Raw genomic sequence first — 57,163 nt, 5'->3', positions numbered from 1 at the left:
TTTTCGGGGTTTTATTTTATCTAAAATACAAATTAATATCCTGATAACCAAGTATTTGAGTTACTTCTGAATATCCCTAGTTAATGCTCCAATTTTCGAAATACATTTTTTTATCAATTCTCAGATCAATCCCCAGGCTATAATCATCACGCAATGAATTCACTCTGTCATAGTCGGGGATAGCCCTACCATTTACCTGCCAGGAGCTCACGAGATTCGATGACTCATCAAAAGGTGTAAGAGGAAGACCGGATTGATACCGAACTGAAATTCCTACCTCCCAATTTTTCCCAAATCGTTTCCCCCCTGCCATATTTACAATATGCCTGGCATCCCAACTACTGGGGCTCAGTTTTCCATATTTATTTTCAAACTTGCTCCATCCCAATGTATAGGACAAAATACCGTAAAACCCTTCGTAAAGCTTTTGCTGTAAAAATAGCTCAATCCCATATGTTTTACCCGTGGCATTTGAAATAGAAGGTTTGTTACCTACCACCCCGTAATTACCACCTAAATTAGCCAGAGCTATACTATCATCCAATAAAAAAGGGTAATTATCGTATTTTTTATAATACCCTTCTAGAGATATTTTGGTTGAATTTTTGGATCGCCATTCCAATCCAGCCACCCAATGGGTATTCGTCATATATTCAGTTCGGTCTCTATTCACTAAAGATCCATTAATTCTATATCCTAATACTGTGTAAGGGGGTAGTTGATAATAAATTCCTGTATTAGCATTAACTCTTATATTCTGCGATACCTTAAAAGACAATGATGCTCGTGGCGAAAACTGTTGAAAAGGATTTTCCATGAGATCAGAATAATTACTTCCACTTAATCGCATTCCTGCGGACAAATCCAACCTGTCCCCAAAATAGGAATTACTTATCTGTCCAAAAAAATCGTATGTCAAAAAAGAAATTTCAGATTCATAATCTACGACTTCTTCCCCCTGAGACGGAGTAAATATTTTAGCATAGCTATTTGTATTGTACTTTACCCACTCTGTTGAAATTCCATACCGAAGTTTATAGTCATTAATCGTCCTTAAGTCCTCCAAACGAAGCTTATTTTCTATTTCCTGGCTGCGGTAATCCAATATGAGGTTATCTTCCGAAGTATCATCATTTTGATAATATCTATAGGCACGATTATTCAGCATATTCCTGCTTAGTACAACTTGGCGATATCCCTGGTTGTGGTAGTTTTTATACACCAGCCCATTTGTATAATTCCATTGAGGGGCTACAGGAAGATTCTCAAGGAGGAATAGACTGGATTCATCATCACCCGCACTGGTATTCAATTCAAATTGATCAATCGCCCCTAAACCGATAAAAATCAATTCATTATTTTTATTTATTTGCGTCCTGGTTTTTATCTGAAAATCATTATAGGTAGGTAAGAAAGGTAAACCAATAATCTTAAACAAAAAAGATAGATACGATCTTCTGGCAGATAATAAAAAAGTGGTTTTTTCACCAAGCGGCCCCTCCAATGTCATACCTGCATCAGTACCGCTTATAGTGGCGCTAAAACCCAATCGGTCATTCCTTCCATTTCTTTGTTTGAGATCAAAAACAGAACTTAAAGAATTTCCCAGGTGAGCAGGAAATGCACCACTGTAAAAATCGACTTCACGAATGAAATTAACATTTATCAATCCATTGGAACCGCCACCTGCTCCCTGTGTAGCAAAGTGATTAATATTAGGAATTTCCACTCCATCCAGAAAAAATTGATTTTCACCAGGAGAACCTCCGCGGATTATAAGGTCATTGCGAAATCCTACTGTCGTCGTTACTCCAGGCAATGTTTGAACAACCTTCGAAATGTCTCTATTGGCTCCTGGATTCCTCCTAATCTCAGAGACCCCTATGCTGCGCAAACTCAATGGACTTTCTATTGGTTTTTGAAACGGGTCGGATTGAACAACCAGTTTGGACAATGCAACTCCAGATGGCTCCAACAAAAAATTCAAATTTGTCGGACGGGCAGAAGAAACTTCAATTTCACTTTTTACATCATCCTTATATCCAAGGTAAGATACTCTTACTGTATAAATGCCAGGTGATATTTCTAATAAAAAACTACCCGTGGAATCAGTACTTACCCCTTTCCCGGTTTCTGGAATAATAACATTCGCATATGGTATAGCATCATTATTGGTAGCATCTAAAACCTTACCTTTCATTATTGCCGTTTGGGCTTTCGCCGAAAAATCTGGCAAAAACATAAATATCAATGAACCAAATAAAAAAATCAATTGGGTTAACTTCAGTTCAAAACCTATGGTAATGACATTTAGAATTTTTGAAATAGTAATTCTATTCATGGAAATGGGGGCGTTATTTTATATGATAGTTTAGAATAGTTTCTTTCAATAAGAGCATCTTTCTTGCAGACAACTATTACCTGATCTATCATTGTAATGCTTAATCAGAAGAAGATGTTTTTAAAATCATTAGAATTTCTAGAATTATTTTAATTTAAATCCGTTATACTTTATACGCATGTATCAAAATTTATCCTATGTCGTTGCTGAATATAATATTATGTATCTTTTTGCCACCTGTTGCCGTATTCATGAAACACGGAGCGGGAAAAGCCCTAATAATTAATATTATTTTATGTTTGTTAGGATGGATCCCGGGTATGATCCACGCATTTTTCGTTACCAGTGAGTAAGTAGGTGATTTCCAGAATTCCTAAACAGAAAACCATAACAAAGGCTACTTTAATAACGATTTAAAGTTCTTTTCAAATTTTTCAACCTTTGGTTTTGTAACTTGCTGGATATAAGGATTCCCAGGATGGGCAGGATAATAATCCTGATGATAATCTTCCGCCGGATAAAAGATCTCAAATTCCTTTATTTCTGTAGCAATGGGTCTTTCAAATTTATTAGAACCTTCCAGGGTTTTAATATAATTTTCAATTTCCTCTTTTTCTTGATTTGAACGATAAAAGGCAATAGATCGGTACTGGGTACCGACATCAGGGCCCTGTCTATTCACTTGTGTAGGATCATGGGCACCCAAAAAAAACACCTCTAGCAATGTTTCAAACCCTACAATTGAAGGATCGTAATAAATCTGTATGGCCTCAGCATGTCCTGTCGTCCCCGTACCTATACTTTCATAAGTAGGATTATCCGTATCCCCTCCGGCATATCCTGAAACAACCCTGTCAACCCCCCGCACACGTTCGAATACTGCTTCTGTACACCAAAAGCACCCCCCTGCAAAAGTGGCAATAGATTCTCCCTGTTTTTGCATTAACTGTTGTTCAGTAGATTTAGTCGAAACAGAACTTTGTTCTCCTTTATCCTGACAATTTACTGCCAGGGCAAAAAGAGAAAACAATGCATATAAAGTTATGATTTTCATCTTTTTAATATTTTTTGAGATCAAATGAATGTGCCAGTGTCAAATTTAATTATTTTTAAATAAGGCTTTTAATTAAGAATATGTTATTGTATCCCTCCCTACATTCCTCTCCTGTATTTCCCTCCAACTTCAAATAAAGTGTCTGTAATCTGCCCCAGGGAGCAATACGGTACAATCTCCATTAGTGTTTCAAAGACATTTCCATTTTCCAGAACACTATTTTGCAACCTGGATAATGATTCAGGACATCTATCTATATTACGGGCCTTGAATGCATCCAGATTTTCAATCTGCCCATTTTTCTCATGATCAGTACTTCTTGAAATTCTTGCCGTATGCCCTTTGACTTCAATTGTATCTGCTAAAAAGGTATTCACTCCTATAATTGGGTAACTACCATCGTGCTTCTTTTGTTCGTAATTCATGCTTTCATCCTGTATCTTTCCCCTTTGGTACATTGTCTCCATAGCTCCAATTACACCGCCCCTTTCTGACAGCCTGGTGAATTCAGATAAAACAGATTCTTCGACGAGATTTGTCAATTCTTCAACAATAAAAGCCCCCTGGATTGGATTCTCATTATAATTAAAGCCCAGTTCTTTATTTATAATCATTTGAATAGCCATTGCTCTTCGGACACTTTCTTCCGTTGGAGTAGTTATTGCTTCGTCATAGGCATTAGTATGCAGGGAATTACAATTATCATATATTGCATACAAGGCTTGTAACGTAGTTCTAATATCATTAAAAGCCATTTCCTGTGCATGCAGAGACCGACCTGAAGTCTGAATGTGGTATTTCAATTTTTGCGATCGCTCGTTTCCGCCATATTTATACTTTATAGCCTTTGCCCAAATCCTTCTGGCAACCCTTCCAATCACACTATATTCGGCATCGAGCCCATTACTAAAGAAAAAGCTAAAATTTGGGGCAAATTCATCAATTTTCAACCCTCTGCTAAGATAGTATTCTACGTAGGTAAATCCGTTGGCCAAGGTGAAAGCCAATTGCGTAATCGGGTTGGCACCGGCTTCCGCAATATGATAACCGGAAATAGAAACACTGTAAAAATTGCGAATCCTTTCCCGGGAAAAAAACAGCTGCATATCCCCCATTACCTTGAGTGAAAAATCGGTAGAGAAAATACAGGTATTCTGCGCCTGATCTTCTTTCAAAATATCAGCCTGTACCGTACCCCGAACTTTTGCTAAGGTATCCATTTTAATATTCTCATATACTTCGGGTGGTATCATTTCTCTCCCATTGGTTCCCAGCAAAAGTAATCCCAGGCCATTATGCGTATCGGGCAACTCCCCTGTATATTCAGGTTTCTTCAAGTTCTTTTGTTCAAATTTTTCTTTGATTAAACTTTTTACTTTTTGCTTGTCCCCTTTTTCAATTATATATTTTTCACATTGCTGGTCAATAGCAGCATGCATAAAAAATGCTGTAATAGCCGGTGCCGGGCCATTTATTGTCATACTGACAGAGGTCATGGGATCCGATAGATCAAAACCACTAAATAGCTTTTTCATATCATCAACGGAGCAAATGCTAACTCCCGCATTCCCAATCTTTCCAAATATATCAGGTCTACGATCCGGATCCCGGCCATATAAAGTAACAGAATCAAACGCAGTACTCAATCGTTTAGCCTTTTGCCCGGAAGAAACATAATGAAATCGCCTATTGGTTCGTTCAGGTCCTCCTTCTCCCGCAAACATTCGGGTAGCATCCTCCGTCGTCCTTCTGAAAGGATATATACCGGCCGTATAAGGGAATTTACCTGGAAAGTTTTCCTGGGACTGCCAATAAAGCAAATCTCCCCAATCACGGTAATTTGGCACTGCGACCTTAGGAATCCGGGTACCGGAAAGGGTTGTATTGAAAGTATTTACTTTGATTTCCCGATTTCGTACATTATATACAAATTCGTCTTCTGAATATTTATCTTTATCCTCTGGCCAGGACATAATTTTCACAAGACTTTCAGGATCTAACTGAGCTTTTATTTGATCAATCTTTCCATCCAATGCTTTCAAAACATCTTTATCCCCGACGATATCTCTTGTTTTTTCCAATGCCTGCCAATTACTTACTAAATTGGACTCGAGCTTGGCATCTCTATTGTAACTTTCAATCTTTTCCGAAATTTCACGTAAATATTGTTTTCGGGAAGACGGAATAATGGTCATACTTTTTCCAGAAGGCAAATTTTCCAAAGGTCTTTTTAGAAAATTATATTGTGCATCAACATTGATCCTTTTAATAAGTTCTGCAAACAATCTATTGACTCCCTCGTCATTAAATTGTGAAGCCCGGGTGGGGAAAACCGGCAATTCAGATTCCGGAGTATCCCAATCCAGGTGATTTCTTCTGTATTGTTTTCTTATATCACGCAATGCATCATCCGCGCCAGGTTTGTCCGATTTATTCAATGCTATACAATTAGCAAAATCAAGCATTTCAATTTTTTCCAATTGGGACGGGGCTCCGAATTCAGGAGTCATTACATACAGACTAACATTAGAAAAATCAACAATAATTGAATCATTTTGTCCAATCCCGGATGTCTCGAGGATAATCAAATCAAAAGAACCCTTTTTCATAAGGTGGACAACTCCTTCCAATTTTTGCGAAACAGCAAAATGGCTTTGCCGGGTGGCCATGGACCTCATATAGACATTCGGATGATTAATTGAATTCATCCTGATCCGATCACCTAACAATGCTCCCCCAGACTTCCTTCGCGAAGGATCCATTGAAATAATTCCTAATCTCACATCTTCATATATTTGAAGAAATCGACGCACCAATTCATCAACTAAAGAACTCTTTCCTGCACCACCAGTGCCTGTAACACCTAACACCGGTGTCTTTTTATCATTTTTATTTTGTCCCTCCAATGATTGCAGAAAAGACTGTATTTCAGCATGGTCCTCCTCAATCCCCGTAATGACTTTTCCCAATACCTGGTAATCCCTTAAGGAAGCCTCCAAATCATCAGTAAATACCAGCTGATCTCTTGGCATACACCGTTTAATCAGGTCATCTATCATTCCCTGGATACCCATTTCTCTTCCATCCTCAGGAGAATATATTTTCGCTATCCCATATTCGTGTAATTCTTGGATTTCTGCCGGTAAGATAACACCTCCTCCGCCACCAAAAATTTTAATATTTCCAGCCCTTTTTTCACAAAGAAGGTCTAACATATATTTAAAATACTCCATATGTCCACCCTGATAAGATGTAACGGCAATGGCATGGACATCCTCCTGAATGGCACAACTGACAATTTCTTCTACAGAGCGATCGTGCCCCAGGTGAATTACCTCTACTCCTGTAGATTGCATTACCCTACGCATAATATTAATAGCCGCATCATGCCCATCAAATAATGAAGCTGCTGTAACTATCCGGATCGGGTATTCTGCTTTACTCATATAATATTTCCTTACTTCAAGTATTTCAAGAAAATTTTTCTACTCCTAAATTATATACAACTTCATTAAAAAAGTTATAATATTTCAATACTGATTCTTCAAAAAATTTATATAATTTCAATACTATAAACATCTTATTGCTAATTTGACAATCAATCAAAATATTTATTAAATTAATAAGAATAATATTAGGATATCGTTAGACATTTACTTAGTTTTGCTAATACAAATGATTGCATCCGCATTTTATAATTCGGATGTTATTAATTTGGCCATGTTGATCTTAAGTGAGTATAATTTCAAGGGGGCCTTAAGAATTTTTCTTAAGGCTCTTTTTTATTGTCTTGCTTACTTTGTCGCGAGAGGTAATCAATAATTCTATATTTCTCCTGGTCGTACTCATTAAGAAACAGGTCTTTATTCTTGCTCAAGTCCTTATCCAAAAGCAAACCGAAAGGCTTCATCAATTCGATATGGTCAAATAAAATTCTAATTATTGCTATCACAGGCAAGGCTATTACCAAACCGGCAAGGCCCCAAATAAGTCCTCCGGCTACCATAGCAACAATCGATGCAAAAGGATTTAATTTCATTGTTCCTCCTACTACTTTCGGAGTAATTATATTTCCTTCTAATTGCTGAATAATTTGATATACTATAACTACCCCTATCGGTTTCCAAAGGGATTCCTCTGTAGCAAATGCATAAAAGAAAGGCAAGGTTCCTCCCAATGTAGTACCAATATATGGGAAAATAGTTAATACAGCTGCTATAGCCCCCCACAGTATGGGATATCCAATCCCCAACAACCACAGGCCCAAACTATTAAGTATGGCCAAAATTACCATTACTAATAATCTTCCAAGAAAATATTGTTGACTAACCTTTGTAATACTGTTCAGGAGGTCAAAAATTTCCTTGCGATTGCGTTTGGGGAATTGACTTATTATAAAATTTTTAAAAGCTTCCTTATATAGTAGTATAAAAAACATGTACACTATACAAATCAAACTTTGCAATAAAAATGCAGATGAAGAGGATATACCCCTCGAAAGAAAGGAGGATGGTAAGTCAACAATCAAAGCAATTTGGGAATCAATCCAGTCCCTTACAACTTCAGTACTCAAGTTGAATTTATCCGCAACAAAAAAATTGATTTTATTGATACCATTGGTCAATTGGGATTTGATCTCGGACAATTCCGAAAAAACCTGATAAATCTGCATTGAAAAAAAATACATGACCAGGCCCATAGATCCTAAGATCAATAAGAAACATAATATGATAGAGAGCCAATCAACTCGAACCAACTTCTTGAAAAAATGATATAAAGGCAACACGAGAAGAGACAAAAAAATTGAAAAAATAACGGGAATCAAAAACGTCTTACCGTATACTATAATCAAACCAAGGATTACCACTGAAACCAGGATACTACTCAACTTAGTCCAATTAATAGTCGTTTTTACCATGCATTCTCAATTTGTAAATAAATTAAAGAAAATATTTCCAATTATTTTTAAACCTATCTTTTCTTTCATCCAAAAATAGTACCATGATTTTTATAGCAGTAGTAAGATTCAATCTATTGTACGTAAAATTTTATTGATAACCAGAAAACCAACCAAAATATTACTGCAAAGACAAAATGAAAAAGTAAAAATCAAACAAGTGTATTTATAACAAATAATTTAAGATATTTGGTAATTTCGACACTATTAAGCATAGAAAACCAATTTGTATTATGGTATCAAATCCCCACACGAAAATTATCATTGTATTCCTTATCCTGATATCTATTTTTTTTACTTTTCTCAGTTGCGAAAATTCTGACGATACTTCAACAGCAAAACACCCGTATGAATTGTTGCCTGATGAAGAAAAACACCATTCCCAAAATGCAATTTCAGGACTTACAGTAGCAGATGACCTAAACATACAATTATTTGCATCGGAACCAATGTTGGTAAATCCTACCAATATAGACATTGATCACCGCGGAAGAATTTGGGTCTGCGAAGCCTATAATTACAGAAACTGGAGAACGGGAAAAGAACCCAGGAAAGAAGGAGACCGGATTTTAATTTTAGAAGACAATGACCGGGATGGAAAAGCTGATACGGAAAAAGTTTTCTACCAGGATCCCGAAATTAATGCCCCACTGGGGATTTGGGTAATGGACAATAGGGTAATCATATCTCAAAGTCCATATGTCTGGTTACTAACGGATGAAGATGGAGACGATAAAGCAGACAAAAAAGAAATAATTTTCCAGGGTATTAGCGGGGAGCAACACGATCACGGAATACACGCCTTTGTTTTTGGTCCGGATGGAAAATTGTATTTTAACTTTGGCAATGAAGGAAAACAATTACTCGACGCATCAGGGAACCCTGTAAAAAACAAATACGGAAATGTTATCGATTTTGAAAAATACAGACAGGGAATGATTTTCCGCTGTGACCCTGATTTCCAAAATCTTGAAGTCATGGCCCATAACTTTCGCAACCCTTATGAATTAGCAGTGGACAGTTATGGAAGTATGTGGCAATCGGATAATGATGATGACGGAAATCGCGGTACTCGTATTAATTATGTAATGGATTATGGAAATTACGGTTTCAGGGACGAGATCACCGGTGCCAATTGGCGTGTACCCAGAACTAATATGTCCGATTCCATTCCCTTCCGTCACTGGCATCTCAATGACCCCGGGGTAGTACCCAACCTCCTCCAGACATGGGCCGGGTCCCCAACGGGAATTATCCTTTACGAGGGCGATCAATTGCCCGAACGTTTTCGCAACCAGATGATCCACTGCGACGCCGGTCCCAATGTAGTCCGGTCTTATCAGGTAGAGACCAACGGCGCCGGCTTTGCGGCATCTGTCAATAACATAATAAAAGGTACCAGCGACCAGTGGTTTCGCCCATCGGATGTATGTGCGGCACCTGATGGTTCTTTGTTCATTTCGGATTGGTATGACCCCGGGGTAGGCGGACACCAGGTAGGTGATTTACAAAGAGGTAGGATTTATCGAATTAGTGCTATTGGAAATCAGAAGTATACCATTCCCGAATATGATTATTCCACTATCGAAGGAGCATTAGAAGCCCTGAAAAACCCTAACCTATCAGTAAGATACAGGGCCTGGAATAGTCTGAAAAGGGCTGGTCCTGAAGCCATTTCATCGTTACAAAGTGTTTTTGAAAATGCAAATACCAACCCCAGGTACCGGGCAAGATCTTTTTGGATCCTTTGTCAAACTGAAAATGTAGCTGAAGAAATTATTCCAAAGGCGCTTTTGGACCCCAATCCCAATATTCGCATAGCCGGATTGCGGGCCGTTCGACAATTTCAACCTGAAAAAATAGCAAGTACTGTTCAACAACTTTCGGAGGATTCCAACATTCAGGTGCTTCGCGAATGCCTCGTTGCCCTTCACGAAATCAGTGCCGATAAATCAAAAGATCTATGGGTTAGCCTGGCATCAAAATACAACGGTGAAGACCGATGGTACCTGGAAGCCCTTGGCATTGCCGCTAAAAATAAATGGGATATCATTTTCCCGCACTGGGTTCAACAAAACAATATTTCCAATAATTCACCATCCGAAGCCGAGAGGGATATCATTTGGCGGGCCCGTGCAGAAGCAGCATTGCCTTTTCTGACCAACCTACTTACGGAATCCTCCGTTGCGCTTGACGAAAGGCTCCGCTATTTCCGTGCATTGGATTTTCACCCGAACTCTCAAGCGAAATTAACTGAATTAGAAAAGTTGGCAATAAAAAACCAATCAAATAAAGAATTTATTTCAATCCTGCTACATCATATAGATCCTTCGATTGCAAAAAATTCTCATTCCATTCAAAAAGTAATCAATGACCAGCTGAGTCGAACAGAAGGAAGTCAGGAATTTATAGATATCGTATCTCGCTTTGACTTAAAGAATAATAACTCCCAACTTATGGAAATGGCTTTAAACGCCAACTCACCGGAATTAAAGAAAAATGCAACCGAAGTATTATTGAGGCAAGGTGGACTTACTTTACTAGCACAAAAAATTTCGCCTGATAATGAGAACCAAACGCTATCACTCATCCAAAGTACTTCTGAAATAGAAAATAAAAACCTTTCGGAATTGTATATACAAACCGCATTTGATGATCGATTCCCGGAAGAAGTACGCAAATCAGCTTTAAAAGCACTGGGAGGGTCTTCATCAGGGCAGGAAACAGCATTGGAATTATTGGAAAACGGTGAAGTAGAAGGAAACCTCAAACTGGCAACAGTCCAGGGACTGAGTCAATCAAAGAATAAAGCGGTTCTACTAAAAGCCGCGAAATACCTGGACTCGGATGAATTAGCTTCTTCCAGCCATCCCCCAATGGAAGAACTCCTTCAGATGGAGGGAGATTCTGAAGCAGGGAGATTTGTTTTTGATCAATATTGCGGGCTATGCCACGAGGACGGATCTACAGGTAATGATTTTGGACCAAAACTCTCTGATATAGGAAATAAATTGTCCAGAGAAGGGCAATATACGGCCATTTTCTATCCTAGCGCGGGCATAAGTTTTGGATATGAAGGAGCAGAAATTCAACTAAAAGATGGCTCAACGCTAAACGGGATTATCGTAAGTGAAACGGAAGACGAACTCATCGTTAAATTCCCCGGAGGCAATCAACAAACGTATAAAATGACCGATGTCTCTGAAATTAAAACCATGGATCTGTCTATGATGCCCGCAGGATTACAAAACACCATGGAGACCGGGGATTTAGTGAATTTAGTCGAGTACCTGATGAGCTTGAAAGGGGAATAAGGCTAAATAGAAATGTTTATAAATTACTTGAAAGTAAATAAGAGTGAATTGGTCCATCATAAAAAATGAAGAACAATACAACACGGCTTTGGAGAGATTGGATGAAATATTCCATTCCACTGACGATCCCGACCTCAGTGATGAATTTGACCTTTTATCTCTTCTGATTAACAAATATGAAGAAGAAAAATATCCAATCGAAGAAGCAGATCCCATACAGGTAATCAAAATGAAATTGTAATACATGGGCGACTTAAACAAAAAGACTTGATCGCCTATTTTGGATCCAAGGCTACCGCTAGTAAAATATTATCCTATAAAGCTCCACTAACACTATAGCATGTATCGTTATTAAGTAAAAAACTCAACCTCCCGGTAGAACTTTTATCTAAACCATATAAAGTGTCGGAATGGGGCTTTATGAAAAAATATCAGAAAGGAGTAAAGCGGGAACTTACCGATTAGACACTTCATTAACTTAGACCTCAAGGTGAAATACTATAGCATAGTAAAAACCCTTGAAAAAAATCATTAATTTTTCTATAAATCCTTATCCTCCCTCAAAAAGATGTAGGATTGATCGGGATTAATCCGAATATCTTTACCGGTTAGACCCAATACCCTTTTTAATTGGTTTTCCGGAAGAATCCTGGATATTTTTCCGTTGAGCCTTTGAATGGTAACGGGTAATCTAAAATTGTCATCCGTAAACTCCCAGCGATATAATAATTCATATCGAAAATTCTCTTCATTAAAATAATATTTCCAGTTGAGATGCGGGCTGACATTTTTATAGAGATAATGGTCAAAAAACCATTTGTAATCGTCCCCGGTTTTTTCATTTACCACGGCAATAAAATCTTCTGTGGAAACAATGGAATATTTGTGTCTTGAGTAAAAGCTTTTGAGGATATCAAAAAACACAGTGTCACTATTTATTGCATTGCGCAGCGTGTGCAGGATCAATGCCCCTTTGTTATAGGGATCGTTATCGGTTTTGTCCCAATAATTGACGTGATGCGGCCCGACTACCGGTTTTTCATCATTTATTCTCCAGGTTTTTCTTTCGATATACTCCAGGTAGGCCTCATATCCTTTTGTATGCTCTACATATAACGCTTCACTATAGGTAGCAAAGCCTTCGTGCAGCCATATTTCAGCAAAATCACTTACCGAAACCGCATTCCCCCACCACTCGTGGGCCGCCTCGTGAACAATTATATGGTCAAAACCCAGGAATTTTCGGTTCTTATACCGGTCTCCATATGCTATTGCTGTCTGGTGCTCCATACCCCTGTATGGGCTTTCCACCAGTTTAAAGCCTTCCCTCCACCAGGGATATTCCCCGAAGGTTTCTTCAAAAAACCGGATAACATCTACCGTTTGCCGGAAATGCTCTTTTGCCTTTTCCAGGTTCCTTGGCAAAACGTAGAAATCAAGGTCATATATGGTATCCTCTGCCTCATACGGAATGGTAAAATATTCGTAATTCCCTAGATATAAAGTCACATTATAGGAATTGATGGGATATTGGGTCTTCCACGTAAAAGTAGTTGTATTGTTACCATTCGTTTGATTCACTAATTTCCCGTTACTTACACAAAATAATCCTTCGGGAATAGTCACTTCCAACCTCACCGAATCCGGCTCATCTGACAAATGGTCTTTTACCGGCCACCAGATACTGGGACCGGAACCTTCGCAGGCAACGCCCACCCAGGGATTATGGTCTTTATCTTCTTCCCATACCATTCCGCCGTACCAGGGCGGCCGGGGCGCTTCTACCGGATGGCCGGAATACCGTACTTCCAGTACCACATCTTGTCCTTTGCGAATGGTATTGTCAAACTCAATAAAAACGGCGTTGTGTTTCCTATGGTGTCGAAGCGAATCAGCCCCATAATAAATCCCGTCAATCGCAAGGTTTTCATACAGGTCAATCTGGATGGTATCCAGATCATCAACAGCGGTAAAGTGTATAGCCACTTCCCCATCGAGAAATTGATTTTCGATATCCACTTCCAGGTCCAGATCGTAATAATATACATCGAATGAACTTCTATACCTCGAAAGCGTACCAATAAGGGAGTCAGCCTCAGTAAATTCAGGATACGCTTCTTCCCTATCAAAATGGTGGGTAGCAAGGTGTTTTTTGGTAGAACAGGAAGTAAGCAATAAAAACACCCCGATTAATAAGAAGAATCTGTTTGTCATTTTTGTTTTGTTAAAATATTGCAGCATATCTCTCTTCTATCCTATTCAAATTCTTCCACAAAAAGGATTTTTCCTTCATTAATATCTGAAAGGTAAAAGAATTTGATAGGGATCACAGGATTCCCAAACATATCAATAAATCCCCAATGTCCGTTGATACCGACCCGTGCTATTCCTTCCTTGAAAGAGAATGCATAATCAAATACCGGATCTATTTTAAGTTGGCCTCTTTTATTCAAATATCCAAACTTTTTATTCTGTCTAAACCTTACTCTAAAGGTAGAAACATAGTTTTTCCCATTCCATCCACCATCATGTTTGAATGAAGCCAGGATTTTATTCTTTTTGTTAATAAAATGGTGTAGTCCGTCCTTTTTCACTCGTGCTCTTCCGTCAATAAAAGGCAAAGCCTCTTCATATTCAAAAGGAATAATAATTTCTGTCCCGAGCACATAACCGAATTTATCCCCTTTTTTTACCGGCACAGGGTCTCCGTCACAAACCACGTAATTAATTTTATCGTATTTTATGGGTACTACAATTTCCCCATCACAATTGATGAGGCCATATTTATCATTCTTACCCGCTACCCAGGTCGGGGCAAAATATTCACCATATAAATGATCGTACTCAGGTGGAGTAACTTTATAACCATCCTTATGGATCAGTCCGAGCTTTCCATTTCGACCTTCATATGCAGCGACAGAATGAAAAATTCCCATTTCAGTCAATCGAATGGAATCATGAAAAACAACTCGTCCTTCCGTGTCAATAAAGTTGATGGAATCATTTTTCTTGACCATTATAAAATTAGATTGGGGGCTGATATGTTTCATTAGATCATATGTATATCCGGTGATTAATTTACCCGACATATCGATCAATGCTGATTTCTTGTTTTCGTCTTCAGCCATACCAAATTTTCCATTCCAGTAAGCCTTGTGGAATTGGGGAAAAAGCTTTCGGTTATTCTCCTCATCGATATACCCGTATGTACTATTTAATACGACGTTGGCAATTCCATTCCGAAAGTTCAGTATTTTGGTGTATTCCTGCGGTTCTATAATCACTTTTCCTCTCTTATTCATAAAACCTGAGCGAAGACGTAAATCAGTAGTGTCCTCATTTTCCGGGTAATCAGTCAGATAACCCATATATTCTAAATAATACATAAAGTCATCCCGAGAGGTTTGAGCATTTACACTGGCTAAAATACCCATTCCTATAAATACCAAAATTATATGTTTATAAGGCATACGAATTTTTAACTTGTATAGGGCTAATCACTAAAGTAATAATTAAACCACAGATCTCCGGCGAGGGTGTTTAAAAAATCACATTGTTAAAAATTTTCGCCGTGCCCGGTCCCGTTTTTAAACGGGGTCACCCGGCACAAAACAATTTGTGTCTTATAGTGCTCTTTTGGTGAAAGGGTAAACCTTCGTGGCAAAAAAAAATGCCGTACATGGGTTGTATCACCAAAGGGATCCCTCAATTCTATTAAGTTGAGGCTGTAAATCGAACTAACGCCGTCAAATCAAGCGGATGCCCCACGTCAAATCTTTCTAAAAGCCGGTCCTAACATTTTTATTCGAAAACAGGGCCGACTTTCACACCGGCCCTAATTGTTTACACTTCTTCCCCATCCTCCCTTTTCTTCTTCACCTTCTCCCAGTATTCTGGTTTCACGTATTCATTGGGTACGCAGGACCAAGAATCGAGTCTGGATTTGGGGATTAGACCGGGAATTTTACCAAATTCATAATCAGCATACCAATTTCTAAATAATTGAAAAAAATCAATTACCTCTTCGGTTTTAATTTCCAAAGGAGGATATCCCGAAACATATTCACAATTCAAAATTGTTTTATCTCCAAAAACCTGTAAGCTTGAATCATTTCTGCCAAGATCTTTTGTCGGTTGAGTTAATTTTTTTTGTTCCTTCAAATTAATAAGCAATTCATCAAACTCTTTTAAATTCCTGCAAATATCACTGTAATATTGAAAGACTTTACATATATCTTCCGGTTCAAACCAAAAACTAAGTATTCTCCAACCTCGATCGTATATTGTGACTCTGAATGAAATATTTTCAATTAATTTACTCATGCATAGATTTTTACTGAGGAAAAGCACTAATAATTCTTCCATCTAAAGCCTTGTACATTAAAATATCAATGCCATTAGAAGTACCCATCCAGTGGTTATTATCTCCCGGCAACTTAACAGCATTATTATAAGCCTCCTTTATTGCATCCACTACATCATATTCATCCCACTCATCGGGGAAAAAATCTTTGTTCGGTGTCAATTTTACGCCGTTTTTATAAATCTCCGCTTTATAGCACCCATTACTCGTTGGCACACGACTATGTATTTTATATGTATCCGAATCCGCAATAAGAGCCGAAATATGATGGACACCACCACTACCCGATCCCCTGAATATATGCTGGACCGTTGACGATGTAATATACGAAACGTTAGCATGATTAACGACGCTACTTACGCTTTTGGTTCCCCGTTGAAGCGCTTTTCGTACATCATCCAAAATACTTGTGTTGGTACGTATTGGTTTATCACAATTCTTGAGTAACCTCCAAGCAGATTCCAAATCGTCATAACTATTTATGGCTCTCCACGCTGCCTTGAATTGGCTTCGTTTTTTCCAGATTTGAGGGATCGGTAAGCCCAAAGGGATTGCTGAGCCCGAAACCGGTCAAATCAAATCGTCAGTAGTATAGTAACAATTTTATAGGTCCTTCCTACCCCGGAGACAACTCCTTCTCCCCTTATCAAAAAGCAGAAATATAAATTAACATATACTTTGTTTATGACTTTATTATATTCTGCACACTATATAGCGGGAAAGGGAAGGACAAAATAGGTGGGTGCGGGTGCCGGGTATGAGCGAATGCAATTATTTTGTCTTGAATTTTCGTCTCTTTGTTTCAAGACAAAGGGACAAAAAAAAACAGCACCTTACTCGGGTTATATAGTCAAAGAACCCCATGAAGGCGTCCCACACCAAAAATCCCCAAAACCTAATCCTAACGCTATTATCCAAAAACAGAGCCGGCACTACACCGGCCCTAATTGTTTACACTTCTTCGCCATCCTCCCTTTCCTTCTTTACCTTCTCCCAGTATTCTGGTTTCACGTATTCATTGGGTACGCAGGACCAGGTGTCGAGTTTGGATTCCGGGATCAGTCCGGGGATTTGGCAGTTTTCGTATCTTTCCAACCAATCCCGATATTTACGGAATAGAAACAATGTATCTTCTATCGGTAATGTTACTGGTTTTAACTCGGTAACAAGCTCCATATCAAACGTGACTTCATCTCTTTCTTGAATATAGATATGACTTTCATTAGATGTGATCATTGCATTTTTGGTTAGCTCCCTATTACTTAACTGCTTAATTTCTCCGAGCAACCTATTCACATTCTCTACTGTTGTATATTCCAACGCCCAGCCACTTAATACTTTGCTCCAGTTCGAAGGTTCAAACCAAAAGTCAAAATAATACTGACCTCGATCATTTAATTTTATATAAAAAACTAGATTTTTAATTACCATATCTTTTTAATTACTGTGGAAATGCAGAGATAATCCTCTCTGAAGAAGTACCTTCATTCGCAATAAACATTCTTATTCTTTTTCCATTTGATGCATAACCATCATAAGTATTTCCTCCTACATAACTTTTATTGTTCCAAGCCTCTTTTATTTCTTCGATAACTTTATATTCATCCCAATCATCAGGGAAAAAATCTTTTATTGAAGACATAGGAGTTCCATTTTTATACACAGTTGCTCTATAACATCCCTTACTCATTGACAAGCGACTATGAATTTTATATGTATCCGAATCCGCAATAAGAGCCGAAATATGATGGACACCACCACTACCCGATCCCCTGAATATATGCTGGACCGTTGACGATGTAATATACGAAACGTTAGCATGATTAACGACGCTACTTACGCTTTTGGTTCCCCGTTGAAGCGCTTTTCGTACATCATCCAAAATACTTGTGTTGGTACGTATTGGTTTATCACAATTCTTGAGTAACCTCCAAGCAGATTCCAAATCGTCATAACTATTTATGGCTCTCCACGCTGCCTTGAATTGGCTTCGTTTTTTCCAGATATCCAATAACTCATCAACTGGAACTAATACTCCCAAAACAGCCCAAGCACATCCCCAACTAATAGTATTACAATTCAGCAAAATATCTGCTGCGTCACCAATTCCTCCGGGAATAAACGTAATTCCAAGAGGAAGAATATCCTTTTCAAACATTTCCAGATAAAATAAAGCCTCTTCTTTATCTGGAAATCCCCAAACATAACCATCTCTAAGAACCTCATACAATGTAGATGCGGCTAAAAATTCGTCCGGTTCATAGTCGATTAAATTAATTCCTTCGTTTTCAAACAAACTATATTGCATCAATTCATAATACTTATCTGCCGCCTGTTTAGCTTCTTTGGTATCCCCGTAGACATCAATATAAAAGTGGATATTAATCATCTCATCCGGATTATCCCTAAGCCACTCTGCTTTTGAGCCACCGCCATTTGACAGGTTAGGTAGGACATCCAGCAGGATATTATTGTTGTAATTAAATAGCTCTCCCAGATTGTTATAAGTTGAGGCGTACCCTCCTTCATAATTTATCCCTATATTATCATTTGGGATCCCGCTATAATTTCCCACTGTGGACGATCCGTCCGAACCATTACTTGCAAAATAGTTTGAAGAGGTCCCTTCATACCTTCCGTCCGAAGAAGTATTGAATAGATTACTTATGGCACCTCCCAATCCACCGAGCCAGTTTCCAAAATCCTGCCAGGTGTTTTTCAACCATTCCCCAATTCCACTGCCTTCACAACCGCAAGGATCATCCGGTATTCTTACTTCGATCTTTGCAATCTTTTCCGCAGCTTTGCCTGCAAATTGTCCAATAGTACCCAATTCCTTTGAATCGTTAACCACCTGGAACGTCATCTCTTCAAATATCTTATCTTCATCTTGTCCTTGCAGTGGATGCAGATACTTGTACAATATCTTCCCTTTTTCTTTATAGAACATTACATAATCAGAAGAATTTTTTACCGGCACCACGAGTATTTTATTGGCACGGGTAAAAGGTTTTACCGATTCCCGTGACCAGTCCAGTTCTATACCTGAAGAATCTTCAAGGGCGGCTTCTACTGCACGTGAAAATTCATCTGAACTTCCCTTTTCCCCGTCCAGAAAAATGGTATTTGCAACAGATTCTTGATTCTCCCCGGTAGGAATGAGACCTTTATCCTTTTCGCAACTCACTGCAAAAAGAGCTATAATGATTAGTACTAAAAAGTTGATAGACTTTACCATGTGTGATTTTTTATAGTTAAAAATTACATTAGACAATTGACAATACCTGAAACATTCCGTTTCGTATTGCATAAAACAAAAAACAATGTCTTTTGGAGGATAGAATTATCAAGTATTTAGATTGAAAACCACTTACATGTTGAACATATTAAATAAAAGATTATTTTCAAAAAAAAAAAATCAAAAAAAATCTATGAATTAATATTTAATTAACAATAAAAACCACTAAAACCTTAAATATCCATTAAATAAAAATCATTTATCAGTTTCTCATCTAAAAACTTTATTTGCCACTCTACTACCTTCTATTTCCTCCCACTGCTCTTCCGCATATCCCACTTTTTTTACACCTTTACATTTCATTGAATCGCTTACACTATGTGGGTAGATATATTACTTCCATTACCGGTCGAAAACACGTATTCCTACGAAGTGCCCGAATCTCTCGAAGAACAAGTGGCATTTGGGAAACGGGTAGAAGTCCAGTTCGGAAAAAAAAAGCTGTATACAGGTCTGATAATAGCCATCCATACGGACTCGCTAGAAAAAAAACTCAAACCTGTCCGCGAGGTACTGGATTCAAATCCCGTGATCAACCCTGAACATCTACGGTTTTGGAAATGGATCGCCTGGTACTATTGTTGTTTTGAAGGAGACGTAATGAACGCAGCACTCCCCGCACCACTAAAAATCGACAGTGAGACCCTTTTCACCCTCAATAAAGATTACGAAGAAGAACTCGACGAAAAAGTGGATGTCCTCTCCGATGAATCTTTCCTTATTTCCGAAGCCCTCTCATTCCAGAATGAATTGCGGTGGGAAGATATCCAGGACATCCTGCAAAAAAACAACATCAAAAAACACATCAATGACCTCTTATCAGACAATATCATAGCTGTAAAGGAAAAAGCCATTCATAAAAAAAGGCACGACCGGGAGAAAAACCTGATTATGAAAAAATCCTTACAAAAGAATCCGCAACAGGCTTTTGACAAGGTCACCCGCTCGTCGAAACAAACCAGGGCGCTACTGGCATACCAGGCACTCAAAAAAGAGGGAATACATCCTATTCAACGAAAAGACTTAATCCAAAAATCAGATACGGATACCGGAACTATCCGGGCTTTGATCAAAAAAGAAATCCTGGAAGAAGAAACGGTCGAAAAACAGTTTGGGGCCGACCTGGTATTCTCCAATTCCGTGCCCAAACTCTCGGACTTCCAGGAAAAGGCCATCGACGCAATGCGAGCCCAATTCTCTCAATCGCAGGTGGTACTGCTCGAAGGGGTCACCGGAAGCGGAAAAACACGGGTGTACCTGGAATGGATTAGGGAGATTCATAAAGAAGGAAAGCAAACCCTTCTCATGATACCGGAAATAGCCCTGACAACCCAGATCATATTCCGCCTGGAGCAAATGTTTGATTCGGATGTCATTGTCTACCACAGCAAAATTTCCGAGAAAACCCGCATGGAAGCGTATTACCATGTGCAACAAGGCGCCCCCCTGGTCATCGGTACCCGGTCCTCATTATTGCTTCCATTCCAAAACCTGGGACTCATTATAGTGGACGAAGAACACGACCGTTCATACAAACAATCTAATCCGGCCCCACGGTATCAGGCCCGTGATGCTGCCATATACCTGGCCTATCAAGTGGAAGCGAAGGTGGTCCTAGGGACGGCCACTCCTTCCATCGAATCCTGGGACAATGTACTGAATAAAAAATACGGCTATGTACAAATGACCCAGCGCTTCGGTAACCTGGAGTTACCTTCCCTGCAAATTGTTGATCTCAAGAAAATGGTGATGAATGCCCGGCAAAAAGAAATAAATATCTCTCCGATTCTGGAGCAGGCCATTCACGACACCCTTGATGAAGGGCGCCAGGTGATGATCTTCCAAAATCGAAGGGGATTTGCCCCTGTAATGAATTGTAATAATTGCGGATATATCGAAAAATGTGAATCTTGCGACGTCAGCATGACCTACCACAAATTCTCCAATAAACTACAGTGTCATTATTGTCGGAAAGAAAAAGCACTCCCTCCCAAATGTCCTAATTGCGGGCACTGGGGAATGGAAATTTACGGATTGGGAACTGAAAAGATTGAAGAACACCTCAAGGACTTCTTTCCAGATATTGAAATTGACCGCCTGGACTACGACACGGCTGCCGGAAAAAGACGGCTGGAAAAAATCCTTCAGCGCTTCACAACGATGGAAACACAAATCCTTGTTGGGACACAAATGATCTCCAAAGGTCTTGATTTTGACAATGTAGGGCTTGTAGCAATTCCCGCAGCAGATCAACTGTTGGGATTTCCCAATTTTCGATCCAATGAATGGGCTTTCCAAATGCTTAAACAAGTCAGTGGTCGCGCCGGCCGGAAAGGAAAACAGGGAAAAGTACTTATACAAACCTACGACCCAAAACACGATGTATACAAAAGCCTCATTTCAGGGGATGACATTACTTTTTACAAAAAAGAACTTGTGGAACGCAAAGCCTTTTTTTATCCGCCATTTACTCGTATGGTAAAAGTCACTTTCAGAAATAAAGACAAAAAGAAGAATTACACTGTAGCCAATGAATTATACCGGTTCCTGGAACCCGATTTCAAAGAGAGGATAAGTTTACCCGTTCCACCACTCGTGTCTTATGTACGAAACTATCACTTACTGGATGTTTTTATTAAGTTGCAAAAAGGCTCTGATGAAGGAAATTTGTTCCGAAAACGAATTCAATTTTTTCTCAAGGAGGTCAAGGGACGTCCCGGGTATTCCAATTTCCGGATCATAGTGGATGCCGATCCTGTATAATTCGTATTTTGTGGCCAATAATTTGTAAGCACAAATGAAGAAGAAATACATATTTTTATTTTTTTTAATAGGTTTAATATCGATTCTTTCCTGTGAAGAACCGGAATGCAACCGGCAAACACTTTTTTTTCTTCAAATAGACTTTTATGCATTTAATGAAGAAAGCACTGGTAATAGTTCTAAAATTACTGTCAATGAATTGACGGTATTCGGAATGGGCAAACAAGATAACTTGTTGTACAATTCCACTAACAATGTACGGTCAATTATCCTTCCACTTAATAATAATACCGAACAGTCCACATTCGTAATTGAGAACGAATTGGGTACCGATACTTTGACCATTGGGTATATTCCCAGACCTGAATATATTTCAAAAGAATGTGGGGTTTCTATGACATATTCTATTAATGATACAACTTCCACGCGCAATGGAATTCAAGATTTGAGAATTATTAATCCGTTAGTTAATGCCAATTCCAATGAAAATATACGTCTTTTTTACTAGTGTTTTCATATATCTTCTTAGCAGTTGGACTTCCACTGTATTTTCTCAAATCGTAGATACTTCCTCGGTTTATATAGGATTGGATGCTTCCAAAATAGCGCTACCTTTTTTTCAACCTGAACGAAGGGCAATGGAAATTTCGGTTGAGGCTAAGGTTAAACCCAGAATATATGGTGTCCTGGAAGGGGGCATTGACCGTTTTCAGCAAAGTGAAGATCTTTTCAAATATTCTTCAGGGGGATTCTATACCCGATTGGGCTTCAATTATAACTTTGCAAAATCGGAAGAAGAGGGCCGCAATGAACTTGTATACGCCGGAATGCGCCTCGGAAGTGCCTTTTTCAGACAACAATTGGAATCTTTAAACATTCCAGAATTTTACTGGGAGCGATTTTCAGGAACTTACGAAAAAGAAGCACTTAGCGGGTATTGGCTGGAAGCAGTCGGTGGCCTTAGGGCTCCACTGATAAAAAACATCCATATCGGATGGACTCTGAGAATTAAATTTCCCATTGCAAAACCTCAAAGTGAAACTATAAATCCTTACCACTTACCCGGATATGGATCCTTGATTGATGGTGGTATTTTGGGAATGTCCTATTCCCTTTATTACAACTTTCCTGTCAGTTTTTAATCAAAATGTGATTAACCTAAAGATTATTAAGTAAATTTACTGGAAGACTCAACGGTTTATATATGGAGCAAAATTACTTCAATAGCTTCTTATTTTTCTTGACCCTAACCTGTATTTTCACTTCATGTCGTAGTGAAATCAAGCAACTACCAATTGCTATTATCCCTGAACCTGCAAAGATTGAGCACAGGGAACAAACGCCATTTGTGATCGAAGATCATTCCCTGATTTATATAAGTGACTCGTCCATGTTGTTTCCGGCAGAAGAACTGCTGGGATTGCTCGATGACGATTATGAAATTCAATGGATTGATTCTGGGCTCATTATGAATAGTGGAATATCATTTAATTGGAGTACTCCCCTGGATACTCTGCCACTCGAAGGCTACGAAATCGATGTCCACAATTCACATATTTCAATTTTTGCTAAATCCAGTCCCGGTTTTCTGTATGCCGTAGAGAGCCTGAGACAAATCCTCCCAAATGACGAAGAAGAACTTTCTCAATCTGCCTTGCCCTCGGGAACTATTACAGATTATCCCCGATTTTCATGGCGGGGGATGCATCTTGATGTTTCCCGACATTTCATGCCAGTTTCATTTATAAAAAAATACATTGATTTTCTCCGTTACCACAAACTCAACACCTTTCACTGGCACCTGGTAGATGGTATTGGTTGGAGAATAGAAATTAAATCCCATCCCGAATTAACGGAACTAGGTGCCTGGAGAGTGGTCAAAGAAGGGAATAAACCCTGGGAGAATTTTGAGATATGGCGTGAAGGAGACCCCAGACCTAAATACGGTGGATACTATACACAGGAAGAGATTAAAGAAATTGTGACCTACGCCCAACAAAGGGGTGTAACGATAATTCCGGAGATAGAACTCCCGGGGCATTCAGAAGTTGTTATGCAATGTTACCCGGGGTTATTATGTGTTAATGCGTCCGGGCAAAAGCTGGAAAACATCGGTGTATATTGTGCCAACAACCAGGAAAGTTATTCCTTACTGGAAGATATTCTGGAAGAAGTATTAGCACTTTTTCCTTCAGAATATATACACATAGGGGGAGACGAAGTAAGTAAGCGAAATTGGAATAATTGTGTGCGATGTAAGTCTCTCATGAGAAACAACAATCTAAACGCAGAAGGAGTCCAAAGCTATTTCGTCAACTACTTCGACAGATTCCTCAGAGATAGGGGGCGAAAATTGATTGGCTGGCACGAAATTGTCGAAGGTCAATTATCTCGCGAAGCCTCGCTAATGTATTGGGGCGGTATCAACAGCGTTGAAGACTATTTTGAAAAAGGACATCCAATGGTCCTTACCACAGGATCCCGATATTACTTCGATCACTACCAAAGCGAAAGTAAGCAGGAGCCTATTGCTTTTGGAGGGTTGAGCACCTTAACCCAGGTGTACAATTACGAACCTTTTCCTCTGGCATGGAAGGATAAATTCGGGAACCAAATGCTGGGTATTCAAGCCAATGTATGGACTGAATACATGAAGTCACCCGAACATGTAGAATATATGGTAATGCCCAGAATGGCAGCTTTGGCCGAAACCGCCTGGACCCAACCACAAAAAAAAGACTGGGACCGTTTTTCTCAGCGGATTCCACCCCTAATGGATTTTTATAAAAGTAAAAATATCAATTACTCCAAAAGTGCATACAGGCCAATGATCGAAGTTTCTGTAACAGATACAAAGGAGTTGTTCGCCTCTATTAGTACCGAACTATCCGCTGATATTTATTTCACCAGGGGAAATAAAAATCCAGATCTACAATCAAATAAATATTCAACCCCTTTTCATGTAGATTCCTCTATTCTGATCAATGCAATATCCAGTCGTAAAAATGAAATACTCGTAAAACCTGAACGAAAACAGGTACGGGTACATAAAGCGCTTGGTCAAAAAACGTTCCTGGAATCATCCCCCTACGGCAATTACAAAGGTAACGGGGGATCGACGTTAGTTGACGGACGATTTGGTGGAAATAACTGGGGAAATGGAAAATGGTTAGGAATATTGAGCAAAGATTTCTCCGCGACAATTGAATTTGATACGATCCAGGATGTCCGGGAAATAGGTTATTCCGCTATTGAAGACCGGGGGTCCGGGATATATTTTCCTAAAAATATAGAAATATTCGTTACTACTGATGGAACAGATTTCCAGGAAGTTCTCAACTACGAACTTAACGATACTGTTGATTACAATCAGAAATCAAAGGACTCTATTTTCAAAATCACTTTTCCACCAATAAAAACTCATAAAGTAAAAGTCATTAGCCGATACCCCAGGATTCCTGATAAAGGGGTATTTCTATTTGTTGATGAATTAATGATTAACTGACGGAATTATCCGAGTTGCTCATATTTGATTTAACAAAATTAATAACCCTTCTGACCGTTTTTGTTTTAATATCTTTTTCTATTGATCGATTCATTCTTTTGAGGACAAACTGGAATTTAAGAGCCAGGCTGTCTTTATCGACAGCTTCTACACGTAAATAATACGTTTGTTCTTCTATATAATCTTCAAATTCACTTAGACTAGCTATAAGAGCATCCTCCAGGCGCTCTATTGTAGAGAGCGATTCCAAATTAATTTTAAACTCTATACTTACTTTTTTACTTGCCTTCCGGGTATAGTTTGTTATTTGCGTAGAATACACCATATTATTGGGGACAGCGATCACATCATCATCTTCGCTCAACAGCAAAGTCTTGGTCAGGGTCATATCAACTATTTTACCCTTTTCTTCCCCGATTTTCACGTAGTCATCAATTTTGATGTAGGACGAAAAACTCAATATAATTCCACTGATAATATCAACTATATAATCTTTGGAAATAATAGCTATAGCTGCCGCAACGATACTAATAGACGTAAAAAATGTACGAAAATCGACGCCAAATAAAGCCAATCCTGCCCCAATTACAGCACCGGTTAGAAAAAGGTAATAAATATTGGTTAATCCCAGGGTAACATTATCGTTTTTTCCTCGTTTTAAATTTTTCTTTCTGCGATAGAAATGAACGGAAATCCGAATAGCAAGGTCAACTACCAAAATAAATATTAAAAAATTGGAACCGATAACCAGGTAATCCTTGTTTATGAAGTTTTGACTAATTAAATTCAGTGGTGTAAATTGATTTATCAACAAAATCAACAATAAACCAACTTTTAATACATTAAATATAATGCGCATATAAAATTCGACTTAATTTTTTTTGTTACTGAACTATTTTTACATTGGAATATTACATATTTGCAAAGCTAATTAGAAATTATTTTATAAACCATTAAAATATGGCAGAAGACAAACAGAGGACACGCTATTCTGATCAGGAGTTGGAAGATTTCAGGGTCATTATTCAAGACCGTCTTGAAAAAGCAAGGGCCCAACTCCAAAATATCCAGGATCAGATCTTTGAAACCACTGAAAACGGTGGGGATGAACACGGAGGTGATTGGGTAGATGATTCAGGATTTAATAATGACATGGAATTATTAAATACCATGGCAATTCGCCAGAGAAAATATATTCAGGATCTTGAAAATGCGTTGGTAAGGATCAGGAATAAAACATATGGAATTTGTGTAATTTCTGGAAATTTAATTCCCAAAGAAAGACTCAGAGCAGTGCCTACCACTACCAAGTCCCTTATGGCCAAAACAGAAGAACAGCAAAAAATTGCGGCAAAAAAGAAATCAAGACCTTCGAAACTGCCATATGTAAAAAAGGAAAGACAGGTAATATCGAAAGTTGTCAAAAAATCATCCACTGATCCATCCAAATCAAGGAAGAATTTAAATATCTCGCTAGACGATGATGATGACGATGATGATGACTATTTCAATGATGACCTGGAATCTCCGGACATGAGCTCGGAAGAAGATTTTGACGATTAAACATCAATATCCTGAAGTCGTATTTTATGAATTTTGACTGTAGAATGTTGAGTGATTTATCGTTATAATCTATTAATAATACACTATAATTCGTCTAAGATATCAATGATAATATCACATACTTCGGTTAATTGATCATCGGAAATGATCAATGGGGGAGCTATTCGAATGCTCCTAGAATTGAAAAGGAACCAATCAATAATTATTCCTTTTTCAAGTCCTGCAGAAACCACTTTATGCATAGTATCTTCATCCTTCAATTCCATTGCTGCCCATAGTCCAGCAGTTCTCAGCTGTTTGATTTGAGGATGTTTCAACTTTTGGACCAATATTTTTTCTTTCTCCTCTACATCAGAAATATAGTTGTTTGATGTAAGGACATTTAAAGTAGCTAATGCGGCAGCGCAATTTACCGGATGCCCTCCGAAAGTAGTTATATGCCCCAGTACGGGATCATGTGTAAATACATTCATTATTTTGCGGTCGCTGATGAATGCTCCCAGGGGCATACCCCCTCCCATTCCTTTAGCAATTAACATAATATCCGGGACCACTCCATATTTTTGGCAGGCAAATAAACTACCTGTTCTACCAAAACCAGTCTGGATCTCATCGAAAACCAGCAGGGTCCCCGTTGCATCTGTCCTTTCCCGCAAGGCCCGGAGATATCCGGGATTTGGAGTATATATCCCTCTTTCTGCCTGAACCGGTTCAATAATGACAGCTGCAGTATCGCCGTTTATTAAAGCAAGATCATCAACATGATTGAATCGAATATGATCAACTCCGGGCATTAACGGTTGGAAAGGCTGATGAAAATATTCCTCACTATTCAATGCCATAGCACCGGTTGTGCTTCCATGATAAGATTGGTAACAACTAATTATATTAGGTTTTTTAGTATATCTCCTTGCTAATTTGATAGCCCCTTCTGTGGCTTCAGCACCAGAATTGACGAAATATACACTATTGAGTTTTTCAGGCAAAAGCGTTGTCAATTTCTCTGCGTACTTTACCTGGGGTGAAAGAATAAATTCTCCATAAACCAGCGTATGCATATAGCTTGCTGCTTGTTCCTGTACCGCTCTCACCACCTCCGGATGATTGTGACCAATAGAGCTCACCCCTATCCCACTGATCATATCGATATATCTTTTACCTGAGTGATCAATAAGATACAGTCCATCAGAACCAACTATTTCCAATCCCATGGGTGCAGGACTGGTTTGTGCTACATGATTCAAAAACAATTTGCGTAAACTCATTTGACTTAGCTTTTATTTTACTTTTGGGTTAATAGTACGCCCCTATCCTCTTGAACCCCAAAAAATTTCTATTGTTTGAAAAATAACTTTGATACCATTTGCTTATCAATTTCTGCCAGCAAAACGTAATTCCCAGGTGGATATCCGCTGAGATCTATCCTAACATCTCTTCCGTGCGGACGAAATGAATTGATAAACTTCCCTTCCCCACTAAAGATCTTTACGGACACTATGTCTTTTTCTGATTTCAGGTATAAGTTCTGCCCTACAGGGTTGGGGAATATATTCATATCCACCAATTCTTTGGCAATGGAAGCATTGGCAGAACTCATCATATCTCCTCGCAAAATTACCGTAGAAGGCTTTGACAAAGTCCTACCATCATATACGTAATACTGAAAAGAATCCACTCCTAAAAAGCCAGGTTCCGGTGAATAAGAAAAACTACCATCATTTCGTAGATTCACCTTCCCCATTTCAGCCTGTTTTGCTAAAATGCTAATCATGGGTACATTTCCATCAAGGTCAAAATCATTATTTAATATACTTTCTCCGACACCTACCATAAAGGACGAATTCTGATCAGTATGGAAAAAACTATCCCGTACCGCAATAGGTAAAGTATTGTATTGGACTAATTGGTCTTTCACAACCCGATAAGAGGTTTTTAACCTTTGTTTTATATTTTGGGGATCTACCGTATGCCAGGAAGACCATCGATATCTGTTCTCTGATAAAAATTCTTCTCCCCTGTAAATAACAGAAAATGCAATACCATCTGAAATAATACTTTCTGTTTCCGGAGTATTTCTATTATCGTGAAATACCCGCATTTGGTCCGGCGCTACTACATTAATATATGACCAGGGAATCCGTATACTAATTTTTTTATCTGAAATAGTAACAGCATCTTTGGATGATCCGGGCTGAAAATCTACATTAGTCTGAAGATCACCTACATACTGAACATCAGAATAAAAGTAATTATTTCTCAAACGTACTATATTCCATGGCTTACCGTCAGTGGCAACCGAACGGTACAACTGATCTTCTTCAGACACGTTATGCCAAATACCAAACAGATCATACGCTTGTGTAATAAATAGCGTAGCATCATAATTAGTAACCTTAAGTGCGAACTCAGACCTATTCGTAACTTCCTCTCCATTGGGAAGTATAGACTCCCCAACAGTTTCATCATACGTATCCAAGGCTATCCATATTTCGCCAGGCAAATCCATTGGTTCGTTTAATCCAAGTTCGAGCTCTAAAAATGCAAAATTGGCACTTACATTTAAATATTCAATATCCGAACCACTTTCATAATTAACCAATGTATCGAAGGTACTGACAGGATCAAAAGAGACCAAACCATAATTCTGTTCAGCACTCGCCTTATTATGCCACAATATCCTACTCGATGGGATATAATCAACAGGATCGGTAATCCAGGTACGCTTGAACCATTCGTCAATCCAGGCAAATTGAATTCCTCCTGCACAGGATGCTTTATAAATGGATTCAAGCAACCGGATATTCGTCAGTCCCTGGTGATATTCATCGAATCCACCCTGGTTCATTCCCGAGGTGGAGAAATGGGCATTCGCCCAACTGGAAGGAACTCCATATTCCGCAATAACTAATGGAAGTCCGGCATAGTGCATCTTTAGTTCCGAGAGATACCCCAAATAGCTATTGGGTCCATAGTCATCATGGAATTCCTGGTACGAAGACTGTAAACTAATAAAATCCGGATAATATGGATAAGCGTGATAACTAATAAACATACCGGCTGGCGCATTTAGTATTTCGACTTTTGATAGATCAATACTAGCCAAATCCTCATATTGGTTCTCTTCTTCCGGGTGCTCTATTGGATCCAATGTCGGCCAACTTGACACGCTGACCGGACGTTGTGTATTATAATTTTTATTTTCAAAATCTACTAAAAAATCAAGCATTTCAGTAACCCACACTTCAGAGGGAGAAGCGTTTTCTATAGCAAAGTGGTTACCTGAATAACTTGAAAGTTGCAAATTGTCTTCATTTGTAACCAACACTTCTTCTGGAAAAATCTCCCGCCCTATAATATATCCCAAACACCATTGAGAAACATCTGCTGTATATAAACCGTACGCTTTCCCTTGTCTTTGGGTTATATTATTATTTCCATAGACACAATTAACATTATCTTCTATTTCATGCCTAAATGCTGAAGTTAAAAAGTAGAGGTCATTCTCGTAACCTTCGAGTTCTTCTTCCAACCATATCCCCTGAAAAAAATGTAAAGGACTTTGCGGATTTTCACGGTTAAAAGAATCCAGTACTTCATAAAATCTGGGGTAGTGCAAGGTATATAACCGTATGCAGTTGAAGCCAGCTTCTTTTATCTGATGTATCCAACGAGCGTAATCTTTACGGGTCGCCGCTAATTCTCCCGGGAAAGTGCCGGGTACGGCCACACCCAAATTAACGCCTTTAATAAAAAAAGGTACATATTCTGATCCATCGTAAATTGTTAAACTATTAGAATCCGTAGAGAATGGAACCTTTAACTGTCCGCTCACTGCTGTAGAAAATCCTGTAAAAATCAATATAAAAAATACGTACTTACAATTTACATGCATAAATGACTAATTTAAAAGTAATCCTTCAATAATAGTTCATAAGATAAAAAACACATGTGAATTACCTCTTAGTTGGTGACTAGCAAAAATATAACAATTTCTCCAATCCTGTCAGCGTCAATAAAAGACATCGTCCAGTTTACCTCTAAGCAACAAAAAATTTACGATAACTTAATTTTATTATCAATACATTTCGATTTGCCATTTTCATATTTGTAAAAAAGAATATGAAAAAAATTTACTTCCTACCATTCATTCTCATTTTTGCTGTACAATCTTCCTTTGGTCAGTCATGGATGCAGGTTGGCACATATTCAACCGGATCCTTTGATGAAGGAGCTGCTGAAATCGTATGTCATGACCCGGGATCACAGAGGCTATTTTTTTCAAACGCAGAATCTAACTCAATCACTGCACTTGATTTTTCAAACCCAACCAACCTGGAATTACTTTGGGAAATTGACCTTTCCGAATATGGAAATGGAGTCAATAGTATTGACGTTCATAACGGGACGATAGCCGTAGCTGTTGAAGCAGATCCCCGTCAAGAACCTGGTTCTGTAGTTTTCTTTGACACTGCAGGACAGTATCTTAATCATGTAATTGCTGGAGCTTTACCCGATATGCTTGTTTTTTCAAATGATGGTTTGAAAGTATTAGTAGCCAATGAAGGGGAACCCAACGACGACTATGACAATGACCCAGTAGGGAGTGTAACTATTATCGACTTATCAGAAGGAGTCGAAAATGCCCATGCCAATCATATAACCTTCGAGGAATTTAATGACAGAAAACAGCAATTAATCAATAAGGGTGTTCGAATTTTTGGACCAAATGCTACAGTAGCACAAGACTTGGAACCGGAATATATATCCATTTGGAATGACTCCCTGGCGTATGTGGCCCTTCAAGAAAATAATGCTTTTGCTGTTATTAATATACCTAACCAATTAGTAGTGGATATCCTTCCTTTGGGCTATAAAGACCATTATTTGGGATCAGCAGAACTAACTGGAAGTTGGGCACTCAATGAGTTAGAAGCCTGGCCAACACTGGGTCATACAAAATATGATAGTACCAAAATCCAATTGGGAGGCTTTTCAGCTTTGTTTTATGACTCGAAACATTCCGCTGATACTTCTATGATATTTTACACCGTCCCCGACAGAGGTCCCAATGACGCGCCCATTAATAAAGATATTGCCGGAACTACCCAAAACCTCCGTCCGTTCAAACTACCTGATTATCAGGGGCAAATTGTAAAATTAGAACTCAATACTGTTACAAATGAAATCTCCCTGACTGAAAGGATATACCTTACCGATACCACGGGGATCCACCCAATTACCGGAAAAGGAAATTTCAACAACTGGGATGAAGTTCCAGTAACTCAGACTGATGATAGCGTTTATGTGAATATCGACTATACTATAGACAGTGTAAACTACCACCAATTGGATTACGATCCCCTGGGTGGAGATATGGAGGGAGTCATTATTGATAATGATGGTAACTTTTGGTTGTGTGATGAAAACAGACCTGCCATTTACAAATTCCAGCCCAATGGGAAGCTTATCGAAAGGTTTATTCCAACGGGGACAGCAGTACGTGCATCCTGGAATGACACTATGGGCTATATTGGTGAAGAAACGCTGCCGGCGGCATATAATAACAAAAGAGCAAACCGGGGCTTCGAAGGATTGGCATTTGACTATGATAATAATATTGTATATGCTTTCATACAAACGCCCATATACAATCCTGATGCATCCGTTAAAGACCGATCTGATGTAATCCGCATGATTGGACTGGACGCTAATTCCGGAATTCCCGTAAGTGAATACGTCTATTTACTTGAGCAAAACAGGAACCACGGACTGTCTGTTAGCAGGGTTGATAAAATCGGTGATGCCTCTTATACCGGCAATGGTAAATTCCTGGTATTGGAAAGGGATAGTGGAATTCCAGGAATGCAGGGTAGCAAAAAATTTGTATATGAAATCGATCTCCGGGGAGCTACCAATATTCTGGGAATGGCAGTCTCTGACAGCATTACCATTATAGATGGAGACACACTTACGCTTGAACAAATGACTGCAGATCAAATATTGAGTACAGGAATTCATACTGTTTTCAAAAGAAAAATGCTTAATCTTCCTGATATTGGCTATTTCCCATCTGACAAACCCGAAGGAATAGCTTATATTAACGACAGTACTTATTTTGTACTCAATGATAATGACTTTGGACTAAATGGAGCAGGAGTTTCAGACCTCAGTCAATTGGGAGCAATAGGATTTAAAAGGGATTACGGAATAGATTCAGATGACAGGAGTGGATCTGTAGATATCGCACCTACTCCTGTACTTGGCATGTATCTTCCGGATGCCATCAAAGTAATGGATTGGAACGGAAACCCATATATACTTACTGCTAATGAAGGCGATGCCCGTGACTATGATGGTTTTAGTGAAGAAGAAAGAGTTGAGGATATCCAACCAGACCCAACGAGTTTTGCGGGTAAATCAGAGCTATTATCCGATCGCCTAAATATAACCACTACTTTGGGAGATATTGATGGAGACGGACAATACGAATATTTATATTCCTATGGAGCCAGGTCTTTTTCAGCATTTGATGCCTACGGGAACCAGGTGTTTGACAGTGGAGAAGATCTGGAACAAATTACATATGAATATTTTCCGGAGAACTTTAACTCCGATAACACGGAAAACGAGAGTCTGAAAAACAGAAGTGACAATAAAGGCCCTGAACCGGAAGCTATTTGCATTGGAGCATACCAAGGAGAAAAATACGTTCTTGTCGGTCTCGAAAGAATGGGAGGTATCGTAATATATAAAATTAATTCTCCAAGCAATTTTGAGTTCGTTGATTACATAAATAACAGAAATTTTGATGTTCCGCTTGAAGACAGTCTTAATATAGCCGGAGATTTAGCTCCCGAAGACATCAAATGGATCCATGCGGATGACAGTCCTACCGGTCAACCCTACTTTGTAGTGGCAAATGAAGTCAGTGGCTCTGTAACCGTCTACGGGCTCGACGTTAGTTCTCCTGTGCTAAATCAAACAAATGCAGAAAAACGGCTTATTGCCTGGCCGAATCCGGTCCATCAACAACTTAATCTTAATAAGATATCTGATTATGATGTATATGATGTATTGGGTAAAATCATAAAAACCACCGAATCTACAAATAGGATTAACTTTAGTGGATTACAAAATGGAATTTACTTTATAAAGGATATTAAAACTTCAAAAACTATAAAAGTTCTTAAAAATTAATGATTCAAAAGAATTAAATAGATACAATAATGTAGAATCTACCATTACGTAATCATCGCCGGCCTTATTCCCAAAGGCCGGCTTTTTTATAAAAAAGGGAACCGACCTTCGCCACTCCCTTGAACTCAATAAGTAAACATAGAATTTTAGAAAAGACTCTGTCTTTATTATACTCATACCTCCTAATTCGTAAGCACTATTTTTATCATAGTTTTAGATCCAGATTCTTCTTCCGCATTCAACCGGATAAAATAAACTCCAGGAGGATTTCCTTCCAGGTCCAATGTAGTCCCCGACCCCAGTCGACCGGTCCTGATCACCTGGCCCAATCGGTTTATTACGCTGTATTTTAATACGCCTCCCGTGGAAGATTCGAGGGTGATACGGCCCTGAGTGGGGTTGGGATAAAGCCGATAAGTAACTCCATCGTCTCCTGCCCCCCATTTTGCCCCTGATTTATTTCCGAAAATGAGCGGTGTAATATGGTTCGTATCACTTTCGGTGAGGTAAACCGTCCCCACATCCAGAATTGCATCGCCGGAGACCAACATAGTATCGCTCCATCCATTGAATTGAAACAACGAGTCCGGGTGTTCTGCTACATATCCTTCCGGAATTTCAACTTTCAACCTGTACATTCCCCCGGATTCCGGTGTAAAATAAACATTCCCATTGCTCCCGTTCCAGTTTCCAGACAACATGGAGTCTACTGCATTCCTTACCATACCAGAAGTATTGATGCGATATAGTTTTACTTCTATACTATCCGTGCCGGCAGCTGAAGCAAAAAGCGCTTCAGCTGCATCTTCTTCTTTTGCCACTCTCAGTAAAATCGTATTGTAAAAATCCATCTGATCCTGCCCACTTATAAAGATATTTTGATCCTTGTAAGACTTATTACCTACCACATCTTCTGCCATCCACCTTCGGACAAAGGACAGCGTATCTCCCGTCATTTCATCCGTGACGGGGAAGGTCATTACCGTATCCCATACAGTATACTGGCACACATCCAGAATTTCAACTTCTTCATCCACGGGGGGTAGGTCATACAAGGAGGATATAGTAGTATCCCTTGGAAAATACCGGTAAACCGGTGGTTTCAGGTCGTATAGTGCCAGGTAGAAATCAAACGTATAGGTCCGGCTACATCCATCCTCAACTATATATTCATACTTCCACAATCCCCACATACCCTGCGACGCGTCTTCCGGCAATTCTTCCCGGTACATATGGGTCCTCACATTCACATAATCCGATATCTCTTCATAATTCAAGTCGTATCTCGATATATCCCAGGGCAGGCAATCTATTACGTGTAATGTATCACCGTCTCCCACATCATACTGATTCTCGAATTCCGGAATATACCTTTCGACCTGCACATTGACCAGAGCCGAATCCATATTACCACTCTCGTCGGTTACCGAAAACCAAATCCGGTTTTCTCCAAGGTCCCGGCAATCAAACTCATATCGATCAAGTGAATAAACATCAATTGAACAATTGTCATAACTTCCGTTATCGATCATTTCAGGCGTGATCACTGCCCTACCCTGCTTGTCCAGCATAACCGATATTCCTTTCGTCTTCGCTACAGGCGAAGTTTCATCCACTACGGTTACCGTAGCTATACAAGTAGATTCATTGTCGTTGTTGTCCGATACGGTCAATGTCACGGTATTTTCTCCCACATCCTCACAGGTAAAATCGGACTTACTCACGCTCATTGATACTGTTCCGCACGCATCCGAAGACCCCCCATCTATGTCCGACGTTGCCAATACGGCTTCACCCGTCTCGTTCAAATAGAGTGTATAATCCGTGCATATGGCATCCGGTTTTATACTATCCACTACGGTTACCGTAGCCGTACAGGTTGAATTATTGTCATTGTTATCCGTCACGGTCAGTGTTACCGTATGGTCTCCTACATCTGTACAAGTAAAATTGGTCTTGCTCACACTCATTGATGCTATACCACATGCATCAAAAGACCCACCATCAATATCTGAAGGCTCCAGTAACGCTTTTCCCTCCGAGTCCAGATAGAGTATATAATCCGTACATACGACATTCGGTTTTATAGTATCTACTACCGTTACCGTCGCCTCACAACTGCCCTGATTACCACTTTTATCTTCCAACGTCAATGTCACGATATTATCGCCCACATCTGCACAAGTAAAGTTGGTCTTATCTATCATTGCTGACGTTAATCCACAATTTTCTGAAACCTCTCCATCAATGTCCGACACCGCCAACACGGCTTCACCCGCAGCATTCAGATAGAGCGTATAATCCGTACATGTAACATTCGGTTTTATAGTATCTACTACTGTTACCGTCGCTGTACAAGTGGACTGATTGCCACTTTTATCCTCCACCGTCAATGTCACGGTATTTTCGCCCACATCCGCACAAGTAAAATCGGTCTTGCTCACGCTCATTGACGCTATACCGCACACATCCGATGACTCGCCGTGAATATCCGATGACTCCAGCACAGCTTCGCCCTCCGAGTCCAGATAGAGTGTATACTCCGAGCATACGACACTCGGTTTTATAGTATCTGCTACCGTTACCGTCGCTGTACATTGTCCCTCAGCTCCATTGTCATCAGTCACGGTCAGTGTTATGGTATTTTCCCCCACATCCGCACAGGTAAAAGTGGTTTTACTCAACTCCCGCCCGACAATACTTCCATCACTATCTGCACTGCCATTCTCCACATCATCTATTGATAAGGTAGCATTGCCGTGGGCGTCAAGGTATATCGTATTATTTTTACATTGGGCAACCGGAGGTTGATTCACTTCAATACGGTATTTGATGTATCCATTCTGCGAATTTAATGTACTCCTACCTGCTATACGTTTTTCGTTTTTTTGACCTAGCCCGGAACCTACATAACTTCCGCCACCACCGCCTTGTTGTTCATTAGCTCCGGAACCACCTCCGGAATAGCCGCCACCACCGCCACCACCGCCGGATCCAGCTCCTCCACCGCCAAAACCATATCCACCGTTTCTCCAAGCAGACAAAGAAACACTACAATTTTCAACAGAGCCCCCGTAACCACCGGTGGATATACCGGCTCCTCCTTCACCAATCGAAAAACCATCTATACAATACAGGCCACCTCCGGCAGTGAGAGCTCCCCCTCCTGCTCCGCCAGCTCCTGAAACAGTCCCTCCGGATCCATTTTCACCACCTTTCCCGCCATTCGTTCCACCTCCGTTTACGCCGGAAGTCTTATCACTTCCACCGTATCCGTTATTCCTTATTTCCGCAACATCTGGAATTACAGAAACGGCTGCACCGCCTCCGCCACCAGCTGCTCCGATTACCTGATAACTCGAAAGACCATCATCCTTAAAAAGTATCCCGGTACCGCCGCCACCGCCACCAAATTCAAATCCCAGGGTAGCCAAAGCTGCATTGGATTCCCCTAATGTGCCTTTCCCACCTACAATGAAACGTAGGACTTCTCCCACATTCACGGAAGATGAAATGGGTTTATTCTCAATGTCTAAATCAAACGTCACATTAGCACCTTCTCCCCCTGGGACTTCTACAGGTATATAATTTATTTCCAGATCCGAATTTATAACCGCATAATTCACCTGGGCATTGCCTCCATCCCCACCTTTGAGTTCAAATTGAATGTACTTGATGGAGGTGTTCGGCACGGCGAAATCCTGATAACCGCCGGTAAAATTCACCGTGTGCCAGTTACCATCAGCGTTCAATGTGGTTTGAGCAGTCACATGACCCGAAAAACAACCAAACAAACAAATGACACTTAATAATATGTTGCCATGTTTTACTTTCCCTTTCACCAGGGAGTAAACTTCTGAAAATACATTAGATGGATAGTAGTAAAAGTCAATCATGCAGGTTATCGTTATAACTAAAAAATCATGTAAAGATCTTTGACAGCCCTACCCTTTTGCGCGGGTTGATCCCGCTAAAAGCAAGGGACAACCACTTCGCGAACGACAAGGAACAATCTTTAAATGAATCCAAAATTACCCACTTGATTTCATTTTTTTGTACGTGGTACCACGTACAAAAAAATGAAATCTGATCTCTAATGAAAAATCATTTGATTTCATCGTAATTACGACTAGTTACACAAAAAAATTTAAAACAAATTTAATTCATCATGAGCTAGTACTACATTTCATACCAACGGCATCCGCTGGGATAAGCTATTAAGGCTAATTAGTGACTGCCATCATTCTTGTGTGAGAAGCTCCACAAATTGATCTATGGAACAAGCCTGCCAATATCTACTGGCCTATACGCGATTTAGGTATCCACTATGTGGTTCCTAAAAGAAACAAGCTACAAGTTATAAGCACTGCGATATGAACGCAAACAACCATTGTGCCCCTTATTGGCATATGTTTCTATGTGGTTACTCAAAAAGCAGTGTGGTTTGATTTCCGAGGCACATCTTCCAACATACGTAAGTCCCAATCTCCCCGTATAGTGCACCCTACATGCTACTTCCACAAAATCAAAGTCAAAATTATCTTAAGTGAATATGTCCGTTTTCATGCTACTTCCACCACTACTATTCTATTTCCGTATAAGTCCCTGCAATGAAAGAATTTTGACTTAGGACTAATAACAATCTCTTCTGTAATCTCTACCCCCTCTCCTATTAAATGGTCAAATAAAGGGAAAATATCATCGGTATATAAAACCAAAAGAGGTTCCCCCCCTGTTTGATTACCAACCTTACTTTCTGAATCTGATGATACTTTGAGAAACCAGATTCCAGTATTTTCTACTCCACCAAAACCAACATGTAGATACCTTTGTCCATCAGGTGCAGTATCGTCATAGATTTTATGACATCCGAAAACTCTATGGTAAAAATTATATGCCTCATCATAATCTTTAACCAATACTATGGTCCTACCCAAAGAAATCTTAAAATCCATTCTACAAATATTTTCTATATAATTAATTATGAAGCCACTGTACACTAAAGCTATAAAGGACCACGAATATATAAATTGCACAACCAATACTAGTACTTGGGGTTGCCTATTGGACAACCATTTGTCCCCAGCAAAGCCTTTTCCAACTGAGATGGTCGGGATTCACATTGTGGCATTCTCGAATAATAATTCATTCTCACGATTCCTTTATTCTTATACCAATCCAAAAGAATCCTAGGAAGGGCTTTCCAGTCGGGCAAATACTTATATTCAAATTCCAACTAAAACAGTTCCGACTGACCTTTATCGGGATCCAATTCTACGGTATCCCCAGTTTTCAGATTTTCTTCCTCCGATTCAATTTTTTCCACTGAGACCACTTTTATTTTCCCTTCATCCAATTTATTTCCCAGGGCCTTCCATCCCTTTACATCTATAAACTCGGATAATAAAATCTTCTGCTCTTCTTTAGAGGAATCCTGATATGTCAATTCTGATTCTGAGCAATCAGTAACCACTAATAATTTCGATGACCTGTGTTCTGAAATAAATTGGAATCGCTGGCTTGTCGTACTTGTTTCAATTTGAAAGCGTTTAACTAAAGACCATTTTTTCTCTCCTTCATAATACACTACATTCCAAATCTCCTCAGGATCGAACCGTTTCACGGTATGAATCTTCGATATCTCCAATATCAGATTAGGGTCGAAATCCAATAATTCGTAACTACCATTTTCATAAATGACAATAATCTGATCGTCACCTTCAAACTCTCCTACAAATCTCCCCCGTTCTTCCATATTCAATTGTCCGGTGGCATTGTCCATATATACTTTTAGAGATTCAAGCGTAGAACCACCGGTTGATTTATATTCAATTTTCCGTACTGTATATTTTGTCAGGATATTACCCATAGATCTCCTTCCTTTAATATCCAAATCACCAAAATCAAAATCAAATACTTTTTTACGCGCTCTCGAGCTTGCGGACAGTGTGACCTTTATTATTTCGGATTCACCATTGGGTTGTGCAGAGAAATATAAAACCCTGGAACCTTTCGTACCTTTGGTAAGGTCATATTCCCGATCCCTGGTAATCGCTTTCACCTGAAATCGTTTGACCCTCGTTTTCCCGGATGCACCATCTGAGTAGGCCATATGATATGTTGTTCGTTCATCACCCTTTTGCCATATATCTGCATATAAAATATCCTTACCAACAAATACTTTTTCCCCTATACGGGTTACCATAAATTTACCATTGCTAAGAAAAACGATGACATCATCAATATCCGAACATTCCCGAATAAAGGTATCTTTCTTCAACCCGGATCCAATAAACCCTTCCTTGTAATTAACATATAATTTGGCATTATTGGCTACTACTTGTTGCACCTGTATATCTGCAAAAGTGGAAATTTCTGTTCTCCTGGGGAATTGATCTCCATACTTCTTTAAAAGGTATTCAAAATAAGATATACAATATTCAACCAAATGTGTCAGGTTAAAGCGTACTTTATCCAATTCATCCCTGAGGTTCTGTATCGCTTCATCAGCTTTAAATTTATTGAACTTTGATATCTTTTTGATCTTGATCTCTGTCAACCGCAAAATATCATCTTCTATAAAGGGACGTGCCAACTGTAATCTATTATCTCCCGGTGCTAGCTCTTCATCCGGTTCTGCTATATACCTTCTCATTTCAGTATCAATAATAGAAAGTACTTCCTCCCAGGTTTCAGCCTCTTCAATTTCATGATATACTCTGTTCTCAATAAAAATTTTCTCCAGAGAAGCAAAGTGCAACTTATCGAGGAGATCACGTTCTTCAATGAGCAATTCTGCCCGGATCAAAGATTTTGTGTGATCAGTAGACCGTTTAAGAATCTCCTTCACATCAAGGAACATAGGCTTGTTGTCAACTATCACACAAGCATTTGTAGAAATCGACATTTCACAATTTGTAAACGCATATAGCGCTTCTATTGTCAGCTCCGGTGAAACCCCGGAAGCCAAATCAATTACCAACTCTACATTCTTAGCCGTATTATCCGTAATTTTTTTAATGTTGATTTTACCTTTGTCATTTGCTTTTAGGATACTATCTATCAGAGAAGTCGTAGTTGTGCTAAAAGGTATTTCGCGGATGACCAGTGTATTCTTATCCTCTTTTTCAATTTTTGCCCGAACTTTCACCTTTCCTCCTCGTTCACCCCATTGATACTCAGAAATATCCATTAATCCTCCAGTCTGGAAATCCGGATATATTACAAAATTCTTTTCCTTGAGTACTTTTATGGAAGCTTTTATGAGTTCACAGAAATTATGTGGTAAGATACGTGTAGACAAACCTACAGCGATTCCTTCCACACCTTGGGCCAATAAAAGGGGAAATTTCATAGGTAAATTAATCGGCTCCTTTTTTCGTCCGTCATAACTTAGCTGCCATTCTGTAATATGTTTATTAAATGCCACTTCCAGGGCAAACTTAGATAGCCTGGCTTCAATATACCGGGGTGCTGATGCACTATCCCCTGTCTCAATATTTCCCCAGTTCCCCTGTTGGTCAATCAGGAAGTCCCTTTGTCCTAATTTCACCAATGCATCCCCAATGGCAGCATCCCCATGTGGATGAAATTGCATGGTCTGGCCAATAATATTTGCCACTTTATGGAATCTTCCATCATTAATCTCATTCATTGCATGTAAAATCCGCCTCTGAACCGGCTTGAGACCATCTTCAATAGTGGGTATTGCACGCTCCAAAATAACATAGGAAGCATAATCCAAAAAATAATTTTCGTACATCCCATCCAGGTTGATAATGGATGGTTGTGAATGGTTATCGCTTGACATTTATTTATAAATTACTGTTAATCAACAATAAATACATAATCGTATCCTTTAATAGTCTACAAAAATACAAACTTGTTCTGATATATTGAAAATCAAAACGTAAACGACCAAACCTCACAAATAAATTCTTTCTTTCGCACACATTGTCCAAAAGTAAGTACCCTTCTTTATCCACTTCCTGAATTTACCATAATTCTAAACCTGAACCGGGTATAAAAATGCTTGTCTATAAAGAGAGAGAAGTGAATCTACCCTCCTTCCCCACTCAATGGATGGCTTAGCCGTCCTGACTGCACGATACAATCGGCAGTACTTTCCAAAAACTTTTAAGGTCGATGGGAAAGGGAAAGATGCGCTGCATTCTCCACTGATAATTTCATCTCACGACCTTAAATTGGAATGAATCGTCTATAGTAATGTCATTCAGGTATTATGTTAACTAATTTGCTTAACAGAAATTTAAGCTCTCGAAAAGAGTCTATTATAACTAATTGAATATCAAATAAATAAAATTTTTGATTTAATTTCCTTCTGAAATTTTCTGTGAAAGAAATAATAAGGCAGCACCAGAGATTGGAAAATCGTTATTAAAGTGTTATTTTGGTAGGAAATACTCTACCGAGACATGGATATTTCACTGACTCTGGATCACGATGAAAAATCCATCATTGAAGCGTGTGTACGGAGGGAAAAATGGGCTCAGAAAATTATTTATGAGGCTCATTATGGAAAGATGATGGGAGTGTGTATGCGATATGCAAAAACCGAAGAGGAAGCACTGGACATACTTCACGATGGATTTATCAAAGTTTTCAGATATATAAAAAAATACAAACCGGGTACATCTCTTTACAGTTGGATCCGGAGAATAATGGTTAATACTGCTATTGACCATTATCGGAAGATGTCCAAAAGAAGGACTGAGTCAATAGAACATGCATATGGTGTGGAAGGTGATGAACCGAGTGCGATCGAGAACGTTACCGAGAAAGAAATACTCAAAGCGGTTCAATCTTTGACTCCTACTTACAGGGCGGTATTTAATTTGTATGTCATTGAAGGTTTTTCACACAGGGAAATTGCGGAAAAACTGGATATATCTGAAAGTACATCGCGATCAAATTTGGTGAAAGCCAGGTCCAAGTTGAAAAAACTATTAAAACATCTGAGAACTGACTAAGATGCTTAAGAGATTTGATAGGATTGTGAAAGATAAATTGGAGAACCTCGTGGTTCCCGGGGAATCGGATTGGGCTATATTTAGTGAATTCCTCGATATTGAATTGTCAATTCCCGATCAGGAAGATGTAGAATTAGATCAGAAGATTGATGCTGCACTCAGTGAATATAATGATTCTATTTTGACTCCACAGTGGGACTTGTTCGAATCGAGGTTAGATCATTTTAATGAAACTGAAGACCAGGTTTTTGATGAAAAAATAAAAACTTCTTTAGGTCATTCTTCCTTTCCTTGGAATGAAAGTCATTGGGAATTGATGTCGGATAAACTGGACACCTTTAACAATCGACCGAGAATTTTGCTTCTCAAGGTGATGGAAGTAGCAGCCGTTCTGTTGGTTCTATTACAATTACCGGGTATTTATAATACAGTAAAAACTACTATTGACCATAACCAACATTCCTTAATCACCACAGATAACAGCTCTACAGTTGACAAAAATCAGAATCCATATGGTCAGGAAGAGATTGTAAATCCTAATGCAGCTATTGATGAAGAATTTGCTTTACCTAATGGCTATGCACCTTCTTCTATTGATAGGACAGGTTCCAATTTAAATTCAAACATATCATTGCAAACCAGTGATAAAAATGATATTCAGAATGTAAAGTCTAGCGGAATTTCCCGACTTGAAAGTAAAAGACACTATGCTACGTTTGATCGGTTTCCCGCTGACCAACAAGGTTCTTTAGATAGCAGAGAGCCTATTTCATTAATAGATATGCCTTCCATGCAAGTGCAAAACTCTACTATCCCAAAAGGAATTCTCAAAAGATTGCCGTCGCTAAGCTCCAAGAATATCTCTGTGGCAAGTGTTCCTATGGATAGTATTCTATCAGGAGTTGCCTCCGTAAATGTTTTAAGACCGAAATTACATAGCAGTCTGGAGACTGGAATTTTCGCTGATGTAACAGGGGCCTCCATTAAAGAACGATTTTCATCAGACGAATTACTGGTTAATCCAGGTATGTACTTCCGGTATAAATTACAATACGGTAAGATATTTGGCAGTATGGGGGCTGATTATGTAGAAATGGAGTTCCCCGGTGCTGTTGAACAAAATAATATTACGATGGTTTCTCTGCCACTGGAATTAGGATACAACTTTGTTAACTTATCCTCTTTCAGAATGTATGTAAGCGGGGGAATTGCCGGACGATTTGTACCGTATGCAGAGTATAGCCCGGAAACTTTCGATCAAGCATCTGAGTATAATAATAACAATCTCAAAAAGGCAGATAATACCATTAGGTACGGTTTGTTGGACAATGGACCATTCGAAATTAATTCTTATTTATCCGGCAGGTTCAGTATAGGCATGGACGGGAATATAAACAAAAATCTAAGTGTTAATCTCCGTCTTACTCATGATGCATGGCTCAAAGGTAAGGGCATCGGTTACAATTACGATACTTTTAAATCTTCTCATCTTGCCCTTGGCTTTAATTATCATTTTTAAAAAAAAAGAAGGATTCTTTCAAACCCTTCTTGAATTCAATTTGTATTAATAGTTATTGAACTGATACTTTGTATCACAATTCCCTGACCTTTTCCAACTACAAAAAATGAAGGCCAATTTTTTTAAATTTATCTCCGGAATTTTTCCATTCTTTTTATTCACGTGCTCTACAGATACCGGGTCCTCCAGACGACCGGAACAAAATTCAGATTCACAAGCTCAAGAAATGATAAACCGGGCACTTGAGACAACTAATGTTGAGTTATTAAATAATGTAAAAGTTAGTTTTGAATTCAGGGACCAAAAAGTAACCTACCAAAATAGTGAAGGAAATTTTGAATACACGAGGGTTTTCCCGGATACTGCCGGTAATGAAATAATAGATACTTTAACAAACAATTCCTTCAAACGATTCAAAAACGGAACCCAACTCCAATTGACACAAGAGGAAAAGAATAATTTATCGGGTGGAATAAATTCTATCATATACTTTGCGTTTCTGCCTTTTCGACTCCAGGATCCGGCTGTACAAAGCAGTTATTCCGGAGAAGTAATAATAAAGAAGAAAAAATATCATAAAGTAAAAGTTACTTTCAGCAAAGAAGGAGGTGGACAAGATCATGATGATACTTTTTATTATTATTTTGATAAAGATAGTTATTCTCTAGACTACCTTGCATATCAATACCACACGGATGGAGGAGGTGTCCGATTTCGTACAGCTTATAATCCCAGATCTCTACAGGGAATCCTTGTACAGGATTATATCAATTATAAAGGGAATCCTGACTCTATCGATTTTGATTCCATAGAGAACTATTATAACTCGGGTAAGTTGAAGGAATTGTCAAAAATAGAACTGAAAAACGTGAGTATTTTAGACAATTAGTGTCCGGATTACTATACAATAGTTGGATACGCTAACAATTATTTATTGCTGACCAAAGCACTACGATACCGTAGGGTCGATTTTCCAAGACTGTGAAGCAAATCTTCATGATGTCAAGAGCTGGACCTCATGCCGTATTCCTATTGGAAAAATGTAATCCTTGATGCCCCGGCAGTGTACTATATTCCGAATAGGTTTTATGGTTCAAAGTGACTTAATCGGAGAATACTATTATATTTATATTGAAGTATCAAATCTGTATATGAAATATATCTTCAGGGTCATCTTGCTCCTCATTATTTCCATGTCATTTAACTCGTATCAAAATGCCCAAAATTTTGGTGGAGTACCTCCCAACAAAGAATGGTCTACCCACACCATAAATGATGTCCGGATTATTTATGATAAAAATGTAAAACATTCTGCTGATACTATTTCTAGAATAATCCATGCTATTGACCGGGAAGTGCCTTACTCCTTAGGGAATAATACGGAATTTCTTCATTTGATCCTTCGAAATGAGAATTTGACTTCCAATGGCTTTGTAAGCTATTTCCCATATCGTTCTGAGTTCTTTATTCACGGTGCGCAAAACCCTAATGCCATTGGCTACGGCGAATGGATTAAACTTTTATCCTACCATGAATACCGTCACGCAATGCAATACAGTAATTTTAATAGAGGTATCACCAAACTTATTCATTCGGTTTTAGGAGATGCTTCTGTAGCCGGTATTTACAATTTTTTAGTCCCGGATTGGTTTTCTGAAGGAGATGCTGTTTTCTTCGAAACGGCTTTGACAAGAAACGGAAGGGGAAGATTACCTTCTTTTACTTCTGATCTTAGAGCTTTACTTCTGGACAGTATAAACTATTCCTATGAAAAATTTAGGAACGGATCTTTTAAAGATCTGGTTCCAAACGAATATGTCATGGGATATATTCTGGCTACGTATGGTCATCAAAACTATGGAAAAGAATTTTGGAAAAATACTCTTCAGGAAACCGGACGGTTAAAGGGGTTAATTTTTCCTTTTTCCAAAGGTATTAAACGAAACAGTCAATTATCATTGGCTCAATTTTATCATCAAGCCTTCCGCAGCTATAGAAGTACTTTACCTTATTCTTCGTATAACCTCAAAGACAACCAATTTGCCTTTGAAAAAGATGCAAATATTAAAGATGAGATTGTATCCTATTCCTTAAATGGGGCAAAAATCCTTTTGGAAAACACCTATGACGAAATTCCTACTGTATATAGTATTGACGACAGGGAGAAAAAAACAAAGCTCTTTGAATTAGGAAACACCACAGACCCATTTATTCAAGTTTCGGATAGTCGAATATTATTTATCAACAAACGTGTCCACCACCGATGGACCAATCGGGAATTCGGAGATATTTGGTATTACGATACAAACAAGGGAACTATTCAAAAAGTCACCAAAGATAAAAAATTCCTTTCCTGTGATTTTAATGAATCTAATCAACATTTTGTTGCCGTATCAGGTACATCTGATGGAAGGTATGCAATAACCTTGCTAAATGAACAGGGAATGGTTATCGATACCATCGTTCCGGTTACCAGCGAGTATTTATCCTCACCTCTTTGGGGAGAAGATGAGCAATGTATATATTTCACTTCCAGAAAAAACGGTAAAATCTCTCTACAAAAGTACGATTTTCAATTACAAAATATCCAATCCCTGATATCTGATTACAATGGGACCATTGCCAATCCATTTATCAGGGGACATGAACTGTTCTTTTCTTCTTCCATTAGTGGTATCGATAACATCTATAAATATGATTTGGATAACGGAGATATACATCAAATAACCGATATAAAAACGGGGGCATACGCACCTACTTTGGATCCCGTAAACCATATCCTCTATTATAGTGTATCTACTGCTGAAGGAAAAAGAATAGTAACGCAAAATATTTACGAAGATGCTACCTCCGAACCTTTAGACGCCATAAATTCCTTCGAACATAATTCCAATTGGATTCCGAATTATGTTGAATTATCAAAACTCCCCCCCCAACCTTCACTACAAAAACCTTATAGACCTTTCTTACACCTTTTAAATTTCCATTCCATATACCTCACTCCTGACCTGGAAACCCCAAAACTATCCATTCTCTCAAATGACTATCTAAATACTACCAGGGCTGAGATTTACGGTCAATACTTTGATGCGGACCAATCTTTCAAAACCGGAGCAGAGCTTACTTATGCCAAATGGTATCCGGAACTTTCTGTGGGTGCTGACCATAGATTCAACAGGACTCTGATTATTCGAACTGACCGGAATATTTACAGAATTCCGAAATCCGAAACCTCACTAACAGGCTCCGTAAGATTGCCCCTGGTTTTTTCATCGAGGCAAAACCATCAATTTTTGAACATAGGATCGCGCTTTGACCTTACAAAAGAACACTTTGACCCAAACCATGAGTCACTTCCAGACAATTTCAATATTCAGCCAAGGTTATTCCAACGGAGCCAGGGGTCAATTACCTGGCAATTGACCCGAAGACAGGCTTACAGGGACATCTTTCCAAAATGGGGTTTTATTTTCCACGGTGTTTACAAAAGAGGATGGTCTCCGCAGATTAGTGAGCTAGCGTACATTCGGTCAGAGTTTTTTATTCCTGGATTTTTTAAAAACGACGGATGGAAATTCCGAGCACAGGGACAATGGAATAGTGATTTAGCAGGATCTTATCTTCCTTTAGAATTAGCCACTTCTTCCAATATCCGATACACGCATTCCTCATTTACAAAAGGTAGCTTTTTGACAGGGAACTATATGCTTCCACTCGCGTATCCAGAATTGGCGATCCCTCATTTTTTGTACACGAAAAGAATAGCTCTTAATTTCTTCGGGGAATACTTTGTGTCCGAACATGAAAACCAAAGTGCATATGGCGTGGATCTTTTCCTCACAGCGCGGTATTTCAATTTATTAGACCTTACAGTGGGCTTGCGAACACAAATGGTCAATAATAAAGATTTAGATTTTGGAATTATCCTCCTCCAAAATTTATAAGACAAGATCTAGAAATTATCAACAATAGAGCCAATTTCCTCTCCCTGAATAATTTTCTGGAGATTGCCCGACTCGTAAATATTAAATACTATAATCGGTAGGTTATTTTCCTGGCAGAGGGTAAAAGCTGTCCGGTCCATCACTTTCAGGCCATTATTCAAAGCCTCATCAAAACTCAGCCTATCATACTTTTCGGCATCACTTTCAATTGCGGGATCTGCCGTATATATTCCATCTACCTTTGTTCCTTTTAATATTACTTCAGCATTTATTTCATTCGCTCTTAAAGCGGCAGCTGAATCAGTAGTAAAGTAAGGATTTCCCGTCCCTGCTGAAAAAATAACAACACGTCCCTTCTCCAAATGGCGGATAGCCCTTCGCCTAATATAGGGTTCTGCAATTTCTTTCATTTCAATCGCAGAGATCAATCGTGTATAGACTCCTATACTTTCCAGAGAAGCCTGTAGTGCCATACCATTAATCACAGTGGCCATCATTCCCATATAGTCACCTTGTACTCTTTCTATTACAGTCTGATTTGTAGAAACACCTCGATATATATTCCCCCCTCCAATCACAACTGCTACTTCGGCTCCCATTCTTTGAATAGTCTTGATTTCACTGGCATAATGCAATAATATATCGTGATCTATTCCAAATTCCTTACTACCCATCAAAGCCTCACCACTTAATTTTAAAAGTACCCGATTATATGATAATGACATCCTTTCTTAATTATTATGTAAAAAAAAAGCGACTGAAAATTCAGTCGCTCAATTTATAAAACTTTTATCCAAGCATCAAATGTTTAAAATCTGTTACCGTTAGATTTTTATCCACAGATTGTAAATATTCTCTAACTGTGGCTTTGCTATCTTTTACAAAGTTTTGATTTAGAAGTGTATTCTCCTGGAAAAATTTATTCAATTTACCCAATGCAATTTTTTCAAGAATTTGTTCTGGTTTACCTTCCTGACGAGCTTGCTCTTTTCCAATTTCAATTTCTTTGTCAATGACAGATTGCTCCACATTGTCTTTGTCCAAAGCAACAGGTTTCATTGCCGCTACCTGCATTGCAACATCTTTTCCGGCTTCTTCTACTTTAGAATCATCGGAATTCAAACCGACTATCACACCCGCTCTATACCCCATATGGATATAAGGAACAACCATATCGGAAGATAATTTTTCATAACCTGCAAGTTCGATCTTCTCACCGATAACTCCGACTTGTTCGACAACTTTCTCGCTAATGGAAATATCTCCTATTGTAAGGTTGCCAAGCTCCTCTTTTGATTCTGGTAAATTTTCAAGCGCAATGGAAGCTATCTTTTTAGCAAAATCTACAAAACCTTCATTTTTGGCTACAAAGTCTGTTTCACAGCTCAACTTGATAACGACTCCATTTTTTTTATCATCAGAAACTGCAGCAATAACTACTCCTTCCTTTGCTTCTCTTTCTGCCCGTTTTACAGATAATTTTTGGCCCTTGGTCCTCAAAATCTCAATAGCCTTCTCATAATCTCCTTCAGCTTCTACCAGGGCTTTTTTACAATCCATCATACCGGCACCGGTTTGGTCCCTTAGTTTTTTAACATCTGCGGCTGTTATATTGCTCATCCTGCAATCTTTTTCTTTATTATAAAATATTATTAAAAAAACAAATGTATTCAAATGCGAATTAACCTTCCGAGGCTTCTGCTTCCTCGTTCTTTCCTTTTCGCCTTTCCTCCAACCCTTCTTTGATACAAGAAGTCAGGTAATTGGTAATTATTTGAATCGATTTAGTAGCATCATCATTCGCCGGAATAGCAAAATCTACGGATTTAGGATTGGAATTTGTGTCAACAATTCCAAACGTCTTTAAGCCCAATTTTTTGGACTCGGCCAATGCAATGTGTTCGTGATCGATATCCACAATAAATATCGCATGAGGTAATCTATTTAACCGGGCAATACCTCCTAATACCCTTTCAATTTTATCACGCTCTCTGGATAATGTCAACCGTTCCTTCTTTGTAACGGATGTCAGGGACCCGTCCTTGAGCATTCGATCTATATTATTCATTTTTTTCACTGACCTTCTTACAGTAGCGAAGTTTGTCATCATTCCTCCCAACCATCGATCTGTAACATATGGCATATCTACAGTTTTCGCAGCATCAGCTACGATATGCCGGGCTTGCTTTTTCGTAGCCACAAAGAGGATTTTACGACCAGATTTTGCCAGTTGTTTCATAGCCCTGCCAGCTTCTTCCAGGCTTTCCGCAGTCCTATTAAGATCAATAATGTGAATGCCTTTGTGCTCAGTGAAGATGTAAGGCTTCATTTTTGGATTCCATTTTCTTTTCAAATGGCCAAAGTGAACGCCTGCATTTAATAACTCTTTATATTTAGGTGCACTTATCATTTTGCTAGAATTTTTCTCAAAATAAAAATCAATAAATTAACGCTTGCTAAACTGGAAGCTCTTTCTTGCCTTAGGCTTACCGTATTTCTTACGCTCGACGACTCTCGCATCTCGGGTAAGGAACTTTTTGTCTTTTAACGGTTTCTTGAAATCTTCATTCAATTTCACTAAAGCTCTGGAAATTCCAAGACGTACGGCCTCAGCCTGTCCTTTGAATCCGCCACCGTTCACAATAATTTTGAAATCGACTTCCTGGGACATCTCTACTGTCTTTAATGGTTCCAGGACCTTATTTTGAACATGCTTTTGAGGAAAATATATATCCAATTTCTTCCCATTAATTTTCAAGTCGCCGTTTCCCTTTCGCATGAAAATTCTGGCTACTGAAGATTTTCGTCTTCCGACTGCATTTATGATTTCCATAGTACTTAAAATTTAAACTCTTTAGGTTTTTGAGCCGAATGCGGATGGTCTGCACCGACGTAAACAAATAATTTCTTAAACATCTTTCTTCCCAATTTGGTCTTTGGAAGCATTCCTTTTACTGCATTCTCAATAATGCGACCAGGGAATTTATTCAGCATTTCCTGTGCCGGTCTTCTCTTTTGACCATCAGTATAACCAGAATACGTTATGTACTCTTTATCATTCCACTTATTACCTGTGAATCGTACTTTGTCAGCATTCACAACGATTACATAATCCCCGGCATCCATATGTGTGGAATATGAAGGTTTATGTTTCCCTCGCAGTACGGCTGCAATCTTACTAGCAACTCTTCCCACAGTCTCTCCTTCCACGTCAATTATATACCAATCTCGGTCGATGGTTTCATTGGTAGGATATTGTGTTTTGTAACTTATTTTACTCATTTCTTATCTTTTAAATGGTATTCTGCCTTAATTTTGCGCTGCAAAGGTATTTTTTTATTTCGGTAATCACAAAGTATTTTCAGGAAATTTTTATCAGCACCTTCTGTAATCTACTGAAAAACAGTCAAAATTTCGCAACAATATGACAGTCCAATAACCACAATTCTACAATTAGTTACTCACCGTCGTTATAAAAAACCGGAACAACAGATCTCCAAGAATCACTATCAAGTAGCCATTAACAGATATATTCTTCCAAATATTTTAATTCATTATATTTGAATAAACACAAACTTTATCTTTTATTTAAAGCCTGTTTAAATCTTTAAAATTATGGTTTCGTGTGTACTATAAGTGAATTGGATTGTAGAAGAATTAGTTTTTGAGGACAAATGCAGAACATTTATGGAAAAATCAGATAAAATATTAATTCAAATTTGCATTTTGCAACCTATCGATGCATTTTTCAAGCAAGAATGCCTATGAAAAATCAATCCCTTAAATTAATTATACAAATTTGAAAGACAGAAAAAAAGATCATATATCCCTGGCGTTTGATTCTCAGCTGTCAAAAGACCAATTGGATCAACGTTTCCAGTACGATCCACTTTTTACGCCGCACCCTGGCAATTCAATGAATTTCAACTTTGACCTTGCGGGTAAAACAGTTCATTCCCCCTTTTGGGTATCAAGTATGACCGGTGGAACAGAAAAAGCAGGATTTATAAATAAAAATCTGGCGAAGGCGTGTAAAAAATATAAAATGGGGATGGGCCTGGGCAGTTGTCGAATATTATTGGAACAACCTGAGTATTTTCCGGATTTTGACATGCGTACTGTATTGGGTGAAGACTTACCTCTATTGGCCAATATCGGAATAGCGCAATTAGAAAAAACCATTGCCAATAATACCTGGGATGATTGGAATGGAATTATAACTAAATTGAGAGCAGATGGCCTGATCATTCATGTCAATCCACTTCAGGAATGGATGCAACCTGAAGGAGACCAAATAAAAGCACCTCCAATTGATACCATAAAAAAAGCAGTTGACAAATTGGACTTCCCGATCATTGTCAAAGAAGTAGGTCAGGGAATGGGAAGGCAAAGTCTTGAATCCCTGCTCGAATTGCCTTTAGAAGCCATAGATTTTGCTGCCAATGGAGGAACTAATTTCACTTTAGTTGAGCTTTTGAGATCAGACGAAATAAAAGCAGAAGTATTTAGTAAGCTTGCGGGTATCGGACACTCTGCTGAAGAAATGGTAGACTATATAAATGATATAACCCTTGCATCAAAATCAACGATCAAGTGCAAAAAAGTAATTATTTCAGGTGGCATAAAACATTTTTTGGACGGATTCTATTTACACCAAAAGTGCCAACTTCCTTCTCTTATTGGCCAGGCATCTACTTTATTAAAAAAGGCATTGTTATCATATGATGATTTGGATCATTTTTTACATTTGCAACACCAGGGATGGATGCTTTCCCAAAACTATTTAACATTAAAACCAAAACAATAGGTGAAAAAAAATAAGTCCATAGTTGACGGGTTTTCAAAATTTACTAAACTAGAAAAGCTAAACTGGTTAACGGATAACTTTTTTGACGAACCTGAAGAAAGTAAAAAAATTCTTCAAAAATATTGGATTGAAAATAAAGACGACCAAAAGGTGTTCGATCGAATATCTGAAAATACAGTAAGTAATTTTATTCTTCCATTCAGTATAGCTCCCAATTTTATCATTAATGGTAAACCTTATGCCATCCCCATGGTAATTGAAGAAAGCTCTGTAGTTGCCGCAGCTTCCGGTGCAGCAAAATATTGGAGAGAAAAGGGGGGATTTAAAGCCACTGTACTGCAAACTACAAAACTAGGACAAATTCATTTTCACTGGCGGGGTAATGCGGAGGACCTCCTCAACGCAAAAAAATTCTTTAACCGAGAATTAATGGAAAGGACGGTCCACTTGACTCAAAACATGAAGGTTCGAGGGGGAGGTATTAAAAAACTCGAAATTAAAGTTTTTCCAGAGAAACCTGATTACTACCAATTCTTAATACATTTTGAGACCTGTAACTCAATGGGAGCCAATTTCATCAATTCTGTTCTTGAACATTTCGCCAATGAGATGATTGAAATATTCTACAAAAAATTTGGTTCTACATCGCTACCTCCTTCGATAATTATGTCAATTTTATCTAATTACACCCCTGAATGCCTTGTCCATTCAGAGGTGACATGTCCGGTTTCTCAACTGAAACAAGGGTCCATGAGTGGAGAAGAATTTGCTAAAAAATTCAAAGATGCTGTAGATATTGCCGTAATTGATCCCTATAGGGCAACTACGCACAATAAAGGTATTTTTAATGGGGTGGATGCAGTCGTACTCGCTACTGGCAATGACTTTAGAGCAATAGAAGCAGCCGGTCATGCCTATGCTTCCAGAGACGGTCAGTATCGAAGCCTAAGCAAATGTTACATAGAAAATGAAGAATTTAAATTCCAATTGGACCTACCTTTGGCAATTGGAACCGTTGGCGGTCTGACAGGTGTTCATCCACTGGCTAAAATATCCCTGGAATTATTAGGGTATCCCTCAGCCCACAAACTCATGGAAATAATTGCTTCAGCTGGCCTGGCACAAAACTTTGCAGCCATCCGGTCCCTCATTACTACCGGGATCCAGAAAGGGCACATGAAAATGCATTTAATCAATATACTCAATCACCTAAATGCAGACAATGAAGAGATTGAACAAACCATTCGCTATTTTAAAAATAAAGTTGTCACTTTTACCTCTGTAAGAGCGTACCTATCTTCCATTCGGAATTGATTCATTTTAATTGATAAATATCATCGAGGTAGCGGCCAGATTCATTATAGTCAAGGCCAAACCCTATGACGAATTCATCTCCAATTTCAAATCCGACAGAATGAAGGGGAATATCGTGTTCTAATTTCCCGGGTTTAAACAACATTGCAACCACTATTACCTCCCTGGCCCCATTCAGATAGAGTTCTCTCGTCAGCTCTTTTACCGTCAAACCGGTGTCAATAATATCTTCAAGTATTACCACCTTCTTTCCTTCAAATATCGCAGGGTCTTTATGGTGAATAATTTCCACCGAACCCGTACTCTTTGTTCCTTTATAACTTGATGTTGTTACACAACATATTTGATAGGGTCTTGAATAATAGGATAAAAAACTGGAGGAAAAATAAAATGCCCCCGTCATGACCGGTACAAATATCAGGGACTCATCATCATTTGATATTTTCATAGCCAATTCGCGTGTCCTTTCCTGGATTTCCTGATGTGAAATAAACATCTCAAATAGTAAATCCCCTATTTTAACAGTTAGATCTTTCAAGTACTTTTTTTTAGTTTGAACATGGACTCGACGAATAATTGTTTCTGCCATTCTTTCTACGAAAAAAGCAACTCCCAAGGCATCTGGCAAAGTCATCCCTAAGAGGACTTTGCGGAAATCAATGCCAGAATCGACGATTTCACTTGTTTTCCACCCTACGTTTGCACCCAGGATTATTTATATTTTGCCTCTTTCACCACCGCTAAAGCTAAAGGTGGAAAGTGATCAGAGCTCTTATTTTATCTGTCAAACTCACGTTCATTTAACATATATTACAACTATAATGATATAATTATTTCTCTATTCATCCAGCAGCTATTGTAATAAATAATAATAAGTTTCATTTTAATAAAATTATAATAATTTTGTACTATTAGCATAATGCTGAAAATATCCTGCATACTTTAAAACATAGCGACGAAGAACTTATTCATGCGTACCTCAATACGCATGACCAAAAATATTTTACGGGATTATACCGCAGATATTCGAATAAGGTATATGCAAAATGCTTATTTTTACTTAAAAACGAAGACTTAGCAGAAGATGCCACTCACGATATTTTTATCAAACTTCTTCTGAACTTATCAAAGTTTTCAAACAAAGCTCGTTTTTCGACATGGCTATATTCGATAACATATAATTTTTGTATCGACCTTCTAAGGAAACGAAAAAAAATCAATGTTGTTGAAATTGAAGATAATTTACTGAATGATGAAAGCGAAGAGGAAGACAGTATTTCTGATGCAGAGATCTTAGAAATGAAAATAGAGCAGCTCGAACGACTAATGGATCAAATCAGTGATGATGAAAAAATAATATTGCTAATGAAATATCAGGATGATATGTCGATTAAAGAAATCGCCAATCATTTTGATATAGGTGAAAGTGCAATTAAGATGCGAATCAAAAGAAGTAAGGAAAGGTTACGAGATTTAGCTGAAAAGGACGATCAAATTTATAGCCATGAATAATTTCAAATTACTGGAAAAACGAACGCTAAAAAAACACAAGCCCTTATCGATGGATATGGAAAAGAAACTCCGTTCCGAAATTACTTTAATACAATTTATGGGAGACACAATAGATTTGATATTACCAAAGACATTTCAAACCCTTTCGACATTCATTGAAGGCCCAAAACCCTTGAAAAGAGAAAAAAAATAAGTTTTAAAAAATGGAAGAATCACTAGTCAACGAAAGCCAATTTTATTTTCTGGATATGATGAGTCAATTTCTGCAAACAATAGCAGAGGTTCTACCCAACATCCTTGCAGCTATTTTAATTGTCATTTTCGGTTATATTCTGGCTCGAATCCTATCCAGATTCCTTACAAAAGTAATTATAAAATTAGGATTGGATAAGCAAGCAGAAAAACTCAATTCAATAGATATTTTTCAATCTATCAACATTAAAATTAAGCCCAGTGCCATTTTGGGTAAGTTCTTATACTATATGATAATGCTCTTTGTTCTGATAGCAGCGGCTGATATAATTAATATGCCCACTATAACGAGAATTATCAGGGACATTGTAAATCTTATCCCCCAATTACTTACCGCCCTTTTTATTCTTTTAATAGGCATTTTCTTAAGCGATGGATTGAGAAAACTGGTGCAAACTACTTGTGAATCTCTAGGAATTCCTTCTTCTAAATTAATTAGTGCTTTTGTATTCTATTTTTTAATTGTAAAT

The 57,163-nt window shown here is 38.5% G+C and carries 40 protein-coding genes (1 of these 40 running past the window's edge); 18 read left to right on the top strand and 22 right to left on the bottom strand.

Going from position 1 to position 57,163, the window contains the following annotated elements; translation table 11 throughout:
- Positions 1-76: 76 nt before the first annotated feature.
- On the bottom strand, positions 77-2,341 hold the full coding sequence (locus LVD47_RS18155) for a TonB-dependent receptor (protein ID WP_236979455.1): 2,265 nt from the start codon (positions 2,339-2,341) through the stop codon (positions 77-79).
- A gap of 197 nt (positions 2,342-2,538) precedes the next feature.
- Here LVD47_RS18155 and LVD47_RS18150 point away from each other — a divergent pair, with 197 nt between their 5' ends.
- Positions 2,539-2,694: a YqaE/Pmp3 family membrane protein gene (locus LVD47_RS18150; protein WP_255785288.1), complete on the top strand. Its 156-nt coding sequence runs from the start codon at positions 2,539-2,541 to the stop codon at positions 2,692-2,694.
- A 44-nt stretch (positions 2,695-2,738) separates the two neighbouring features.
- Here LVD47_RS18150 and msrA read toward each other — a convergent pair whose 3' ends face one another.
- From msrA to LVD47_RS18135, 3 genes are all read right to left on the bottom strand, one after another.
- Positions 2,739-3,395, bottom strand: a complete 657-nt coding sequence (msrA, locus tag LVD47_RS18145) for a peptide-methionine (S)-S-oxide reductase MsrA (RefSeq protein ID WP_236979453.1) — start codon at positions 3,393-3,395, stop codon at positions 2,739-2,741.
- A 98-nt stretch (positions 3,396-3,493) separates the two neighbouring features.
- Positions 3,494-6,841, bottom strand: a complete 3,348-nt coding sequence (locus LVD47_RS18140) for a methylmalonyl-CoA mutase family protein (protein WP_236979451.1) — start codon at positions 6,839-6,841, stop codon at positions 3,494-3,496.
- 323 nt (positions 6,842-7,164) lie between these two features.
- On the bottom strand, positions 7,165-8,313 hold the full coding sequence (locus LVD47_RS18135; RefSeq protein WP_236979449.1) for an AI-2E family transporter: 1,149 nt from the start codon (positions 8,311-8,313) through the stop codon (positions 7,165-7,167).
- Between the two features lie 272 nt (positions 8,314-8,585).
- Here LVD47_RS18135 and LVD47_RS18130 point away from each other — a divergent pair, with 272 nt between their 5' ends.
- Together LVD47_RS18130 and LVD47_RS18125 are read left to right on the top strand one after the other, a co-directional pair.
- Entirely contained in the window at positions 8,586-11,666 is a 3,081-nt protein-coding gene (locus tag LVD47_RS18130) for a PVC-type heme-binding CxxCH protein (protein ID WP_236979447.1), read from the top strand.
- Positions 11,667-11,709: 43 nt separating this feature from the next.
- Entirely contained in the window at positions 11,710-11,907 is a 198-nt protein-coding gene (locus tag LVD47_RS18125; protein WP_236979445.1) for a hypothetical protein, read from the top strand.
- A 299-nt stretch (positions 11,908-12,206) separates the two neighbouring features.
- Here LVD47_RS18125 and LVD47_RS18120 read toward each other — a convergent pair whose 3' ends face one another.
- The 6 genes from LVD47_RS18120 to LVD47_RS18095 all read right to left on the bottom strand — a co-directional run bounded on the left by LVD47_RS18120 (position 12,207) and on the right by LVD47_RS18095 (position 19,267).
- Positions 12,207-13,880, bottom strand: coding sequence for a M1 family metallopeptidase (locus LVD47_RS18120; RefSeq protein ID WP_236979442.1), 1,674 nt, complete (start codon positions 13,878-13,880; stop codon positions 12,207-12,209).
- A 41-nt stretch (positions 13,881-13,921) separates the two neighbouring features.
- Positions 13,922-15,136 (bottom strand): WG repeat-containing protein, encoded by a 1,215-nt coding sequence (locus LVD47_RS18115; protein ID WP_236979440.1) that lies wholly within the window; start codon positions 15,134-15,136, stop codon positions 13,922-13,924.
- Positions 15,137-15,509: 373 nt separating this feature from the next.
- Positions 15,510-15,989: a hypothetical protein gene (locus LVD47_RS18110; protein WP_236979437.1), complete on the bottom strand. Its 480-nt coding sequence runs from the start codon at positions 15,987-15,989 to the stop codon at positions 15,510-15,512.
- Positions 15,990-15,999: 10 nt separating this feature from the next.
- Entirely contained in the window at positions 16,000-16,575 is a 576-nt protein-coding gene (locus tag LVD47_RS18105; RefSeq protein ID WP_236979435.1) for an EndoU domain-containing protein, read from the bottom strand.
- Positions 16,576-16,980: 405 nt separating this feature from the next.
- Positions 16,981-17,460 carry a hypothetical protein gene (locus LVD47_RS18100; RefSeq protein ID WP_236979433.1) on the bottom strand — a complete coding sequence of 160 codons (480 nt, stop codon included), beginning with the start codon at positions 17,458-17,460 and terminating at the stop codon, positions 16,981-16,983.
- A gap of 10 nt (positions 17,461-17,470) precedes the next feature.
- On the bottom strand, positions 17,471-19,267 hold the full coding sequence (locus tag LVD47_RS18095; protein WP_236979431.1) for an EndoU domain-containing protein: 1,797 nt from the start codon (positions 19,265-19,267) through the stop codon (positions 17,471-17,473).
- A gap of 378 nt (positions 19,268-19,645) precedes the next feature.
- Here LVD47_RS18095 and priA point away from each other — a divergent pair, with 378 nt between their 5' ends.
- The 4 genes from priA to LVD47_RS18075 all read left to right on the top strand — a co-directional run bounded on the left by priA (position 19,646) and on the right by LVD47_RS18075 (position 25,595).
- Entirely contained in the window at positions 19,646-22,090 is a 2,445-nt protein-coding gene (priA, locus tag LVD47_RS18090) for a replication restart helicase PriA (protein WP_236979429.1), read from the top strand.
- A gap of 34 nt (positions 22,091-22,124) precedes the next feature.
- A complete protein-coding gene (locus LVD47_RS18085) occupies positions 22,125-22,598 on the top strand; it encodes a DUF6452 family protein (RefSeq protein ID WP_236979427.1) in 474 nt (157 codons plus the stop codon).
- Positions 22,573-23,232, top strand: coding sequence for a DUF6048 family protein (locus LVD47_RS18080; RefSeq protein WP_236979425.1), 660 nt, complete (start codon positions 22,573-22,575; stop codon positions 23,230-23,232). Before LVD47_RS18085 ends, LVD47_RS18080 begins: the two co-directional genes overlap by 26 nt.
- A gap of 62 nt (positions 23,233-23,294) precedes the next feature.
- The gene (locus LVD47_RS18075) at positions 23,295-25,595 is read left to right on the top strand and encodes a beta-N-acetylhexosaminidase (protein ID WP_236979424.1); all 2,301 of its coding nucleotides are present in this window, start codon (positions 23,295-23,297) and stop codon (positions 25,593-25,595) included.
- On the opposite strand, the gene LVD47_RS18070 is transcribed toward LVD47_RS18075, so the two are convergent.
- Positions 25,588-26,454, bottom strand: a complete 867-nt coding sequence (locus LVD47_RS18070; protein WP_236979423.1) for a mechanosensitive ion channel family protein — start codon at positions 26,452-26,454, stop codon at positions 25,588-25,590. The two genes, LVD47_RS18075 and LVD47_RS18070, sit on opposite strands and share 8 nt — an antisense overlap.
- 101 nt (positions 26,455-26,555) lie before the next feature.
- Here LVD47_RS18070 and LVD47_RS18065 point away from each other — a divergent pair, with 101 nt between their 5' ends.
- Positions 26,556-27,158, top strand: a complete 603-nt coding sequence (locus LVD47_RS18065) for a TraR/DksA family transcriptional regulator (protein ID WP_236979422.1) — start codon at positions 26,556-26,558, stop codon at positions 27,156-27,158.
- A gap of 83 nt (positions 27,159-27,241) precedes the next feature.
- On the opposite strand, the gene LVD47_RS18060 is transcribed toward LVD47_RS18065, so the two are convergent.
- Together LVD47_RS18060 and LVD47_RS18055 are read right to left on the bottom strand one after the other, a co-directional pair.
- Positions 27,242-28,423, bottom strand: coding sequence for an aspartate aminotransferase family protein (locus LVD47_RS18060; RefSeq protein WP_236979421.1), 1,182 nt, complete (start codon positions 28,421-28,423; stop codon positions 27,242-27,244).
- Between the two features lie 68 nt (positions 28,424-28,491).
- On the bottom strand, positions 28,492-31,050 hold the full coding sequence (locus tag LVD47_RS18055) for an Ig-like domain-containing protein (protein ID WP_236979420.1): 2,559 nt from the start codon (positions 31,048-31,050) through the stop codon (positions 28,492-28,494).
- A 227-nt stretch (positions 31,051-31,277) separates the two neighbouring features.
- Here LVD47_RS18055 and LVD47_RS18050 point away from each other — a divergent pair, with 227 nt between their 5' ends.
- Complete coding sequence (locus LVD47_RS18050; RefSeq protein ID WP_236979419.1) at positions 31,278-34,355, top strand: choice-of-anchor I domain-containing protein; 3,078 nt, start codon at positions 31,278-31,280, stop codon at positions 34,353-34,355.
- Between the two features lie 182 nt (positions 34,356-34,537).
- Here the strand turns inward: LVD47_RS18050 and LVD47_RS18045 are convergent, their stop codons facing one another.
- The 3 genes from LVD47_RS18045 to LVD47_RS18035 all read right to left on the bottom strand — a co-directional run bounded on the left by LVD47_RS18045 (position 34,538) and on the right by LVD47_RS18035 (position 42,165).
- A complete protein-coding gene (locus LVD47_RS18045) occupies positions 34,538-38,251 on the bottom strand; it encodes a T9SS type A sorting domain-containing protein (RefSeq protein ID WP_255785285.1) in 3,714 nt (1,237 codons plus the stop codon).
- 666 nt (positions 38,252-38,917) lie between these two features.
- The gene (locus LVD47_RS18040; protein ID WP_236979417.1) at positions 38,918-39,310 is read right to left on the bottom strand and encodes a VOC family protein; all 393 of its coding nucleotides are present in this window, start codon (positions 39,308-39,310) and stop codon (positions 38,918-38,920) included.
- A gap of 281 nt (positions 39,311-39,591) precedes the next feature.
- Positions 39,592-42,165, bottom strand: coding sequence for a DNA gyrase/topoisomerase IV subunit A (locus LVD47_RS18035; protein ID WP_236979415.1), 2,574 nt, complete (start codon positions 42,163-42,165; stop codon positions 39,592-39,594).
- A gap of 625 nt (positions 42,166-42,790) precedes the next feature.
- On the opposite strand from LVD47_RS18035, the gene LVD47_RS18030 reads away from it, so the two are divergent.
- The 4 genes from LVD47_RS18030 (at position 42,791) to LVD47_RS18015 (ending at position 48,808) form a co-directional block, all read left to right on the top strand.
- Positions 42,791-43,345 (top strand): RNA polymerase sigma factor, encoded by a 555-nt coding sequence (locus tag LVD47_RS18030; RefSeq protein ID WP_236979413.1) that lies wholly within the window; start codon positions 42,791-42,793, stop codon positions 43,343-43,345.
- Position 43,346: 1 nt separating this feature from the next.
- Entirely contained in the window at positions 43,347-44,864 is a 1,518-nt protein-coding gene (locus LVD47_RS18025; protein WP_236979411.1) for an outer membrane beta-barrel protein, read from the top strand.
- Positions 44,865-44,970: 106 nt separating this feature from the next.
- Entirely contained in the window at positions 44,971-45,753 is a 783-nt protein-coding gene (locus tag LVD47_RS18020) for a DUF6503 family protein (protein ID WP_236979408.1), read from the top strand.
- Positions 45,754-46,015: 262 nt separating this feature from the next.
- A complete protein-coding gene (locus tag LVD47_RS18015; RefSeq protein ID WP_236979406.1) occupies positions 46,016-48,808 on the top strand; it encodes a TolB-like translocation protein in 2,793 nt (930 codons plus the stop codon).
- 8 nt (positions 48,809-48,816) lie between these two features.
- Here the strand turns inward: LVD47_RS18015 and pyrH are convergent, their stop codons facing one another.
- From pyrH to rplM, 5 genes are all read right to left on the bottom strand, one after another.
- On the bottom strand, positions 48,817-49,533 hold the full coding sequence (pyrH, locus tag LVD47_RS18010; protein WP_236979404.1) for a UMP kinase: 717 nt from the start codon (positions 49,531-49,533) through the stop codon (positions 48,817-48,819).
- A gap of 64 nt (positions 49,534-49,597) precedes the next feature.
- Positions 49,598-50,428, bottom strand: a complete 831-nt coding sequence (gene tsf / locus LVD47_RS18005; RefSeq protein ID WP_369427822.1) for a translation elongation factor Ts — start codon at positions 50,426-50,428, stop codon at positions 49,598-49,600.
- A 61-nt stretch (positions 50,429-50,489) separates the two neighbouring features.
- A complete protein-coding gene (gene rpsB / locus LVD47_RS18000) occupies positions 50,490-51,218 on the bottom strand; it encodes a 30S ribosomal protein S2 (protein ID WP_236979400.1) in 729 nt (242 codons plus the stop codon).
- A gap of 36 nt (positions 51,219-51,254) precedes the next feature.
- Entirely contained in the window at positions 51,255-51,641 is a 387-nt protein-coding gene (gene rpsI / locus LVD47_RS17995) for a 30S ribosomal protein S9 (protein WP_236979398.1), read from the bottom strand.
- A gap of 5 nt (positions 51,642-51,646) precedes the next feature.
- Positions 51,647-52,090, bottom strand: coding sequence for a 50S ribosomal protein L13 (gene rplM, locus LVD47_RS17990; RefSeq protein WP_236979396.1), 444 nt, complete (start codon positions 52,088-52,090; stop codon positions 51,647-51,649).
- Positions 52,091-52,607: 517 nt separating this feature from the next.
- On the opposite strand from rplM, the gene LVD47_RS17985 reads away from it, so the two are divergent.
- Both LVD47_RS17985 and LVD47_RS17980 read left to right on the top strand, forming a co-directional pair.
- A complete protein-coding gene (locus LVD47_RS17985; protein WP_236979394.1) occupies positions 52,608-53,615 on the top strand; it encodes a beta/alpha barrel domain-containing protein in 1,008 nt (335 codons plus the stop codon).
- Entirely contained in the window at positions 53,616-54,929 is a 1,314-nt protein-coding gene (locus LVD47_RS17980) for a hydroxymethylglutaryl-CoA reductase, degradative (protein WP_236979391.1), read from the top strand.
- Position 54,930: 1 nt separating this feature from the next.
- On the opposite strand, the gene LVD47_RS17975 is transcribed toward LVD47_RS17980, so the two are convergent.
- Positions 54,931-55,563 (bottom strand): phosphoribosyltransferase, encoded by a 633-nt coding sequence (locus tag LVD47_RS17975; RefSeq protein ID WP_236979389.1) that lies wholly within the window; start codon positions 55,561-55,563, stop codon positions 54,931-54,933.
- 296 nt (positions 55,564-55,859) lie between these two features.
- Between LVD47_RS17975 and LVD47_RS17970 the strand changes: the two genes are divergently transcribed.
- The 3 genes in view from LVD47_RS17970 to LVD47_RS17960 are tightly spaced (at most 10 nt apart) and all read left to right on the top strand, a layout consistent with a single transcriptional unit that may run on beyond the window.
- Positions 55,860-56,441 (top strand): RNA polymerase sigma factor, encoded by a 582-nt coding sequence (locus LVD47_RS17970; protein ID WP_369427821.1) that lies wholly within the window; start codon positions 55,860-55,862, stop codon positions 56,439-56,441.
- The gene (locus tag LVD47_RS17965) at positions 56,434-56,634 is read left to right on the top strand and encodes a hypothetical protein (protein WP_236979387.1); all 201 of its coding nucleotides are present in this window, start codon (positions 56,434-56,436) and stop codon (positions 56,632-56,634) included. Before LVD47_RS17970 ends, LVD47_RS17965 begins: the two co-directional genes overlap by 8 nt.
- 10 nt (positions 56,635-56,644) lie before the next feature.
- Positions 56,645-57,163, top strand: partial view of a mechanosensitive ion channel family protein gene (locus LVD47_RS17960; RefSeq protein ID WP_236979385.1) — the 5' portion only. Its footprint extends 345 nt past the window's final position; only the first 519 of its 864 coding nucleotides appear in the window; it begins with the start codon at positions 56,645-56,647; its stop codon lies off the right edge, out of view.

Origin of the sequence: Membranihabitans maritimus, assembly GCF_021729145.1 — a bacterium.
Taxonomy (GTDB): Bacteria; Bacteroidota; Bacteroidia; order Chitinophagales; family Saprospiraceae; genus Membranihabitans; species Membranihabitans maritimus.
Note: the sequence above shows the minus strand (reverse complement) of the source record. Positions and strands in the feature narration are given on the sequence as shown.

Bases quoted from the DNA above. Each gene is read 5' to 3' on its own strand.
- LVD47_RS18155 (WP_236979455.1), bottom strand. From the start codon at position 2,341: ATGAATAGAATTACTATTTCAAAAATTCTAAATGTCATTACCATAGGT.
- LVD47_RS18150 (WP_255785288.1), top strand. From the start codon at position 2,539: ATGTCGTTGCTGAATATAATATTATGTATCTTTTTGCCACCTGTTGCC.
- msrA (WP_236979453.1), bottom strand. From the start codon at position 3,395: ATGAAAATCATAACTTTATATGCATTGTTTTCTCTTTTTGCCCTGGCA.
- LVD47_RS18140 (WP_236979451.1), bottom strand. From the start codon at position 6,841: ATGAGTAAAGCAGAATACCCGATCCGGATAGTTACAGCAGCTTCATTA.
- LVD47_RS18135 (WP_236979449.1), bottom strand. From the start codon at position 8,313: ATGGTAAAAACGACTATTAATTGGACTAAGTTGAGTAGTATCCTGGTT.
- LVD47_RS18130 (WP_236979447.1), top strand. From the start codon at position 8,586: ATGGTATCAAATCCCCACACGAAAATTATCATTGTATTCCTTATCCTG.
- LVD47_RS18120 (WP_236979442.1), bottom strand. From the start codon at position 13,880: ATGACAAACAGATTCTTCTTATTAATCGGGGTGTTTTTATTGCTTACT.
- LVD47_RS18115 (WP_236979440.1), bottom strand. From the start codon at position 15,136: ATGCCTTATAAACATATAATTTTGGTATTTATAGGAATGGGTATTTTA.
- LVD47_RS18110 (WP_236979437.1), bottom strand. From the start codon at position 15,989: ATGAGTAAATTAATTGAAAATATTTCATTCAGAGTCACAATATACGAT.
- LVD47_RS18100 (WP_236979433.1), bottom strand. From the start codon at position 17,460: ATGGTAATTAAAAATCTAGTTTTTTATATAAAATTAAATGATCGAGGT.
- LVD47_RS18095 (WP_236979431.1), bottom strand. From the start codon at position 19,267: ATGGTAAAGTCTATCAACTTTTTAGTACTAATCATTATAGCTCTTTTT.
- priA (WP_236979429.1), top strand. From the start codon at position 19,646: ATGTGGGTAGATATATTACTTCCATTACCGGTCGAAAACACGTATTCC.
- LVD47_RS18085 (WP_236979427.1), top strand. From the start codon at position 22,125: ATGAAGAAGAAATACATATTTTTATTTTTTTTAATAGGTTTAATATCG.
- LVD47_RS18080 (WP_236979425.1), top strand. From the start codon at position 22,573: ATGAAAATATACGTCTTTTTTACTAGTGTTTTCATATATCTTCTTAGC.
- LVD47_RS18075 (WP_236979424.1), top strand. From the start codon at position 23,295: ATGGAGCAAAATTACTTCAATAGCTTCTTATTTTTCTTGACCCTAACC.
- LVD47_RS18070 (WP_236979423.1), bottom strand. From the start codon at position 26,454: ATGCGCATTATATTTAATGTATTAAAAGTTGGTTTATTGTTGATTTTG.
- LVD47_RS18065 (WP_236979422.1), top strand. From the start codon at position 26,556: ATGGCAGAAGACAAACAGAGGACACGCTATTCTGATCAGGAGTTGGAA.
- LVD47_RS18060 (WP_236979421.1), bottom strand. From the start codon at position 28,423: ATGAGTTTACGCAAATTGTTTTTGAATCATGTAGCACAAACCAGTCCT.
- LVD47_RS18055 (WP_236979420.1), bottom strand. From the start codon at position 31,050: ATGCATGTAAATTGTAAGTACGTATTTTTTATATTGATTTTTACAGGA.
- LVD47_RS18050 (WP_236979419.1), top strand. From the start codon at position 31,278: ATGAAAAAAATTTACTTCCTACCATTCATTCTCATTTTTGCTGTACAA.
- LVD47_RS18045 (WP_255785285.1), bottom strand. From the start codon at position 38,251: ATGATTGACTTTTACTACTATCCATCTAATGTATTTTCAGAAGTTTAC.
- LVD47_RS18040 (WP_236979417.1), bottom strand. From the start codon at position 39,310: ATGGATTTTAAGATTTCTTTGGGTAGGACCATAGTATTGGTTAAAGAT.
- LVD47_RS18035 (WP_236979415.1), bottom strand. From the start codon at position 42,165: ATGTCAAGCGATAACCATTCACAACCATCCATTATCAACCTGGATGGG.
- LVD47_RS18030 (WP_236979413.1), top strand. From the start codon at position 42,791: ATGGATATTTCACTGACTCTGGATCACGATGAAAAATCCATCATTGAA.
- LVD47_RS18025 (WP_236979411.1), top strand. From the start codon at position 43,347: ATGCTTAAGAGATTTGATAGGATTGTGAAAGATAAATTGGAGAACCTC.
- LVD47_RS18020 (WP_236979408.1), top strand. From the start codon at position 44,971: ATGAAGGCCAATTTTTTTAAATTTATCTCCGGAATTTTTCCATTCTTT.
- LVD47_RS18015 (WP_236979406.1), top strand. From the start codon at position 46,016: ATGAAATATATCTTCAGGGTCATCTTGCTCCTCATTATTTCCATGTCA.
- pyrH (WP_236979404.1), bottom strand. From the start codon at position 49,533: ATGTCATTATCATATAATCGGGTACTTTTAAAATTAAGTGGTGAGGCT.
- tsf (WP_369427822.1), bottom strand. From the start codon at position 50,428: ATGAGCAATATAACAGCCGCAGATGTTAAAAAACTAAGGGACCAAACC.
- rpsB (WP_236979400.1), bottom strand. From the start codon at position 51,218: ATGATAAGTGCACCTAAATATAAAGAGTTATTAAATGCAGGCGTTCAC.
- rpsI (WP_236979398.1), bottom strand. From the start codon at position 51,641: ATGGAAATCATAAATGCAGTCGGAAGACGAAAATCTTCAGTAGCCAGA.
- rplM (WP_236979396.1), bottom strand. From the start codon at position 52,090: ATGAGTAAAATAAGTTACAAAACACAATATCCTACCAATGAAACCATC.
- LVD47_RS17975 (WP_236979389.1), bottom strand. From the start codon at position 55,563: ATGACTTTGCCAGATGCCTTGGGAGTTGCTTTTTTCGTAGAAAGAATG.
- LVD47_RS17965 (WP_236979387.1), top strand. From the start codon at position 56,434: ATGAATAATTTCAAATTACTGGAAAAACGAACGCTAAAAAAACACAAG.